Genomic DNA, 57671 nt, shown 5'->3' with positions numbered 1-57671 from the left:
TTTTTGGAAAAAGGGTTTGCTTATACAAGTATGGATGAATTGGTACGTGTAAGCAAAGTATCAAAGTCTAATGTGTATTATCACTTTTCTAATAAGGAGGAATTATTAGAAGGGGTCGTTGATTATTGGATTGATATGTATCAAGCTGCAATAGACGACGTAATGTCTCAGACCCAATTTTCAGTTGAAGATCGTATCCAAATGTTTTTAAAGCAATTATCACAAGGCGTTCAGTCGAGAGAGTATCAGGGAGGCTGTCCATTTATTACTCTTTATATTCAAAGTCCTGCACAGGCCACACAAATAAAAGAAAAAATAGGTCTTTTTTTTACAGGATTACAAAAGAAAGTTTCTCTATTACTAAAACAAGGGGTAGAGAACGGGGAATTCAGAGATACGATTCAGATTGATGAGGTGGCATCACTTTTTATTACAAATCTTGAAGGGGCGTTATTTATTTCAGAAACATTGAAGGATGCCACTGTCATCACAAAAACAGCAGATCATTTATTTAACTTGCTTCGATAAAAGAAGCATTTTTTTTACATCAAATTAGTACTGTTTAGTACTAAAAAGGAGATTTCATATGAAAACAGTATTTTTAACTGGTGGAACAGGCTTTATTGGAAAGCAATTAGTGAAAGAATTAGCCAAAGAGGATGTGAACATTCTTCTTTTAGTGAGGTCGAAAAGTAAAGCGACACGCATTTTTCAAGAAAGAGATATTTTAAAAGAGTCAGTGATGCACTTTGTTGAAGGTGATTTGACGAAAATAGATTTAGGTCTAAGTCCTGAAGATAAAGAGAGGGTATTGAAGACGGATGTGATGATTCACGCAGGAGGCCCTATGGATATTCAAGCGACAAGTAAAGAGGCAGCTTCCGTCTTTTTAAATGGCGCCAAATATATTGGTGAATTGGCTAAAAATATTCATCAATTGAAGGGCTTGCAGCATTTTATTCATGTTGTCGGTTATATGAGTCCCTTTGATGATGAAAATAGCAAGATTGCAATTGATGTGTTTAAAGAAGGAAATGATTACCTGAAAATAAAGAATCCTTATGAGAGAACAAAATTTTTAGCAGATCTTTATATCCGTCAACAAGCATCAGCTGTCGGTTATCCGCTGTCTGTCATTAATCCGCCAACTGTGGTCGGCAGTAGTAAAACAGGGAGTACAGAGCAGATAGCAGGATTAGGATTGCTTGTGACAAGTATGCGAAGAGGGCTTATGCCAGTGATTCCTGGAGGTAAAGGATATAGGCTGCCACTGATTTCAAACGATGTGTTTGCGAAGTTTATTGTGCAGGTTTTCAGGATGGAGCAGCCGGCTATTCAAACATATACACTTGTGGAAGACAAAGAGCATGATCAGAACATTGCTGAATTATTAAGTGTGATGTCGGAAAGTATGAATATGAGGGCACCAAAAATCTCTGTCCCAATGCCGTTTATGAAAGCAATGATGAAAAGTGGAGTAAGCAAAATAACAAACATTCCTTCTGATGGACTCAATTTTATGACTAAACGAACATTTTCAAATGCTTCAGTGAAAAAAATGATGGGAGAAGATTGGTTTAAGAAGACGAGTGTCATGAACTTTTTCCCTGCCGTAGTAGCTGATCTGGATTATCGCATGATGAATCAACATGGTGAGCATTATCATGCATTTGAGCGAACATTAAGCGATAACAACACCCGCTACCAATTACAAGGAGAAGGGAAACCGTTTATTTTATTACATGGTTTATTGAGTGATGGAGAGGATTTATTCCCTTTAGCACAAGAGCTTCATGAAAAAAAGGGTCAGCCTGTATGGATCTTGGATCTTCCAGGTTTGGGGCGTTCCCCATTTAAACGAGAGAAACATCTTCTAGATATCTATTTGAATGTAGTGAAAAAGGTATTGGAGAAAGCGGCTCATGGTGCACATCTAATTGGCCATTCATTCGGTGCGTTTATTCTATTGAAAGCATTGGGACAAGGGTACATAGATAAGAAGTATTCAATCACTTTACTTCAGCCGCCTGTTGCTAAAAAAAATGCTAAATCGCTAAATGTTCCTCAATGGATGAACAAATGGTCTTTAAAATTAGCAACTCCTAAAATGATAGAGCGTTATTTATTAAGTAATGGTTTGTTTGAAAGGGCGGAGAGCATCCCTGAACATTATATTGAAAAAATCAGAAACAGTTTTACGTCTCCTAGAATTTTAAATACGACGGTTCAGCTTAATCATTTACTACTGAACACCGATCAAGGTGAATTCAATGAATTAACAAAGGATAATCCTCATATTATCTGGGGTGAGTATGACAAAGGCTATTCTGCTCCGTTGCATCTTGGAAATGTTGATGTTGTTCCATACGGCCATCATTTTCCTCTTAGCCATCCGAGTGAAACGGCAGCATTGGTTATAAAAAATAGTCTTACTAGCAGTTGAGAATGTGGGATAAATAAAGTATGTCGTAATTGAAATGAAATCGCAGTGCTTGTGATCCCGCCGATACACACCAACTGAAAGATTTTATAGCACCCTAAAACGAAAAAGGTGATTTTTATTAAAAAAAGCACGATTTTTCGTTTTGGGTCTTTTTGATTAAATAGAGATTAATTCGGGTCATAAAACTCCTCTAAGGTTTTCGTCATATCATCAGATGCAGATTGTAAGATCGCATCTTGTTCTAAAATCGCTGTTCCTTGTGCTCGGACAATATGAAATTGATGAAACCCCATCAAGTTTTGAAATATTTCTTTTAGGTAATGATGTGAAAATTCCAAAGGTGTGTAACGATCGTTATTCGTGAAAATTGAGCCGCTTGCTTGAAGTAAAAGTACACGATAATCGTCAGTCATCAGACCAACAGAACCATTTTCTGTATATTTGAACGTTTCTCTCGCAATAAAGATATTATCTATATAATCTTTCATTCGTGAAGTCACATTGAAATTATGAACAGGTGACACGATCACAATTCGATGATGTGCTTTGAATTGAGCCAATAAAGCAGATGAAGCAGCGGCGATTTTTTCCTCGGCGGCCGTTAATGCTTGTTCGGATGCTTGTTTATCCCAAATTCCTAGCAGCTGTTCTTTTTCGATACGAGGAATTTCAGTTTCATGTAAATGTAAAATGGTTGGTTCCTCATGAGGAAATCTTTCTTTAAATTGTGTTAAAAATAGTGTTTGCAGTTTGTTTGAATAACTTTCTCGATGAGTGAAATCTGGGTGCGCGTTAATGATTAATGTTTGCATGTACATGCTCCTTTTCTTTTGATAAGCTGAGTATAAATGATAAAGGTGACAAAAGAAGGCACCTTTTTAAGAGGGAAAACAAATGAAAAAATCAGAACGATTAAACCAAGAACTTATTTTTTTAAGCGATAAACACTCTTTTCAGTTAAAGGACTTACAATCCGAATTTGACATTTCTAAAAGGACGGCTTTAAGAGATATAGAAGAGCTAGAGTCCATGGGCTTAGCTTTTTACGTTGAACCTGGCAGACACGGAGGATATCGACTGGTGAAACAATCTCCATTGGTTCCTATTTATTTCAATATAGAAGAAGTCCAAGCTATTTTTTTTGCTCTTAAAGCGCTAGACCTGGTGTCAGCAACACCATTTAAAAAGTCCTACTCACAAATTCGGCAAAAACTGTTTGCCACAATGTCTGATGAGAGAAAGCAAACGATTACGGAGACTTTGGAAGTGATTCATTACTATAATGTCGCACCAGTTAGTGAACAAAATCATTTGGAATTGATTTTACAGGCGATGATGGAAGATCAAATCGTGAAGATGACGTACACTCAATATGAAAATAAAAGGATCAGACTGCAATTTCTTGAGTTATTTTATCGAAATGGGATTTGGTTCACCAAAGCATATGATGTTCAAAATAAAAAGTGGGGCATCTATAGATGTGACTTTATGAAGGACATGGTGATTGAAGAAGACGGCAAAGACACATTTACAAAGGAAGAATTAAAAGAACTGCAGCTCGAGTACGAAAAAACTTATCATGATATCTCATTTAAATGTCGATTAACGGAACAAGGAAAAGAAAAGTTTTTGAAGCATCATTACCCAAATATGAGATTGGAGATCATTGATCAGATTCCTTATATTATGGGTGGATACAACCAAGAAGAATTATCGTATATGACTCACTATTTGATGTCATTTGGGAAACATGTGAAAATTGAATACCCAGAGGAATTGAAAGAAAGTTATTTGAATCAATTACGAGAAGTGATTGACAAGTATTGAATCAAAAAAATGAATATACTACAGAAAAGGCGAACCACTAAAGTTCGCCTTTTCCCACTCTTTTTAACTACTATTATTTCAGTTACTTCGCCACATCCATTGTATTTGTTTTCGGTTGATCATCAACCTTCCCATATGTCAGCTGCCGCCAAATAAATTCCATCGGTCCATATTTGAACCGCTTTAACCATAAAGTACTAAAGAGCACGAGGAAGACATAAACCCCGAGTCCAATCATGAACGTGCCAGCAGGCTGAAGATGATCGGCAAGTCCGGCTCCGTATTTCAGAAATAGCATTGTGCCAATGATGGAGTGAAGCAAATAACAGGTCAGTGACATGCGTCCGACTTTGGTAAAGACCATCAAAGCACCTCGCAGCTGAGGGACGTGAAGAAACAGCATCGCAAGTGTACTCATATAGAACATACTGCCTGTTAATCCGCCGTTTTGTTCAAGGGCAGAGGCTATGTTCACCCACAGTGTATTTTCAAAAGGATTGACCGCTGCTATGATCGTGCTGCCTTGGGTGATGAGAAAAGCGATGGCAAAAATGACCCAAATGCGATTCCAAATCGCTTTTTTCGCCTCCATGTTTTTGAAAAACTCCATTTTCACAAAATACACACCGAGTAAAAACATGAAAAACATAGAATAGACGGTGGAAAAAGAACTTGAAGCCATTGTCACCATATCTGTCCACCGGTCACCAATAGATGCTAAATAAGTCAGACTGTTGTGGCTGATTAATTCAAAATCAGCAAAGTCCGGCTTGCCTGATGATCCTGAACTGACGGTATTGAGCAGCTTCGTGAAAAAAGGCGTGAGCAATTGAATCACAAAAAGTGTGATGAGCCAATATCCGATGGTTTTGGCTGTGCGTTTGTAAAAGAAAAGCAATAAAAAGCCAGCGACTGCATAATAGGCCAAAATGTCACCAATCCAAACAAAAGTTAAATGCAGAAGGCCAAATCCTAAGAGAATGGTTAATCTGCGGGCAAACAGCTTGTTCGGACTGTCCACCTTCTGAGCAGCTCGATCCATAAAAATCATAAAACCAACCCCGAATAGAAAGGAGAACAACGTAATGAATTTCCCTGAGGCGAACCAATTCACCACATTGTGAAAGACATCATTTGACAGCATGTCAAATCCCTTGGCCGAATCCACGATCAAAAAGTAATTGACTAGAATAATCCCCATTAAGGCGAACCCTCGTACAATGTCCAAGAAATGAACCCGTTCCCGCAGACTCATCGGTTGTCCGTGTGCTACTTTGTTTGCATTCATATCCATGCTCCTTTTCTTGTTATGATAATGTGATTCGGATCAATTCATTGATCCTTACAATGAATCAATATACGGCCCAATTCTTAACAATTTATGAAGATCCAATTTTTTGAAAATAAGTGTGACAAATTGATGGCAGATGGTCAAATTCATAAACTGTTAAGGTTTATAATGTATCTTTTCACATAACTAGATGATATATAGTAAAGACATAAAAGAAAGAGCAACACATTACATGAGGTGAGAGACATGACCCATCGAATATTAGTCGTAGAAGATGATCAGGATATTGGTGACCTTCTGCAGGAATCCCTTTCACGTGCAGGATATGAGGTGCTAAGAGCGATGAATGGCGAGCAAGCATTGAAGTTTGTGGACGATTCGCTCGATTTGGTGATTTTGGATGTGATGATGCCGGGGCTCTCAGGCATCGAAACGTGCCAGCAGATAAGAGCCTCTTCCAATGTCCCGATTCTATTTCTAACAGCCAAATCAAGTACATTCGATAAAACCGAAGGCTTACTTGCCGGCGGGGATGATTATATGACAAAACCTTTTTCACAAGAGGAGCTTCATGCTAGAGTGATTGCACAATTACGCAGGTATACTGTCTATCAGGAAAAGAAGGAACAGGAAGAGACCTTTCTTGTTGGGGGCAAACTGAAGGTAAGTGAAGAATTTAATGAAGTATGGAAAGAAAACCAGCAAATTAAGCTGTCTGATCTAGAATATCGGATGTTAAAACTGCTTATGAGCAGGCGAAACAAAATCTTTTCAGCCCAAAATATTTATGAAAGCGTGTGGGGACAGCCTTATTTCTATTGTTCCAACAATACGGTGATGGTGCATATTCGAAAGCTGCGTGCCAAAATTGAGGATGATCCGGCACGACCTATATATATCAAAACCGAATGGGGAAGAGGATATCGATTTGGCACATCCACATCGTAAATATACACTGGCCAAAAAGCTTGCACTGCTGATTTTGGCGGCTGCAATTGTGAGTGGTATTGTCTTTTTGACGCTGCAAAAGATCACCAATGATTTGATCGATGGATATTTGAGTTCGGACGAGTATTACGAGCAGGAGTCAGCCAAGTACATTCAAAAATTCAGCCGCTACGTGTCTGAGAATGAGCTGTCTTCAACGGATCGAAAAGCGTTTGGCGAGTGGGTGAAAAAAGAAAATTACATTAATTTGACTATCTTCAAGGATGAGGTGCTGCAATATGACTCCATCTATTCGGCTGCGGATGAATCGGCGTACGGAAAAGAAAGGATGACCCAGTACGCCGAGCATCATTCGTTTCCTGTTCAGTTTAGCGACGGTGAAGGTCGGGTCATGGTGGATGGTTTCTATTCGTCTCGTTACCACGATCTTGCGTTTACACTCGAGCTGCTCGGAGCAACGCTTATTTTTCTCCTCATTGTTCTTCTTGGCATTCGCAAAAGTCTGCGCTACCTGCAAACGATTCATCAAGAGATTCATATTCTTGAAGGCGGAGAGCTGGACTATGAGATGACGGTAAAAGGGCACGATGAATTAGCGATGATTGCCAAAAGTATTGAGGATCTGCGAAAAGCCTTTTTGGACAAGCTTCAAGCCATTGATGAGCTTCAAGAAGAGAGCCGCAGCTTGGTCACCGAAATGTCCCATGATATGAGGACACCGCTGACGTCGCTGATGATGAATCTGGAGTTTGCGAAAAAAGAGGAGGCTGGAGCGGATACCCGTAAGGATCAATATATAGCAAGTGCTTATGAAAAAGCACTGCAATTGAAAAATCTATCTGATAATCTGTTCGCCTATTTTCTACTTGATAAAGAACATGAACCTGAGCTTGAGACAGTTGCAGTCAAAGAGGTCATTTACGATCTCTTATCAGATCAGGTGGCGATTTTGCAGCAAGAGACATTTAAGGTTCATCTTTTAGGAGAGCTGCCAGACAGCTATATCAATGTGAATGTCGAGGAGCTTGGCCGAGTGTTTGATAATCTGATGTCAAACATACTGAAATACGCTGACCCGAAAAAAGATATCAATCTCACGTTTCTATCCGACCAAGAAATCTTTGAGATCCATATCAGCAATGCGATAAACGAGACAAATGACACCCAGGAAAGCACTGGACTTGGTGAACGAAGCATAAAACGAATGATGTCCCGCATGCACGGGCAGTTTGAAAGGATGGAAAAGAACGGCGTTTACTACATCGTGCTGCGTTTCTGGCACATCAAAATATAGGTGGCAAATGAATAACATGGAATGGAGAGACAATCTAATGAAACGATTCAATAACTTCCAAAAGGTACCAGATCTCTTGCAAGGCCTTCTGAATATTTGTTTATTCTTTCTTGCCATTGCTTTAAGCGTCCTCTTAATTAGTGAAACTTGGTATATTGTCCAATTCGTCTACAAGAATTTGCTCAGCAAAGAAGACAGTTATTATGAAATGCTTGGAGAGCTGCTGATCTTCTTTATGTACTTTGAGTTTATTGCCTTAATTATTAAGTACTTTAAATCAAACTTTCATTTTCCGCTTCGCTATTTTATATATATTGGCATCACAGCCGTTATCCGTTTGATTATCATCGATCATAAAGAGGCTGTATCGACGTTCTGGTGGGCGTTGACCATCTTAGCCATGACGGTTGCACTCTTTATCGCTAGTAAACGACATGCGGTTCAGGAGCATGAGGAAGTGAAGTAAGGAAAGAAGACGAACGATGACCGTTCGTCTTTTTTGTATAGAATGATTCATGAAACACCGTGTGACGTACATGTAACAAGTGCCTTTATGTGTGAAGACAAACAACATGTTCCTGGCTTATTTACTTACTGACACGTACACATATACAATTTTCATAGTGTTTGTTCAGCTAAGGAATTGGAGGAAGAACATGATTAAATTAATTATTACGGATTTAGACGGCACCTTTTTAAACCGACAAGGATCATTTGATCAAGCTTTATTTCAGAAAATAAAAGCATTAATGGAAGAGAAAAATGTGGCGTTCGCTCCTTGTACGGGTAAGCAGTGTGAACGAGTAGAGGCATTGTTTGGTGATTATGCAAAGGATTTTTGGATTTTAGGGGATAGTGCAACGCGAATTAAAAAGGATGGGCAATATGTTTATGAATCATTAATAAAAAATGATCTAGGTTTATCGATCATCCATAATCTGGAGGAGATAAGCAAAGAGCAGACGATCATTGCATGTACGAAAGATGGTGCAGTGGTCAATGAGCATTTATCTGAGAGTGAAATGAGATTTGTGACGGGCTCTTATACAAATGTACTCAAGGTATCAAACTTTGCAGACATACAAGATGACTTTGTGAAAATCACCGTTCATGATCCTGAGGCAAAATGCGTACAGACAAGGGAGAGAATAAGTGAATTCTTTGAACAAGTATATGTTGTCGCTTCAGAGGATACGTGGATCGACATTGCCAATATTGGCGTTCACAAAGGAACCACCGTGAAACAGCTTCAGCACATATTGGGCGTGACAGAAGAGGAAACGATGGCATTCGGTGATGGACGTAATGATCTAGAACTGATGGAATCCGCTCAATACAGTTTTGCTGTAAGAAATGCCATCCAAGAGGTAAAAGATGCTGCTCATTTTATTACGCTTTCAAATGAAGAGAGCGGGGTCATGCATACGATTCAAAAAATCCTAAGCTTGCAGCCTTAATCGTACTCAATCAAGAAGACGAACTTGTCCAGTTCGTCTTTTTTCATGTCTGGGCATTGACGAGATGAACACTTAGTTGTTATCTGTCTATTAATGAACGGTTAGGGTCAGATTAACAATTGATTGTCATGCGCCTAAAAAATAGAATATGAGTAACAATAAATAAACAGTTGTTCATTAATGAATAAGTGTTTGTTGTGGTGAGTGATCAGCTGGATAAAAAGGTTTTTTCCTGATGTACGTCTTCATATGGTATGCTTTAGAAGCCTTATCTTTCCATCGGCATCGATCATCATGATTCTATGAACAGGGGTCGATCATATGCGAAGTATTCAAAGTTTTTTAGTAGAACAGCTGCTTGTTTTGACGAAAAAGAAACTCAACGTAAATGATTATCTAGAAGAACGAAGAAGGGCAAATCAATTACCTTATGAATTGCCTGAAAAACTTAAGAATAAGTACAAAATCACTAAAAATCACTCGTTTCCAGTCGATACGTATATGCTGAAATCAAATGTCCAGCCGGATGACCATCAAGTGTTGTTTATACACGGTGGCGGCTATATTGAACAGCCTTTGACTTGGCATTGGCGTTTTTTAGACCGATTGACGAAGCAATTAAATAGTACGGTGTATGTGCCGGTTTATCCAAAAGCACCAAACCATCAGTACATGGATGCGATCGAAAGTGTCCTTCCTGTGTACCAAGCTCTTTTAGAGAAAGGAACGCCTGAAAATATCGTCATCATGGGTGATTCTGCTGGCGGAGGTTTATCGTTAGCCTTTGCTCAATACTTGGCAAAAAAGGGCTTGCCGCAGCCAGGAAATATCATTCTTTTATCACCATGGCTAGATGTCACATTAAGCAACCCAGATATCGCTGCTATGGTTCCAAAAGAACCAATGCTCAATCTAGCCTTATTAATTGAAGCAGGAAAAAGATATGCGGGTGAAATGGATGAAACACACCACTTAGTCAGTCCAATTTATGGAGAGATCAAATCATTGGGACGAATTTCTGTTTTTATAGGCACTCACGAATTCTTTCTCCCAGATGCTCGTAAATTCAAAGAGATGGCAGATAAGCAGGGAGTTCCAATAAACTATATAGAATATCCTAAAATGAATCACGTGTTTCCTGTCTTCCCTATACCAGAAGCAAAAAAAGCGTTAAATCAAATTGTCGCGATTATTGAAAGTAATACCTTCCCTTTGAAAGAATTCAATGAATAAGATATAGGAATGAGGATGACTAGCGCGGCTGGCCATTCTCGTTTCTGTTTGAAGGAGCAAAAAAAACAATCAGTCTATCAAGTGCTTGAAGGATACCCATTTGTCGGTTTTACTAGAAGCAGGAAAACAGATTGGCAGGACCATCCAGATGTGGAATCCTTCTATTTAGTATGAATAACTAGTCAATACTCTCCCATTTTCTTAAAAATTTACATTGACACCATCCTTTTCTATGATAAAATCATAGTGTGATAATGAGAATCGTTATCAAACGATATGACTACATATAGAATGGATAGGTGAGGTACATGTTCAAGAAATCTTTTTGGTCGCTATTAGTTGTGCTCTCCATCGTTTTACTTGCAGCTTGCGGCAGCAATAGCAGTAACGGCAAGTCAGATAGTAAAGAGAAAACAAGAACCGTTGAAAGCGCTATCGGTTCAACTGAAATTAAAGGATCGCCTAAACGTGTGGTGACACTGTACCAAGGAGCAACGGATGCAGCAGTCGCTATGGGCATTAAACCAGTAGGTGTTGTTGAATCATGGCTTGAAGCACCTACGTATAAATATTTAAGAAATGACTTAAAGGATGTTAAAATTGTTGGGCAGGAAACACAGCCAAACTTAGAGGAAATTGAAAAGCTCAAGCCTGATTTGATCATTGCATCGAAAATCCGCCACGAGCAAATTTTTGATCAGCTGAAAGAAATCGCTCCAACTGTTGCAACAGAAACAGTGTTCACCTTTAAAGACACAGTGAAATTAATGGGTGAAGCATTAAACAAGCAAGACAAATCAAAAGAATTGCTGACGAAGTGGGATGACCGCGTCGCTGACTTCAAAGAAAAAGCGAAAAAAGACATCAAAAACTGGCCGATGAGTGTATCTGTGGTGAACTTCCGTGCAGATCATGCTAGAATCTATCAAACTGGTTTCGCAGGGTCCATTTTAACAGAGCTAGGCTTTGAAGGACCTAAGAATGTCAAAGATAAAAAGCAAGACATCATTACACTGACAGACAAAGAGAGCATTCCGCAAATGGATGCAGATGTGATCTATTACTTTATGGATGAAAAGGATAAAGCGGTTGAAAAAGCATATAAAGAGTGGACGAGTCATCCTTTATGGAAGCAGCTTGACGCAGTGAAAGCAAAACAAGTGCATAAAGTTGATGAAATCACTTGGAACATGGGCGGCGGTATTATCGCTGCAAACATGATGCTTGATGATATTTACGATCGTTTAGGAATTGATAAATAAGTCGTAACAGAGGAGAAAATGTGAATATACCATTTTCTCCTTTTTTCCATAACAGATTGAAAGCGGGAATCAGATGAGAAGTTTAATAAAAAAGGATTCAAGCAAGGCACTGCTTTTTGCTGGATTCATTGTGTTGATGTTGGTCTTTTTTATGCTCAGTATTTCCCTTGGGCAAACCTCAATTTCCCTCAAAGCCACCATCCATGCTTTTCTTCAATTTGATGAATCGGATCCAAACAGTGTCATTGTCATGACATCCAGATTATCAAGAGCTTTAATCGCAACGGTCGTTGGATCTAGCCTGGCGATTTCAGGTGCACTCATGCAGGCATTGACGAGAAATCCGCTTGCGGCGCCTGATTTATTAGGAATTAATGCAGGTGGACTATTTTTTATCGTGATTTCGATTGTTTTCTTTTCAACAGAGTCGTTAACAAGCTATATGTGGACAGCCTTTCTAGGCGCAGCGATTGCAGGGATGCTCGTTTTTCTATTGGGTTCTATTGGAAGAGATGGATTGACGCCGGTCAAAATAGTCCTTGCAGGTGCGGCGATATCTGCACTGTTTGCGTCTTTTACACAAGGTCTTTTAATCGTGAATGAACAGTCGATTCAAAGCATTTTGTTCTGGATGGCTGGGTCAGTGTCTGGAAGAAGCATTGATATGTTAATCCCTGTTTTGCCTTATATTTTAGGTGCGACTGTAGTGGCGCTGCTTCTTGGACGTTCTATTAATGTTCTTTTGTCGGGAGATGATATTGCCAAAGGACTTGGCCAGCGTACACTGCTGCTGAAAATCACGATGGGTGTCCTCGTTGTCTTTTTAGCAGGTGGTTCCGTCGCTGTTGCTGGTTCAATTGGTTTTGTTGGTTTTCTTGTGCCGCATATTGTGAAAAAGCTCGTCGGGCCTGACCACCGCTGGGTACTGCCGTATTGTGCCGTTGTGGGGGCGTCTCTTTTACTTGCCGCGGATTTGGCGGCTCGTTTTCTGATCATGCCGCAGGAAGTGCCGATTGGTGTCATGACGGCGGTAGCAGGAGCGCCTCTATTTGTTTATCTCGTGCGCAAGGGGTTGAAGACAGGTGGCTAAAACATATACAGTGCGTTCTAAAGGCGGGCGCATTTCATTTCAATTTTCAAAGCGGACGTTTTTGATTTTACTTTTATTGACGGCCATTGCCTTTGGCTTATTTATTCTCAGTCTCAGTATGGGAAGCCGGTTCATTCAGCCGGTCGATGTGCTGCTTCATTTAATCGGTCAGGGAGAGGGGAATTCCTTTGTGTTAAATACACTGAGGATTCCACGAACGCTGCTGGCTGTTTTAGTTGGATCCGCACTTGCGGTATCAGGGCTTATTTTGCAAGGGTTGATCCGCAACCCGCTGGCATCACCTGATATCATTGGAATTACAAGTGGTGCTTCGTTTGGTGCGATTATGTTCATCGTTTTTTGGATGGGCACTGTGCCTATTGCTTATCAATCCTTATGGGCGATTGCAGGTGCTTTTGCGGTATCGAGTCTGATCTATTTGCTTTCATGGAAAAAAGGGGTCAAGCCGATCACCCTTGTCCTAATGGGAATTGGGATTTCTGCCATTATGAAGGCATGTGTGACGTTTACGCTTGTTCTAAGTGATACGATGACAACGACCAAGTCTTACATCTGGCTGACGGGGAGCTTATATGGTTCTACGATGAAAGACGTCACTGCGATGCTTCCTTGGGTGATGATCATTTTACCGATTGTCATGGTGTTAGCAAGAACGATGAATGTAAAAGAACTTGGCGATGATCTTGCAACAGGTCTCGGGGTAAAAGTGCAGGCGAAACGATTATTCTTTCTCCTGATGAGTGTGACATTGGCTGGTGTTGCAGTCGCATTTGCAGGCGGCATTGAATTTGTTGGACTCATGGCGCCGCACGTTGCACGTATGATCATTGGACGTTCATTCATAGCGCTTGTTCCAGCATCTGCGCTAGTTGGAAGTATTCTCGTGATGCTTGCTGATCTTGTGGCTAGAACCGCATTTCTACCGTTAGATGTTCCAGCAGGTGTATTTACGGCAGCTATTGGTGCACCGTTCTTTATTTATTTGTTATATCAACAGCGTAATCGATAAACAGAAGATGGGGGTTTTGATATGAGGCCAGAGTGGGTTGAGAGAGAATTACTTGATTTCGGGGTACACATCATAAATGAACCAATGACATCTGATCGCACACTTGCTGCGCTTTTTTCAGAAGCAGCCGTCATACGTTTATTAGAAGCTGAAAAGGAAGCGATGCATGCACCGAATCTTGCGGTAGCAGCCTCTATGTTTTCAAAGCGCTACGCCTACTTAGCCGTCAGTTCCTCTTTATACTTGATGACGCTGTATGACGGTGTCTATCAGTATCCACCAGCAGCATGTGCATTTAGAGAGGATCGAAAAATTGAAATGGATGAGGCGTCGTGTTCGTTTGTTCCACTAGAAGGAGAGCGGCATGAATGGAGAGAGAAGGTCGTGCGTGAATTGTTTACGGAGTGTGTCACGCCTCTTTTAGACGTGCTGAACCGCACCACAAAACTCTCTTATCGTATTTTATGGGAAAATGTAGCGGTTCGAATCAACTCTCTTTATCGAAGCATGATGCGGGAAGCGGAAGAGCCTGCGGTGAAGCAGCGCGTGCGGGAGGATTATCTGTATCTGAAGCAGGCGGCTGGAGATGTTTTTGGAGCTCAGCAAAATCCATTTCAGCACAGCCTAAACCTAGACGACAGTTTACTTGAAACATCCAACCGGAAGACCTGCTGTATGTATTATAAGCTAGAGAAAAAATCGGAGAGTCTCGATTATTGTCTTGTTTGTCCGCTTGAAAAAAAGAAAGGCACTGCTTGCTCGTAGCAGTGCCCTTTTTTTATTCCCAAATCTCACTTGCCCATTCAGGGTGATCAATAAAAGGGTTGCGGTTGTGCTGATACGTTTGATATATGATCTCATTGCGGTTCCGTTCGATTTGATCGACTGGGTCTTGCTTGTGCCATTTGAGAAGTACAGACATTTTGCCGTGAAGAGGGGAGCTTCCATTATTTACTTTGTCGTTCAATTCTAAATCTGGAAAGCGGTCATCACCCTCGTAGCGAACCGCCATATAAAAGAGCATTCTCGCAACATCTCCTTTGACCCGGCTGTGAGGTTCGAATGAGTCGCTGTCGTAGAAGTTGCCCGGCGCTCCTTTGTATTCATTACCACCCATGTCAAAATCTAAATTTCCGCGTGTGCTGTTCGTTTGCACATCTGCCGCACGAAGGTGGTGGAGATCTGTCCCAGGCCCTTGGCTTGTCCCGAAATTGCCGTGAGACTTGGCCCAGACATGCTCCCGGTTCCACTGGCCCACATTTCCGCCATTCGACTGCTTTGAACGGGAGACACCACTATAAAGCAGCAGCACATTGTTTGGGTTATTGGGGTCTTCATCTGTTTTCTTTAAGGCATCCCACACCTGGCTGTAGGATAGCTGCGTATGATCATCAATGATATCGTGTAAAGCCTTCTTAAGAGCGGGTCCTGATTTGCCAGAAGCAGATTGGTAATAGGAATCGATTTGACTTGTGGCGGCAGTTTGCGTTTGTTGTGCAGATGTTTCGTTTTGAAGCTGTAACGGGGAAAAGGTGATCGTTTGACTAGGTTCACTCAGATTGAAACCTTGAGCATTTGCAGCTGGAGGCAGCGGGGCGGCGAATGTGCCGAATATCATGATTCCGGCGGCCACAGTTCCAAATAAAGTTCTTTTCATTCGATTTCCTCCTTGATAGGGAATGTATTCTCTTTATTTCTATCATATTGCCATGAAGAAATAAATGGATTTCTCGTAAATTTTATGTAATAAGTTCATAGGAAAAGAGATTGCTATTTTAGGCGTATTCCTGTATAAGTGGGCTTATAAGGATGGACAGCAAGGGAGAGGATGGATCACGTGAAAGAACTGCAAACACCTTCAAGAACGATTATGACACCGGGACCCGTTGAAGTAGATCCGAGAGTGCTCCGTGTGATGAGCACGCCAATTCTCGGTCAATTTGATCCAGCATTTACACACATTATGAATGAAACAATGACTTTATTGCGGTCACTTTTTCAAACAGAAAACAAATGGGCTTATCCAATTGACGGTACGTCCCGTTCAGGGCTTGAAGCTGTGCTCGCCAGTGTGATTGAGCCGGGAGATTCAATGCTTGTGCCTGTCTTTGGCCGCTTCGGTCACCTGCTCATTGAAATAGGGCAGCGCTACGGAGCTGAGGTACATACAATGGAATGTGAATGGGGGACGGTTTTTGATCCTGACGACATCATCAAAGAAATAAAGCGGGTCAAGCCTAAAATCGTTGCCATGGTTCATGGTGAAACATCCACCGGACGATTACAGCCGCTCAAGCAAATCGGTGAAGCATGCCGGGCTCTTGATGCGCTGTTTATTGTAGACGCTGTGGCGACCATTGGCGGTGTCGAGGTAAAAGTGGACGAATGGAAAATAGATGCGGCGATTGGCGGCACGCAGAAATGTTTATCTGTTCCATCAGGCATGTCACCTATTACGTATAATGACCGAGTCGCAGCTGTCATTGAATCGAGAAAGAAAGTAGAAAAAGGTATTGCGACACAGGATGAATTACAAAAACAAACGGACATTTCTCCAATCAAAAGCAATTATTTTGATTTAAGCCAGCTTCAGGATTATTGGAGCCCAAGACGATTAAATCATCATACAGAAGCGACAACGATGCTCTATGCACTGCGAGAAGGGGTTCGTCTTGTGCTGGAAGAAGGGCTGTCTGAACGTTTTCAAAGGCACACGTATCATGAGAAAGCCTTGATGAAAGGTCTTGAAGCAATGGGGCTTGAATTATTTGGTGATCCAGATTGTAAAATGCCGGTTGTAACCTGTATTGTCATTCCAAGTGGTATTGACGGAGAAGCGGTCCGTGCCGATCTGCTCCATCATTTTGGGATTGAGATTGCAAGCTCCTTTGGACCGCTTGCCGGCCGTATATGGAGAATTGGGACAATGGGCTACAGCTGCCGAAAGGAAAATGTGCTGTTTGTGTTAGCAGGGCTGGAAGCGATTCTCATCAAACACGGTGCGGCTATCCATTGCGGAGCAGGGCTTCAGGCGGCTCTTTCTATCTATGAACAGGCTGAATAACGAGCTCCAACATACTCGCCATTGGCGGGTATTTTTTATTTGGAAAAGAACACTAATTTTTGAAAAACTAGACTTATAGATGAGGTTATCGCTATACTGGAGAAGTTCTTATCATTTTTGTCATCATTTTCATTTATTTGAAGAAAGAGGTTTTTTGTATGAAGAAGATGGGAAGATTATACATTTTGATGCTCAATATTTTTATTGCCATGCTTGGCTTTGGCCTCATTGTACCTGTTATGCCGAGTTACATCGAAGCATTTGGTGCAACAGGAAAAACACTCGGTTTTCTTGTCGCTGCAACAGGTTTTACACAATTTGCGTTATCGCCGGTTGCCGGGGCACTGACCGATCGATTTGGACGAAGAAAATTGATCATTGCCGGGATTGCGGGTTTTACGATTGCTCAGTTTATTTTTGCTTTTGCTGATCAGCTTTGGATGCTGTTCGTGTCTCGATTTTTAGGCGGTGCTGCCGGAGCTTTGCTTATGCCGGCCATGTTTGCATACATCGCTGATATCACAAGTGAAAAGGACCGAGGGAAAGGAATGGGTCTATTCAGTGCAGCGATGACACTAGGTTTTGTCATTGGGCCGGGCGTAGGCGGCTATTTGGTTGAGTACGGGATCGCATTTCCATTTCTGATTGCCGGTTCCTTTGCTGCTCTTTCTACTTTGTTATCCATCCTCTTCTTACCTGAAACATTAACAAAGGAAAAACAGGAAGAGGCGCGGCTCAACAAGGATATTCATTTCAATCCTTTTGTACAAATGATCGAGGCTCTAAGGACATCTTACGGCTTTTTGTTTATATTGGCCTTTGTCCTCAATTTCGGAATCATTCATTTTGAATCGATTTTCGGCTTATATGTAGACCAAAAACACGGATTTTCACCGAAAGATATTGCCTTTGTGATTACGGTTGCGGGTCTTGCTGGGGTGCTTGTTCAAGGGGCATTAGTGAATGCCTGTGTGAAACGATTTGGAGAGATGAGAGTCGTCCGTTATGCGCTGTTAGGTGCGGCTTTCATGCTGATCGCCTGCCGTTTTGCGCCGTCCTTTTGGTTGATTTTTACGGGTTCGATTTTATTTTTATCGGCTACGTCATTTGTCCGACCAGCCCTCAATACATTGCTGTCCAAGATGGCAGGCAATCAGCAAGGGGTAGCAGGCGGTCTCAATACATCCTTTATGAGCCTTGCCAATATCGTCGGACCGAGTCTTGCGGGTATATTATTTGATGTGAATATTGAGTTTCCTTTTATGTTTGGAACACTGGTGCTTTGCGTAAGCTTCGCTGCATCCATCGTGTGGGGGAAAAAAGTGCAGCATGCTCATGCAGCGCAAGGAAGATTGTAGTTGATCTACAGTCTTTTTTTATTGAATGAAATTTATTTAGAAAAATTCCAATTAGAAATAGTATATGTTTTATATTTTATCTAAATAAATAGTAGAGTTTATTAATATTTAAACCTTTTTCTGAGAGATAATTCATATATTTAGGTCTTTAAGATCAATAAAAACTTGTTAATAAAATACTAAATTATACATTTTGTGTAAAAAGTGATTGATTGGTTTTTTCCGCAATGGTAACATCAATCTCGACAGCATGAGGTAACTGGGATAATCAAGAGAAAAGGGGATAGAAAATGAAGAAGTTTATGTTTGCCATTATATTTTTTATCGTCACCATGTTTAGTTCAGCCGTGCCATCAGCAGTTCATGCGGCAGAAATTGATCATGACAAGGTAGTTGGTTTTAGAGAAGTCAACCCAACAACTGTTACACAAAAAGCTGCGAAAAAATTTCAGCCTTATTTGAAAGTATGGCATGGATGTGTACCATTCCCAGCTGTAGATGCTGCTGGAAACACAAGCAGAGGGTTAAAAACGAGCGGTTCACATAATGGTGGATGCAGCAGTAATATCGGTCAAGTATATTCACGTTCAGATTGGTACAACGGCAGCTGGGCGATTATGTATGCTTGGTATTTTCCAAAAGATAATCCTTCACCGGGTTTTGGTCATCGTCATGATTGGGAATCCATTGTCGTTTGGATTGACAATCCAGCTGTAGCCAACCCGCGTGTTCAATCAATTGCTTACTCAGGTCATGGGCAATATAAGAAAGTAGCTCCGAGTGCAGCAAGTATCTTAGGGACAAATCCTTTGGTAGGTTATGATAGCAACTGGCCATTAAATCATGAGTTGAATGTAAGCGGCAATGTGAGCGGTAAAGGAATGCAGCCTTTAATTGGCTGGGATGATTTAACGCCGGCTGCAAGACATGCATTGAATACAACAGACTTTGGTAGTGCAAACGTACCTTTCAAAGATAGTAATTTTAAAAACAATTTAGCAAAAGCGTGGTATCGATAAGGGTAGCCATGATAAAAAACCGATCATCTAAAAAATGATCGGTTTTTTTATAAACAAAATTGCATCATCTCTCATATTTCACGACAGGTGACTTTTCTTTATGAAGCGCACGAATCATCGCTTCATCTACGTGTAAATGCTCTTTCACTAATTGAGGCGGGGTTAAGGCCATCCACTGATTCAACGAAATATCTGCAAACCGGTCACTTTTAAAAATCTCTAAAAACCAAAGGCTCGTTTGGCCGATATTTTGGATGTAATGCCCCATGCCAAAAGGAACATATCCAACATCACCTGCTCTGTAATTAAAGGTGCGGGCAGTACCTCCTGCTCCAAAGACCGTCATTTTAGCTGTACCTGTTAAATAGTATTGCCACTCATCATTATTAGGGTGCCAGTGCATTTCTCTCATGCCGCCAGGTTTTACTTCAACAAGTGCAGCCGCAATCGTTTTTGAAATCGGGAAATTCCGTGAATCGACAATTCGGACGGTTCCGCCAGAGGTCGTTATCGGGTTTTGACGAAGGAGCTGGTGCGTAAATGGCGGCTTAATGCTCCCGTATGGATCAGATACCGTTTGGCTTTCTAAGGATGACGGCGGCGAGCCTTGAAACATATAGCGCTGCTTATTCGGAATATGGTCAAACAATTTCCTCGGAACACCAAAATTGGCGGAGAGAATCTCTTTCGGTGTATGGGCAAACCAGTCTGTGACCGTGAATGTATCAAATTCAGAAAAATCGCCATCATCAAATACAAGAAGGAACTCACAACCATCCTCAAGTCCTTGAATGGAGTGCGGGATACCAGGTGGAAAATACCACAAATCGCCTTCTTCTAGATCAGCAATCATATTTCGCCCTTCTGCATCTACAGATGTGATGCGGGCTTTGCCTAAAATCATATACGCCCATTCCGCCTGCTTATGCCAATGAAGCTCACGAACACCTCCGCGTGTGAGCCGCATGTTGACACCTGCAATCGTGGTTGAAACAGGCAGCTCCCGCTTTGTAATTTCCCTCGACCAGCCGCCGTGATTCAAATGCATGTGTGTATCAGAAAATGAAAATTTTAAATTTGGGATGGTTCCGGCATCGGTTTTAGGCGGAACGAGCATATCAGGGTTCTCTATATCTCGAAGGACATCGCGCGGGCCTAAGTCGGTGGCACCTGCGCCATCCTTTCGAATGGGCTGCGGGATGTGACGGAGCTCATCATCCATTTGTCATCCCTCCTTGAGTCTCATTTTTCTCCTCCAAACTATATGAGGTTTCAGAAGAAAAAATTCTATCAGGATGGGATGAGAGAAACATTTGAATACGGAAGGCTAAGCGCAGCCGCAATGTTGCGTCAGAATCTTTTAAGCTGATTCGAAGCAATTCTTCACACTTCTCGAGGCGATAAATGACCGTGTTGCGATGAATGGACAATCGTTTGGCTGTTTCTGAAATGTGGCAATGGGTTTCTAAATAGACAGATAAGGTGTGAAGAAGGCTTTGATCGACTTGTGATGATTCAGATAACGGGTGAAGGTGCAGCTGGTGAAACGTGATCATATCCTTTCTTGGAATGAGCTTTAGTAAATCTGGCACATCCTTTGCTTGATAAAATTGAATATATTCAGTCCGCGATGAGAGATGTCCGGTTTGAAGAGCCTCTAATGCTTCATTGTAGCCTTCAGACAGATGGGAGATGTGGCAGCCCGTCAAGCTCACCCCAAAAGAAATAGTATGATTCACTTGCAGTTTAACAAGCATCTGCAACTGTTTTAAAAAAGAACTGAGCCTGTCGCTAACCTCCGGCCAACTGCCAGTCTCCTCCATCAATACAACACCCATATCACCTTTTAAAAACAGAAAGGCAGGAAATGGGCAGCTTGGAAGTGCACTTTCGAGCAGATCAGCCACTTGATCCAAAACCATTTGCTGCTTCATAAAACATGTGGTATCACTGCGCTCGTCAAGCTGACAGATCATACATAGATAGCGGCATTCGGCGTTTAATCCAAACGCCTGAGCGAAATGTAAGGAATCTTGCTGGGAAGACGATGCCCTCTCTATCCATTTGCGAAAGCCCTCATTTCTAGCACGCTTGGCCGTTTGCAGGGCGGCATATTGTCTCATGCGTGCAATCAACATTTCGTTTACTGCTTTTGCAATGATCCCATGAAAAGTTTTATTCTGCGGGTGAATGAAAGAAAGGATGACCAGATAATCACATGTTTGTTCGTTTAGATCAATTGGAAAGATGGAAAAGGTTTGTTTTGCATGTATCATTGAAAAAGAATGAGTTGTCCTGCTTTGAAAAAAGGGGAGAATGTGCATCCATTCTGAGCTTGTGATCATGGGGTGCGAGGTATAGAGAATACGTCCATGCTGGTTAAACAAATAGATGGGCTTGTGAATCTTTTTGGCCATTTTTTGTAAAATTTCAAACTGGTTATCGTCTATGTTCATATCCACTCAATCTCCTTTATTGGTGAAGATGAATAAAAAAATGGACAATCACTGTCAGCATCTCTGATATGCATTTTATGTTATCAGCTAAAATCATTTTAGATAGAAAGTTGTCAATTAATATAACAAACAAACAGAGCGCCAGGACAAAATCACGTGCCGCCAGTCATCTTCATTCAGAATTACGAGCAAATATGATATGTTGTAGACAGAAGAATTTCTTTCAGAAAATATGGGTATCACAAGAAACAAAGGCTTCGAATGAGGAAGCCGTCTATACATGAGAGTGGCAAGAGGTGAGAAACATGATTTATATCGGATTAACTGGCTGGGGAGATCATGACAGTCTTTATCCGCCGAGAATCGGTAGCGCGCAAAAGCTGTTTCACTACGCGTCAACGTTTCCGATTGTGGAACTGGATGCCAGCTTTTATGCGGTTCAGCCTGAGCGTAATCATGAAAAGTGGATAAAGGATACGCCAGATGACTTTCAATTTGTTGTGAAAGCATATCAAGGAATGACAGGACATCAAAGGGGCGAGATTCCGTTTGCTTCAAAGGAAGAAATGTTTGATGCATTTATTCTTTCGCTGACTCCGCTTATTCGTGAAGGGAAACTAGCCATGGTGCTCTTTCAATTTCCACCTTGGTTTGATTGCAAAAAAGAGCACGTCCACTATTTAAGATGGTGTAAGGAGAAGATGGGGGACATTCCATGTGCCCTCGAATTCCGAAACCGTACATGGTTTTCAGATGAATTTTATGAGCAGACTTTGTCCTTTATGGAAAAGGAAGGATGGATTCATTCCGTCTGTGATGAACCGCAAGTCGGAGAAGGCTCCATTCCGCCGGTCATACAAGCTACAAACCGTGATAAAACATTGGTGCGATTTCATGGAAGGAATAAACAGGGCTGGCTTCACCCGGCAGACCATGAGAATTGGCGTGAAGTGAGATACTTATATTTATATAATGAAGCTGAATTAAAAGAGTGGAAAAAGAATCTCGACATCCTGCATCAGCAATCGAAAGATGTCTATGTCGTGTTTAATAATAACTCCGGCGGAGATGCAGCAGCAAATGGCCAGCAGATGATTGATTTGCTGGATATCACCTATTCAAACCTGTCTCCGAAGCAGTTAGATTTATTTAGTTAACCGAGAGCTGACTGAAGCTTTCAACCTGAATGAGACGGTTAGTGACAACTTGAGGGAGAGATCAACATGCTGCAGAAGCTATGGTTATATCATACAAACGACTTGCACAGCCACTTTGAGAACTGGCCAAAAATTGCAGCTTATATTGAAGAAAAGCGTCAAGTTCACGATCAGATGCTCTTGTTTGATATTGGCGACCATATGGATCGAGTGAACCTCGTATCCGAAGCGGATTATGGAAAGGTAAACGTCAAGCTCCTCAATCAGCTTGGCTATGATGGAGTCACAATCGGGAATAATGAAGGCATTACGCTGCCCCATGATCAGCTGGATCACTTGTATGAGAATGCACAATTTCCAGTGGTGCTGTCTAATTTATTTGAGAAAGGCAAAAGGCCTTCGTGGGCAAAGCCCTATCATATGATCACAATGGAAAACGGACTGAAGCTCTGTCTCTTAGGTGTGACCATTGCGTATACACCCGTATATGAAAAGCTGGGCTGGAACATTACTGATCCGTTTGACAGCATACGGGACATGCTGCAGGAAGTGAAGGGACAGGCAGATGTCATTGTGCTTTTATCTCATCTCGGTATCATCCATGATCGAGAGGTCGCCCGTGATTTCCCTGAAATCGACATCATCCTAGGTTCACACACGCATCATCTGTTAGAACAAGGTGAAATGGACAATGGTGTGCTGCTTGCATGCGCTGAAAAGTACGGGCATTATATTGGCTGCGTTGAGCTGACGATCGATACAGCGCGCAAAGAGCTGATAGAGAAAAAAGCGACAGTACAGTCAGTGGATCAGCTCATCAGTGAATCAGATGAAGCCATCACTACTTTGCAGCAGGCAGAAAGAAGAGCGAAAGCACTCATGCAGGAAAAAGTGACAACGATTGAGTCGAAGCTAGAAACGAAGTGGTTCGATGATTCTCCGCTTCCGCAGCTCTTAACAGATGCCATTAAAGATTGGTGCGGAGCAGATATTGGCATGATGAATGCAGGTATGGTGCTTGATTCATTAGAGGCAGGGATCGTCACAAGAGAAGAAATCCACCGGATATGTCCGCATCCCATTAATCCCATTCGGGTGACGCTTACCGGTCAACAGCTCATCGAAACAGTTCAGCGGGGCTGTGAAGAAAAAATGGAACAGCTGCGCATCAAGGGCTTCGGCTTTAGAGGTGAGCTGATGGGGAAAATGCTATATAGCGGCCTCAGCTATACATTAGAAGAAGGCGAGGCCACACGGGTGAAGGATGTCTTTGTACATGGTCAATTGATCAAAAAAGACGCCTCCTATACTGTTGGGACAGTCGATATGTATACATTAGGCTCTCTTTTTCCTCATATCCGTGATCACGAACACATTGAATATTTTATGCCTGAATTTTTACGTGATGTTCTGACATGGCGCTTGAAGGAAGCAACATGAAATCCGCTTCAGCCTAACAACACGCGCCCTCTTTTCACATAGATTGTGATGAGAGGAGTGAAGGGATTTGGTGAATTTAACACCTATTACAATTGATGGCCATTCCTTTACAGCGGTCACCGTCAAGCTGCCGAAGACAAATTTCATGGCAGTAACAAATGAACATGGGTATATCATGTGCGGTGCACTGGATGTCGGGCTCTTGAATGAAAAGCTTGCAGATAGAGGAATTATTGCAGGAAGAGCAGTGGGTGTAAGAACCATTGAGCAATTGCTCGATGCTCCTTTAGAATCTGTGACATACGCCGCAGAAGCGCTGGGCATCTCAGCTGGAACAATTGGAAGAGATGCATTATTAAAAATGGTGAAATAAAATAGAGAGATGATTCCTATCCCCCCGCCTGTCTGCATACACATGTAATGGAGAAGGGGGGATTTTTTATTGAGAATGAACCGCCGTTATCGCCCCTACAAGAAGGGCCCTTTGCCATTTCGTTACGTCATGCTGCTTGCGATTTTATTCTTTGTGCTCTCAACCGTAATTAGTTTATTTTTTATCAACCGATCCATTAAACCTACCCTTATTCATATTGCTGAACTAGAAACAGAGCGCATCGCCAATCACCTCATACAATATTCAGTTCAAGACTTTGCAGACGATCAGGAGAATATGAAGGATATGGTGGTCATGAATACAAGTGAGAACGGAAAAGTGACGACCATCGATTTTAATGCGCAAGCAACATCGAAAGCAATGGCTGACCTCTCGCGTCATCTTCAAAAAAATTTAGAGGACATTGAAAAGGGGAACTTTCAAAAAGAGGCAAAAGAAGCATTAAAGGATCAAACAGATGGACATGACGGCATTATATATAACATTCCGCTTGGGCAAGCATCCGGAAATGCACTCATTGCCAACCTCGGACCCAAAGTGCCTGTACGCTTTAGTGTGATTGGTGATCCGCATACGGACGTTGAAAAAAATATTAAGCCTTATGGCATCAACAATGCCTTGATTGATATTAGTGTTTTGATCGAGGTCAAGGTAAGAGTCATTATCCCATTTGCTTCTGAAACAATCGTAGTGAAAAACTCTGTTCCTGTCTCCATCCAAGCCGTTCAAGGAGACGTGCCAGATTATTATAATGGCAGCGGAACAAACTCAGGTGCTCCATCAATTGTTCTTCCAGAAAAAAAGAAGAAAAAAGAATAACAGCCCAACAATGATTGGGCTGTTCTTTACTTTCGTTTCCGTTCAGCTCTTTCCCACGCCCTCAAATGAGGGTATGGGTCAAATGACCATTCCGTTCTGCCGTTATCTTTGTACATGCCATAGTGAAGATGCGGCGGAAACTTTCCTGCAGTGCCTGGAGGACCGTAACCGGAGCTTCCGACAGATCCAATCACCTGGCCAGGTTCAACAATTTGACCTGTCTTGAGTCCTTTCGCAAAGCCATTTAAGTGAGCAAAGTAATGATAATGATTATGAATATCTCGAATGCCTATCCGCCAGCCGCCAAAGCGGTTCCAGCCTTTCATTTCAATCACGCCATACGATGTCGCACGAACGGGAAGTCCATAATGGGCAAATAAATCGGTTCCCTCATGAATTCTCCTCCCTCCAAACCCTCTCGCATCTCCCCATGTACTTCGGTAGCTGTAGTCAGCTCCAACCGGAAGAGGAAAAGCATGTTTTCCAAGATCAAGATGGCCGTAGTGCTTATATAGCTTCATAAAAGATGAAATGATTCCAACGGTTTGATCACGTCCATAATAGTCCCATAAGCCAATTTTTAATTGATCAATGCTGCTGCCGTAGTGAAGCAAGTATTGTGCAAAAGTGAATAATACATCCTCATCGTCATCGCTGCTTGCTTTGCCATCCCCATTCCCATCAAGACCAATTCCATCAAACACTTTAATGCTTAAAGGAGAGGTATCCTGTTTATTCGGGTTTTCTGGTCCAATCCACATTTCCCGGGGAATGTAGATGCCAATGACGCCTTTTTGTTTCGGTAAATCTCTTCTGCTTTTTCGAATATTGTGTTCATACTGATCAACTGCAGCAAGTACATACCATGGAACCTGTGTTGTGATGGAGACTTTTTCATATAGGGCCATTCTTTGCTTCAATTCATCTGGCTGTTTGCCCGTCCCTTTTGCATGAACAGGTAAAGGGAGCATTGAAAGAGCAATCATGATGGCTAAAACCACTTTCACAAACGTCCATCTCCTTTCATCGAGCATCATCTTCTACCGTTTAGTGTGGTTAGAACACTCTATTTCATAAGAAGAAAATGTTAGTAATTTTCTTCTGTTTTTTAGGAGGCTTTTGGGTATTTTTGCAGCTCATTCCCTTGTTGTTCAATCTGTACTATGTTAAAGTGTCTAAAGAAAAGGCTTTAGGCCGAAGATTCAATTTTTTGCAGCTTCTTGGCTGCATCCATCGTATATAGCAGGAAGATTTTTGTAGATGCACCTTTAACGAATTCATATGGAGATGATGGAATTGGCAAAGAAGGAAGAGCACGTAAGAAAACCGGACTGGCTTAAAATTAAGCTGAATACGAATGAAAACTATACCGGTTTGAAGAAAATGATGCGGGAAAACAACCTGCATACCGTTTGTGAGGAAGCAAAATGTCCGAATATTCATGAATGCTGGGCAGTGAGAAGAACCGCTACATTTATGATCCTTGGATCTGTTTGTACGCGCGCATGCCGTTTCTGTGCGGTGAAAACTGGACTTCCAACTGAGCTTGACCTGCAAGAGCCAGAACGCGTGGCAGATTCAGTAGCCTTAATGAACTTAAAGCACGCTGTTATAACAGCGGTTGCAAGGGATGATCAAAAGGATGGCGGCGCAGGTGTGTTCGCTGAAACCGTTCGTGCGATTAGAAGAAAAAGCCCATTCACGACCATTGAAGTTCTCCCTTCAGACATGGGCGGTAATTATGATAACTTGAAGACGTTAATGGACACTCGTCCTGACATTTTAAATCACAACATTGAAACAGTTCGCAGATTAACGCCAAGAGTTCGTGCGCGTGCTACATATGATCGTTCATTAGAATTCTTGCGTCGTGCAAAAGAAATGCAGCCCGATATTCCAACAAAATCAAGCATTATGATTGGACTTGGTGAAACGAAGGAAGAAATCATTGAAGTCATGGATGATCTTCTTGCCAATAACGTGGATATTATGGCGATTGGCCAGTACTTACAGCCTTCGAAAAAGCATTTGAAAGTTCAAAAATACTACCATCCGGATGAGTTTGCAGAGCTGAAGGAAATTGCGATGTCAAAAGGCTTTAGCCACTGTGAAGCTGGGCCGCTTGTGCGCTCTTCCTACCATGCAGATGAACAAGTAAACGAAGCGTCTAAAAAGCGTCAGGCGCAAGCGTAACAAAGAAAACGCCAGAGCTCTCTGGCGTTTTTTCTCGTATTAATTTTGGCCGTAAGGGGCGTTTCTTCTCATCGTACGGTCGGAATTCGTCGTCCCATTTGCATCTTCTTGATTCGATATGTTCCCGCCTTGAGGGGAATACTTCATTTGCTGAATTGTTTTGGTTAAAATTTGGTCAAAATCACGTGAATTGGTTTGAAGACGTGAAAAATTGGCAATGGATTGAAAGTGCTCTGGATTATCAGAGACGTATACATGATAATAACGAGGGAGAACAGAAACTGCCGTTTTCTTTACTTGATCGGCAGATTCATCACGGTTTTTGTTTCCTGTTCGATACACGATGAGTGCATCCTCATCTGTCACAAGTGTGGCTGCATCTTTGATGTTTGGCAGCTGCACCGTTAGACTTGTAATCACGTGGGCAAGATGCTCACGATTTAAAGAAGGGGTTCTTTCTTTCTGATCCGTTACTTGCTGGCGCTGGTAACGAACATATCCTGCTCTGTTTGTATCTGCTTCTGGCATATTGGAATTATTTCCTTCATGACGATCCGACAGACGGATGGTTTTACTTGAAGAATCTTCATCCACTTGCCGGTTCATACCTGATTGAAAGCCGCACCCGCCTAAAAGCATGCTGAGGAGAATCGCGGCAGTCAGTTGTTTCTTCATAAATGTGACCTCCTTTTTCCTTTAGCTTCGGCTAAATCGGAAAAAACATGCTTTAGCAATTGATGGAGTTCTTCCAATGAATTATCATTAAAGATGGATCGTTTAAAAAGAGGTGAGAAGATGATCGTCGTTCAGAATGCTACCTTTGATCTTGTAAGAGATATCAAAGACGGCTTTAATGAAGAAGCGTTTAAAGCAAGGTACTCAGATATTTTAAATAAGTATGATTATATTGTGGGGGACTGGGGCTATAATCAGCTCAGGCTGAAAGGGTTCTTTGATGACCAAAACCAAAAGGCCACATTTGATACTAAAATCAGCACACTCGATGAATACATTTATGAATACTGTAATTTTGGCTGTGCCTATTTTGTCTTAAAGCGAATTAGAAAATAACGCAAAGGGGAGCGTCATAATGTATTTCGTAGACAGGAAAAAGATTGAAGAGACATTACGTTTTTTCGAGGAGCAATATGAGTTGATGCAGAGTCATCAAACATGGACAAGTCCTCTAGAGAAAAAAGCGCTGGAACGAATTGTTCATTTGCTCGTCGAATGTATTCTTGATACCGGAAATGACATGATTGATGGCTTTATTATGCGTGACCCAGGAAGCTATGATGACATCATGGATATACTTGTTGATGAAAAGGTTGTACCAGAAGGAGAAGGGAGTCAGCTGAAAAAGCTTGTCTCATCCCGCAAAACACTTGTGCAGCAATATCAGGAAGTAAATCATCATGACTTATTGCAGGTGATCAGCGAAGTAGAGCAGGCGCTAGAGGTCTTTCCAAGCCGCATCCGTACCTACTTGGAACAGGAGCTTGGCCCAGTATCAGCGTTTAAATAAACCATTGGAGTTGTGAGCATCATGAAATACAAAGGCTATTTAATTGATTTAGACGGGACAATGTATAAAGGAACAGAAAAGATCGAAGAAGCAGGTCAATTTGTTCAAAAGTTAAATGAGTTGGACATCCCTTACTTGTTTGTCACGAATAACTCATCACGTACGCCAAAGCAGGTAGCGGAAAAACTCGTTTCATTTGATATCCCAGCAACAGAAGAACAAGTTTTTACAACAAGTATGGCGACGGCTAATTATATTGCTGAGCAAAAGAAAGATGCGTCAGTTTACGTGATCGGTGAAGAAGGAATCAAGCAGGCGATTGAAGAAAAAGGGCTGACGTTTGGTCAGGAAGACGCTGATTTCGTTGTTGTTGGAATTGATCGTGGCATTACATATGAAAAATTAGCAGTAGGTGCGATTGCCATCCGTCAAGGCGCACAATTTGTCTCAACAAATGGGGATATTGCCATTCCAACAGAAAGAGGGCTTTTGCCAGGGAACGGCTCGTTAACATCTGTACTGACCGTGACGACAACGGTTCAGCCGACATTTATTGGAAAACCGGAATCCATTATTATGGAACAAGCGATGCGTGTACTTGGGACAGATGTGTCTGAGACGCTCATGGTGGGGGATAACTATGATACGGATATTATGGCAGGAATGAATGCAGGAATGGACACATTACTCGTCCATACAGGTGTGACAACAAAAGAGCTGCTTCAGAAGTACGAAAAGCAGCCAACCTATGTCATTGATTCATTATCCGAGTGGATTGAGCGATTATCATAAAAAAAGAGGACAAGCGTTACGCGCGCGTCCTCTTTTTCTTTATTCCGCATTTCTTGCACTATGTGCCAGCCTGCTTGATGCGGCTGCAGCAATAGCGCCGACAATGTCATCTAAAAAGGTGTGGCATTCGCCCGTGGATTTATCGTTGAGTTTCCCGAGAATTCCTGGTTTTTCTTTATCGATATATCCGTAATTCGTAAAGCCGATCGAACCATAAATATTGACGATAGCAAAGGATAAAATTTCATCAACGCCATACAGGCTCTCGTCCGTTTCAAGTATTGATTGAAGCGGCTCAGTCAGCTTCTTTTGCTCGGCGAGTACGTCTAATTCAACACCCGTTAATATCGCATTCTGGACTTCACGTTTTGCGATGACACGCTCCACATTGTGGATGCACTCTGTCATGTCTAAGCCAGGATGATATTTTTCCTGTAAAAAGTAGACAAGGTCTGCTATATCTTGAATGGTTACGCCTCGTTCTTGTAAACGGCGTCTTGCTGTTTTTTCTACTTCGTTCATCTCATGATGATGCGGCATGTATTCCTCACCCAATCCTCGTAATTTGTCCACGACGTGTAAAAAGCTTCGGATAGTAAATAGTATTCATAAATTCCTCAACCTGCGACTACGATATGATAAGAGATTGATCATAGGAACGCAGGTGAAAACATGAAAGAAACCATTTATCACACATTTGGTATTGATGTTCGTCAATTTACGCCATATGGCAGTTATCAGAGCTTTCAAACGGCGGAGGCTCTCTTCCTCATTGTTCCTGTGTCTCATTTGCGAGAAGAAGAACTCTCGGAGTTGTATCATATCAGTCAGTATTTACTGAATGCTGGAGACCCATACGTCGCTGTGTTTGAATTAACAAATGAAGAGAAACCCACCTTTACTCATGGGAAGGAGCAGTATGCTTTATTAAAAGCAGCGCCTCCGCTCTCAAGCCGCTCGTTTCAGCAAGCGTCAGAGCTGGCATCCTTCCATGTCAGGGGAAGAGGATTTCCATATGAAGTATCCGAAACAAAACGTGTCGGTGCCTGGAAGGAATTATGGGCAAAACGATTAGATCAGCTCGAAGGCTTTTGGATGCAGCAAATGCATCAAAAACCGCTGGAACGGTTTGAACAAAAATTCATTGAATCGTTTCCGTATTATCTTGGATTAACGGAGAATGCCATTCAATATTTAGTCGATACTGAACTTGATGATGAACCGAAAGAAGGTGACTCAGGCACTGTCTGTCATCAGCGCTTTTCACGTATGACATGGCCGCATGAGCAGCCGCTTCGTTTACCTGTGGATTGGGTCTTTGATCATCCAACCCGTGATATTGCTGAATACTTAAGAGAGACCTTTGTACAGCATAAGGAAGATTTAATTGAAGAGGGCTTTTCCTTTCTTCAGCAATATGAACAGGTGACACCTCTTTCCTCCTTTTCAAAGCGTTTGTTATACAGCCGCCTGCTGTTCCCGCTTCATTATTTTGAAATTGTGGAAGGCTACTACATGTCGGGAGAAAATGAAAAAGCATATTATGAAGAGCGGTTAGATTACGTCTTAAATGATGCCAATCGTTATGAATACTTTCTGAAGGTCTTTCAAGAAATGAGTGCCATGCGAAGCGGCGGGAGCCCCATTCCGGCTATTGGCTGGATTCAGCCTGCAACTGATTTGAAGTTTCAGTGAACAGACGAAACGTCTCTTTTCTCTTGAGACGTTTTTCGTTATGCTTAAAGAAATCGATAAAAGGAGTGTTCTTCTTGACGAAACCTTACGTCTATATCACAAGAAAACTGGATGAAGCATCACTTACACCATTAAAAGAAGTCGCTCATGTTGAGATGTGGCCAAGAGAGGATGAGCCGTGTCCAAGAGAAGAGTTAGAAACACAAGCTGCTAAAGCGGATGCGCTTCTCACCATGCTGTCAGATCAAATAGATGAGCCGCTTTTATCAAAGGCTCCGAATATCAAGGTGGTTGCAAACCTTGCTGTTGGCTATGACAATATTGATCTTGAAGCAGCCAAAAAGCATGGAATCACCGTATGTCATACACCAGACGTCTTAACAGAATCGACGGCGGATTTAGCCTTTGCTCTTCTGATGGCGTCAGCTAGACGCATTGTTGAGGCGAGTGATTGGATCAAGGATGGAAACTGGACAGGCTGGGGGCCACTTCTTCTTGCCGGTGCTGATGTTCATCACAAAACACTCGGGATTGTCGGAATGGGCAGCATTGGAACAGCACTAGCCAAGCGGGCCAAAGGCTTTAATATGAATGTCCTTTATCATAATCGTTCAAGAAAACCCGAAGCAGAAGCGCAGCTTGGCGTGACCTATGCGGCTTTTGAGGAACTGCTCAAGCAGTCTGATTTCATCGTCTGTCTGACTCCGTTAACCCCGGAAACGAAAGACATGTTTAATGAAAAAGCATTTGATCTGATGAAGAACTCTGCTTATTTCATTAACGTATCAAGAGGACAGACTGTAAATGAGGATGCTTTATACGAAGCTGTCACAACAGGAAAAATTGCCGGCGCTGGTCTGGATGTATTTAGACAGGAACCTGTCAGCCCGTCTCATCCGTTAACGACATTACCTAACGTCACAGTCCTTCCTCATATTGGAAGTTCTAGTGTTGAAACAAGAAAAACGATGATGCGTTTATGTGCTGAAAATATTGCGCTTGTCTTACAAGACGAGCCAGCCAAAACGCCGGTTCGTTTATAATATAAGGCTTCCCGGTGTTCGGGAGCTTTTCTAACAAAAATATTTTGAAAATATAGAATCTTGATATAAATAGCTGTTAAGCGGTTTCATTCTGACAATCTCTTATTTTATTACCTTGTCAAAATGAGGATACCCCTTTATAATGTGTGTACATTGAATGTCTGTGTAAGGTTAACAAATGTCTTTTTAGAGAGGACATTTACGGAGAAAGGTGGAATTTCAGGTGAAGGCAATTCGAGTTGGGCTATTAGGATTAGGAACAGTGGGAAGCGGTGTCGTAAAAATTATCCAAGACCATCAGGATAAATTAATGCACCAAATCGGCTGTCCGGTATTAATACAAAAAGTGCTTGTGAGCAATCCCGATAAAAAAAGAGATGTGGATGTCGCAAGAGAGGTCTTCACAACTGAAGTATACGATGTGATTAGAGATCCAGAGGTCGATGTCATCATTGAAGTGATGGGCGGCATTGAAGAGACAAAACAATATTTAATAGATGCGTTAAATGAGAAGAAGCATGTCATTACAGCCAATAAAGATTTAATGGCGCTTTACGGTACGGAGCTTTTACATGTAGCGAAAGAAAATAGCTGCGATCTTTATTATGAAGCAAGTGTTGCCGGAGGAATTCCGATTCTGCGCACACTGGAGGAAGGCCTGGCCTCTGACCGAATCACTAAGATGATGGGGATTGTGAACGGTACAACGAATTTTATTTTAACGAAAATGAATGTCGATAAAAGCGCATATGAGGATGTCTTAAAAGAAGCACAGGATCTAGGCTTTGCAGAAGCAGATCCGACAGCTGATGTAGAAGGACTGGATGCAGCAAGGAAAATGGCGATTCTTGCAAGACTCGGCTTTTCTATGAATGTAGATTTAGAGGATGTAAAGGTGAAAGGTATTTCTGATATCTCTGATGAGGATATTAATTTCAGTAAGCGGTTTGGCTATACAATGAAGCTGATCGGCATTGCACAGAGGGACGGAGAGAAAGTAGAGGTCAGCGTTCAGCCAACCTTACTTCCTGATCATCATCCATTATCATCCGTCAACAATGAATTTAATGCGGTGTATGTCTACGGAAGTGCTGTAGGAGAAACGATGTTTTACGGACCTGGAGCAGGAAGTCTGCCGACAGCAACAGCTGTTGTATCAGACTTAGTGGCAGTGATGAAAAACATGCGCCTTGGCGTGAACGGAAGCGGATTTATCGCACCGCAGTTTGAGAAGAAGATCAAATCCTCATCAGAAATATTTGCTCAGCAATTTTTAAGAATTCATGTTAGAGATCAAGTCGGGGCATTCTCCCGCATTACATCTATTTTTTCTGAAAGAGGGATCAGCTTTGAAAAGATCCTTCAGCTTCCTGTGAAAGGACATGATGAGCTGGCTGAAATTGTGATCATTACACATCAGACTTCAGAAGAAGATTTCTCAAATATCCTGCAAAAATTAAACGACCTCGACGTGGTGGTTCAAGTGAAGAGCACGTACCGAGTAGAAGGGAACGGTTTAAGCTGATGAAATGGAATGGACTCATTGAAGAATTTCAAGAATTCTTACCAGTAAACGAATCTACACCTAAACTAACATTAAATGAAGGGAATACACCGCTGATCCATCTCGCCAAGCTTTCAGAAAAGCTGGGAATCGAGCTTCATGTGAAAACAGAAGGCGTTAATCCAACAGGTTCTTTCAAGGATCGAGGAATGGTCATGGCTGTTGCAAAGGCTAAAGAAGAAGGCAACGATACAATCATGTGCGCCTCAACAGGGAATACCTCTGCAGCAGCAGCGGCTTATGCAGCCCGTGCGGATATGAAATGTATTGTCATCATTCCAGACGGGAAAATTGCCTTCGGTAAGCTTGCACAGGCCGTCATGTACGGAGCAGAGATCATTGCCATTGACGGTAACTTTGATGATGCACTGAAAATCGTTCGCAGCATCTGTGAAAAAGCACCGATTGCCCTTGTTAACTCTGTCAATCCTTATCGAATTGAAGGACAAAAGACAGCAGCATTTGAAATCTGTGAGCAGCTAGGCTCTGCCCCGGACGTACTGGCGATTCCTGTTGGTAATGCCGGGAACATCACGGCCTACTGGAAAGGCTTCAAGGAATATCACGAGAAAAAAGGAACTGGACTGCCTGTCATGCGTGGTTTTGAAGCAGAAGGTGCAGCGGCAATCGTTCGAAATGAAGTGATTGAGCAGCCAGAAACAGTGGCAACGGCTATCCGTATCGGAAATCCAGCGAGCTGGAAACAAGCTGTGGCAGCCGCAGATGAATCAAATGGAAAGATTGATGAAGTAACAGATGAGGAAATTCTTCATGCGTATCAATTGATTGCACGTGAAGAAGGTGTGTTTGCAGAGCCGGGCTCATGTGCGTCAATTGCCGGCGTGTTAAAGCAGGTGAAATCTGGTGAAATCAAGCCAGGCAGTAAAGTTGTTGCGGTACTAACAGGCAACGGCCTGAAAGATCCAAATACGGCTATTGATATTTCACAAATCAAGCCGGTCACTCTCGATGCAGATGAAGATCAAATTCTTGAACACTTAGAAAAGGCCGCACGCGTATGAGTGAAGCCTCCATGCTTTTTTCAATCACAGTACCGGGAAGCACTGCCAATTTAGGACCAGGCTTTGATTCAGTTGGAATGGCGCTCAGCCGCTATTTAAAGCTATCGGTCTATGACCATGATAGCTGGCTGTTTGAAGCAGAAACAGATGTCGTGTCTGGGATTCCATCAGGCACCGACAACCTGATTTATCAAACAGCCAAAAAGGTCGCAGATGACTTTGGAAAAACACTCCCGCCTGTTCATGTCAAAGTGTGGAGTGACATTCCGTTGGCACGGGGGCTTGGCAGCAGTGCTGCTGCCATCGTGGCCGCCATTGAACTCGCCAATCAGCTTCTTGAATTAAACATGACAGATGATCAGAAGCTCTTTTATGCAAGTGAGGTAGAAGGTCATCCAGATAATGCGGGTGCCTCTTTATTTGGTGGTTTACTGATTGGTCTCCATGAAGAAGACAAAACACATGCCGTTAAAGTGCAGCATGTGGATGTAGATGTCGTCGTGGTGATTCCTTTTTATGAAGTGCTCACAAAGGATGCCCGTGATGTCCTGCCAGAGGATTTCTCCTATAAACATGCTGTCAGTGCGAGTGCTGTGAGCAACGTCCTTGTAGCCGCCTTAATGACGCAAAACTGGCCGCTTGTGGGAGAAATGATGAATAAGGATTTATTTCATCAGCCTTACCGCACAATGCTCGTGCCAGAGCTGTCGAAGGTAGAGCATGTCGCTTCGCTCAAAGGAGCGTATGGAACGGCTTTGAGCGGTGCTGGACCGACGATCCTCACCTTAGTGGAAAAAGGGAAGGGAGAAGCGCTGAAAGAGCAGCTAGCCCAAAATTTCCCGCATTGCGAAGTTGATTTACTGACGGTGCCAGTAGAAGGTGTTGTCGTGCAGCATCATCCTGTTAATCAAGTAAAGAACGTGCTGTGAATCTGCACGTTCTTTTTTATGCTTGTTTTTATGGGAAGAAGCAGGGATTATTATTTAGAGGATCGAACTATTTTTTAAGCATAAAAGGGGGAGATACGTTCATGAAGAAATTGATGACGGCAGAAGATTTAACGAAGATTGTTTCTGTTTCCCATCCGGTTTATTCACCAGATGGAAAAAAGGCAGTTTTTACAAAAGTCACTGTGAATGAGAAAAAAGACGATTACAACATCCACTTATGGGTTCGAGATGAAGAGACAGAGGAGCTGGCACAATGGACATTTGAGGATGGAAAGCATCATCAGCCAGTTTGGTCAAAAGACGGCAGGCAGCTTGCTTTTATTTTACAAAAGCCAAAGGAAGTCCCTCAGCTGGCGCTCATGAAGAGCGAAGGAGGCGGCGTGCGAACCTTAACGACGATTCCTTACGGAGTATCTCATCCTGTCTTTTCTCCAGATGGTGCTTTTCTTTATGCGGCTGTGTCATTGAAACAATCAGAATCTGTTCATGATGAAAAAAAGGAAGAGCAAGATGACTTTGCTCCAGCGGTATATGATGATTTGACCTATAAAGCAGATGGAAGAGGCTTTTTAGATGGGCGTGTCACGCAGATCGTGAAGGTAGATATCGATTCAGGAGAGATAGAGCCTGTCACGAGCGAGCAGGTTCATCATATGAATCATACGATTTCTCCTTGCGGCAAATGGCTTGCCTTTATTCAATTAAATCCACAGATACCTTACATAAGTGACGTGTGTCTTCTGTCATTAGAAGATGGTCAGACAAAAAAGATCACACAAGCAAACGGCGCTTATTCCACCGTATCTTTTTCTCCAAATGGAGAGAGTCTTTTGTATATTGGACATGAGCGCGAATTTCAAAATGCCACCTTCCCATCACTATGGCTGTATGATCTGAAGGAAGAAAAGACGGTTCAACTGTCAGAAATGCTGGATATGTATGTTGGGAACTGTATGGCAGGAGATAGCGTGATGGGAGAGGTCTATCAGCTTCCGCAGTGGACAAAGGACAGCCAAGGGTTTTATGCGCTTGTTTCTGATCAAGGCAGTACAGGAATTTATTATTTCTCTATTGAAGGTTTAGCCTATCCTGTTCGACTAGAGGCGGAACATATCACCAATTTCAGCCTTCATCCAAATGAATCCAAATTGCTGCTCAGCCGGCTTTCACCTGTCTCACCAAGTGAGCTGTATGAGATGACATTAGGGGAGACAGAACTAAAGCAAATCACATTCGAGCATCATGATTTTCTAAAGGAGCATATCGTATCGGAACCTGAACCATTTTCTTTTCAGTCAAAAGATGGAGACGAGGTGCATGGCTGGTTTATGAAGCCTTCCAAGATGGAAGAGGGAAAGAAATATCCGCTCATTCTAGAGGTTCATGGCGGACCGCATGCCATGTATGGTTATACGTATTTTCATGAATTTCAAATGCTCGCTTCTGAAGGCTACGCCATCGTGTATATCAACCCGCATGGCAGTCATGGGTATGGACAGATGTTTACTGACCGTGTGAGAGGAAACTATGGTGACGTTGATTATGACGATGTCATGCAGGCTGTTGATCATGTGCTCAAAGCCTATGATTTCCTTGATGAAACAAGGCTTGGCGTGACAGGCGGCAGCTATGGCGGTTTTATGACCAACTGGATTGTTGGTCAAACCGACCGCTTCCGTGCAGCTGTCACACAGCGTTCCATTTCAAACTGGATTAGCTTTTATGGCATCAGTGATATCGGTTATTTCTTTACAAGGTGGCAGATTGATGGGGATATTTATGATTCTGTCGATAAGCTATGGGATCGTTCGCCATTAAAATATGTGAAGCAGGTGAACACGCCGCTGCTCATCTTGCACAGTGATGAAGATTATCGCTGCCCAGTTGATCAAGCAGAGCAGCTTTTTGTGGCATTGAAGGAGCTTGGGAAAGACACAAGATTGGTCAAATTCCCGAAGGCATCTCATGATTTATCCAGAAGCGGCCACCCGGGGCAGCGTATTCAAAGACTGACTTTTATAAAGGAATGGTTTAGAGAAAAGCTAGCCTAATAAAAAACGACCCAAATCGGGCCGCTTCAGCGTGCTGACAAACCCTCGCATTCGGTGTCAGTCCTGCGTGCGGTGCTCACGAATAGAAAATTCGCTCCGCACCAGTACTCGTCCTTCCTAGACTTCAAGGGTTTTCATATCACGCAGAAAAGAAGACAAAGGGCTAAAGCCTTTTTCAATCATGAAAAAAACGACCCAAATCGGGTCGTTTTCATGTCATATATGAATTAGAAAACCTGTTCAACTTCTACAACGCCAGGCACTTCTTCTAATAATGCGCGCTCAATACCGGCTTTCAATGTAATGGTTGAACTTGGGCAGCTGCCGCATGCACCAAGAAGACGTAATTTTACAATGCCATCTTCAATGTCTACAAGCTCACAGTCTCCACCATCACGTAATAGAAATGGACGAAGTTTGTCCAGTACTTCCTGTACTTGGTCTTTCATTTCGACTTCAGTCATTAGATATAATCGCTCCTTTCACAACATATCACCATTATATTCATCTGGACGATAAAAATCTATTGATTGGTTTCAAAGTTTCCTTCTCATTATAGCACAATCTCATCTTGAAACAAAAAGTGATTTTGACTTTTTTCATCCATAAAATTCAGCTAAAATGAAGAAAGAATAGGGGGCTTGTCAAATGAACAAAACCGTCGATCTTTATGTATATGGAAGAGATGTCTTGTGCGCTAGCTGCGTGAATCTGCCTTCTTCAAAAGATACGTTTGAATGGTTAGATGCAGCATTAAAACGAAAATATCCGAATCAGCCATTTCGCATCACATATATTGATATTGAGCACCCGCCAGAAAATGAACAACAAAAGGAATTGTCTGAACGAATTCTTGATGATGAATTCTTTTATCCGCTTGTTTTAGTAGAGGATCAAATCGTTGGAGAGGGCAATCCGAAATTAAAAGACATTTATCAAGAAATGGAGAAGTACGGGTACAAGGAGAGCAGTGAATAAGCTGTTCTTTTTTTGAGAAATATAAACGAACAAGTGTTCCTTTTCGGGTTGAAAAAGAACGTTTGTTCGTTTATAATGAAATGAAAGGAGTGTGAGCATCATGAATTATTTACTAAAACAATCTCTTCATCAGCAAATACCGATTGAGATGATTTATATGAAGAAAAATGGAGACTGCACAAAGAGAAAAATCATTGTACACCGTCAAACGGATCAGCTTATCCAAGCGTATTGTTTATCGAAGAAAACGATGAGAACCTTTCGTAAAGACTGCATTCTTGCTCTTGCTCCGATCAAATGGACCAACTCATCGGCACATGCCGTTTCATAGAAAAAAGCTCCCTCGTCACGAAGGAGCTTTGAGAAAAAATTCACATGATTTTAGCCATTGTGATGCTTGTACATCCAAAGGAGTCCAGATTTCAGGAGTCTTGGCACCCGTCCAACAAGTGGACGATCAGCCACTAAGCCAAAGCCGGCTTTTTTCCCTAAAGAACCTAAAACACCTTTTAGCTTAAACTGTGGATAAGCCTCAGGAAGCGGCTCATTTTTCCAGCGTTTTTGCAGAGATTGGACAATTTGTTCTGCCTGCGCCTCAGCAAGCTGTGCACTTGGGGCATGAGGCAGACTTGCGCAGTCACCTACAACATATACATGCTCATCCCCAGGGAGATTGTGATGAGGAGTTAATACGACGCGGCCTTGTGCGTCTTTTTCAACATCCATCTCTCGCACCACTTTGCTTGGCTGTATTCCTGCTGTCCAGACGATGACATCAGCTTCAATCGCGTTATCATGGTTATAAACAAGACCTTCTTCAACCTTTGTAATATTGGCACAGTTAATGATCTTTACGTCATTTTCTTCAAACCACTTTTGCACATACAAACTTAATCTTTTTGGGAAGCTTGATAGAATCAGCTCTCCGCGGTCAAAAAGAATAATGTTTAAATCAGCACGGCTTTCTCTTAGTTCACTGGCCAGCTCTACCCCGCTAAGTCCAGCACCGACGATGCCAACCGTTGCACCTGCGCTCAAATTGTTTAATTTGTTATACGCATGTCTTGACTGATCAATGGTTTGAATGCTGTATGTATGTTCTTTCGCACCAGGGACATTATGATACTTGTCCTCGCAGCCGAGTCCAATCACCGTATCATCATACGGGATCGGTTCACGGTCGCTGAATAAGATCTGTTTGTTTTCAATATCAATTTTTTCTACTTCCCCGTATTGAATATCCAGCTTCGGATGCTCTGGAAAAGATACTCGAATGTGATGATCAGAGATCGTTCCAGCAGCAAGTGCATAATATTCTGTTTTTAAACAGTGGTAAGGATTTCGATCAATTAATGTGATAGTGACATCATCAGGTAATTGATTTGGCAATAAGCGGTGGAGAACCCGCATATTCCCGTAACCTCCGCCGATCAAGACTAAATTTTTCATGACGATTCTCCTTTTCCCCGTAGACATTGAAAAACACTTATACTAAAAAACTTTAAGTTAAAATACCAAATAAAATTATATCGAATTTACTGTGAAACCACAATAATTGTTTCAAAATAACCTACATATTCATCAGTTAGTCCTAAATAGTAAAACATTTTATGAGGAATAGGCGTAACGATATAGGCGAAGCTCATATTTTGACTAATACAAGGAATTTCGGTAGGATGGTAAGGCAATGTGAGGTGAAGCACAGTGTTTCCACTGATCGAATTTTGTGTAAGTAATCTTGCACAAGGGTCTCAAGAAGCAAAAGAGAAGCTTGAAAAAGACCCAAACCTAGACGTAATGGAATACGGCTGTTTAAGCTATTGCGGCAAATGTATGGACTCCCCATTTGCACTTGTGAATGGAGAATTTGTTTCAGGAGAAAATGCAGAGCAGCTAGTCGAGCGTATTTATGCTTTTATAGAGGAAAACGACATGTTTTAAATGCACCACATGGGTCATGAGGTGCATTTTTTTCACATTTTCAGCTTCCATTTTTAAGGAGAATCAATAGAAAGCGCATCCAATATGTTATGCTAATAAAATATCATCAATATGAAGCATCACACGAGAGAAAAAGAGGCATATGCATAATAAAAGCCCTTTGCCATGGCAGCAAAGAGCTTCTATGTATGAAAAACGGGGGATGATAAGATTGTCTCCTGAATCGACTCCTTTTATACTATAAAGAAACAACATTTTTGGAGGAAGCTCATGACATCATTTCAATTCACGAAAATGCACGGATTAGGAAATAATTATATTTACGTCAATCAGATGAAGGAACAGCTTCCAGAAGAGGAGCTATCAGAGATAGCGATCCGCGTTTCTTCTGTTTATACAGGAATCGGTTCTGACGGGATGATTCTTATTTGCCCATCAGATGTTGCACCTGTGAAGATGCGCATTTTCAACAATGATGGATCTGAGGGCAAAAACTGTGGTAATGGGCTGCGCTGCGTTGCAAAGTATGTGTATGAGCATCAAATTGTGACGGACACAACGTTCCAGATTGAGACATTGTCAGGACTCGTTGAAGCGACCGTTCACGCTCAGGATGGTCACGTTCAGCTAGTCACAGTAGATATGGGAAAACCACGTTTTGAAAAAGAAGCAATGCCGATGCTTGGTGAACCGGCTAGCACAACGGTTAATGAGCCACTTGATTTTGGCACTGCGAAATTAAATGGAACGGCCGTTTCGATGGGAAACCCGCACATCGTTTTTTATTTAGAGGACATTGAAAAAGCGCCGCTTCATACACTTGGGCCGATCATCGAAAAACACGACATGTTCCCAGAAGGCGTCAATGTAGAATTTGTTGAAGTTGTCAGTGAAACAGAACTGCATTTTCGCGTGTGGGAAAGAGGTTCAGGAATTACCCAGGCCTGCGGAACTGGGGCCTGTGCTGCTGCTGTATCCACAATTATGAATGGTCAGGCAAAAAAAGAAACAGACATGACTGTTCATTTAGCAGGCGGAGACCTCATCATTCGCTGGAAAGACAATGACCACGTGCTCATGACAGGACCTGCTGAAACGATTTGTGACGGCACATTTTATCTCTAAACCATTTATTTGAGAAAAGGCATCATCACGTTTATAATTGAAAAGAAACATCCAGTCAAAAGGAGGGATGATCATGAGTACACCAGTAACCATTACAGAAGCTGCTGCACTGCAGATTAAAGATATGATGAAAGAGCATGAAGAAGAAAATGCGTTCCTTCGAGTGGGCGTAAAAGGCGGCGGCTGCAGCGGTCTCTCATACGGCATGGGCTTTGACCATGAAGTCTCAGAGAAAGACACGCAGTTCGAACAGCACGGCATCAATGTCCTTGTCGATTCCGAAAGCCTTGATATCATGAACGGAACCATCATTGATTTCAAACAATCACTCATGGGCGGCGGTTTCACGATTGACAATCCAAACGCCATCGCGTCATGCGGGTGCGGTTCTTCTTTCAGAACAGCAACGAATACCGGTACGCCGGAAGAGTGTTAAGGGTTAAAACGATTCATTCTGTAAAACCATTTGTATAATGAAGACCTCCTCATATTAATCATTTTCTTGAGGAGGTTTTTTGTGTTGTTTTTAAAGATGCAAAAAAAGGACATGACTTCATCACTCAGCACGTCCTCTTTATAAAGATATTTAATTAGAAAAAAGCTCGCAGTTTCTTAGTATTTCCTCTGTTCATCTTCCACATCTTTTCAAAAGGTTTCATCATGGTGTGTCGGAAAAAATGCTCTTGATTGTGTTTGGTTGAGAATAACGTTTCGTATTAATCGATTGTATTCTCAATCATCATTTTCAAAGCTGTCCCCTCTTTTATGAAGAGTAGTAAAGACTTTCATCGCTTCGCTCATAAATGATGCCAAGCCCTCACCATAACGATCTATATTCTTTGTGAAACGTTCATCTTGAATATAGAGTTGGCCTAAACCGTAAAAAGCATCAAGAGAGTAATAACTGAAGTTTTCGTTTAAAAAGTCGTACCATTGTTTGATGACGATTTGCACCTCTTTGGATTTAGGGGAATGGCTGCGAAGAGAGGCTAGTTTGTTAAATATACTATCCCAGCTATCGGATAATTCAATTTGTTCATCTTTAGACAAATGATTTAGTTTTGAGCTGACTTCATCAACAGCTTGATTTCCCCAACGGTGACGAGCTTCTTCTTCATATTGACTAAATTTCATATTCATATTTTCAAACCTTTCTTTATAGGTGTATTGAGTTTCTCCCGTTAAATGCTGTAGCGTTTTATCAATATTTCCGATCATTTTATCGAGATTATTTCGTTTCTCTATTAACATTTTTCTTTGTAGCATAAATGCTTCTTTCTTGTTAAATGAAGGATTGTGCATCATTTTGTGAATTTCCTTCAATGGAAATCCAAGTTCCCTGAAAAATAGTATTTGCTGCAATGTTTCAAGGTTTTCTTCTGAATAAAGTCGATAACGATTTTCTGTGACTTCACTTGGGGTCAATAAACCAATCTTGTCGTAATGATGAAGTGTACGAATGCTAATACCAAATAATTCAGCTACTTCTTTTACTTTCATTTCAATTCACCTCTCTTGATATCCACTATAAAATATGACGTTGCGTTAGGGTCAATCATCTTTTTAAAAAGTTATATCATTGTTGATCTTGTTTGAAGCAGCGAATTCAAGGAGCTATGTTTTTTTTCGCAAATCGCTCAATTTTGTTACAGCTGGCCCGAACAACTGGCTATTTCCACTCGAAAAGAGTATCATGAGAACCAAACATAAACTGTAGTGAGAAAAGAGGTTGCTGAGGTTTGAGTGAACAAATCAATTGCAGGAACTGTCATGAACTGATTCCGTATCGTTCCAAAACGTGTCCGTCTTGCGGGATTGAGAAGCCGCTTCCGAAAAAGGAACGTGTGAAGGATCGGGTGATTTTGGTTGTGGCAGGGATTGTTGTGGTGCTGCTTGCTGCAATGGTACTTGGAATGGCAAATGCCTATATTGGGATTTTTAAATAAACGAAAAAGGAGTTCCGCGAGTGGGAACTCCTTTTTTGATCCGTTCTTATTTGTTTTCAAATAAGCTTGTGGAATGGAGAGGCTGTACACGGGCTTTCGGGTCCATGTAAGCTTTCGCATTGTTGACAGCAGTTGGTGCTTCACCAAATCCGCTTGCAATCAATTTGACTTTTCCTTCATACGTACAGATGTCTCCTGCCGCATAGAAGCCTTCAATGTTTGTTTCCATTGTAGATTTCACCACGATGGAGTTCTTTTCGATTTCAAGACCCCATTGTTTGATTGGTCCAAGGGAGGAAACAAAACCGAAGTTGACGATCACGTCGTCCACATCAAGCACTTGTTTTTTGTCGCCTTTGACTTCTTCGAGCACGATTTGTTCAATGCGGTCTTCACCAATGAGCTCAGTTGGTACAAATGGTGTCAGTACATTGACTTTCGAGTTGTGCAGGTTTTCTACACTGTGCTCATGCGCGCGGAATTTATCGCGGCGGTGAATAATGGATACTTCTTTTGCGATTGGTTCAAGCATAAGTGCCCAGTCCACCGCAGAGTCTCCGCCGCCAAGAACGGCCACACGTCTGCCGGCAAATTGGTTCAAGTCATTAATGAAGTAATGCAGGTTGCTTCCTTCAAATGATTCTGCTGCATCTAGCTCAAGCTTTCTCGGTTGGAATGCACCGTTACCAGCTGTGATGATAATTGTTTTAGAATAATGAATCTCTTGATTTGTCACAAGTTTAAAGATCCCATCTGCCTGCTTTTCAACCGTTTCAACTGCCTGCTCTAAGCAAATGGTTTGATCAAATTTATCCATTTGTTCCTTTAAGTTATCAACTAATTCTTGTGCGCGGATTTTTGGAAATCCAGCCACATCATAAATATATTTTTCAGGGTAAAGAGCGGATAGTTGACCGCCGAGCTGAGGAAGGCTTTCAATGATTTTCACACTTGCCTGTCTCATGCCTCCGTAAAACGCAGTAAACAATCCAACTGGGCCGCCCCCGATAACGGTAATGTCATATACCTTAGAATCTTCTTGCATTCCTTTAATCCTCCCAAATGAAAATTGTTATCACTATATCATATCATACCACATATCGTCGTTTGACTTGTTTTGAAAAACTTGTCGTTTTTTGATGCTGAAGCTTTGAAAAGGAGGAAAAAGTGAGAAAGACCGTTTATCATAAGGATTTTCAGTTTAAAGCCTTGAAAATTGGAGCAGAACTCGCTATTATTGTTAAGGGAACTAAATATTAATTTTTTATGAATTTTTGTCGGATACGGTCAAATGCTTTCGTTTTATGTAGGTGAAAGTTCAGATTTTCACATACTTATTTTTTTGTTTAAATTTCATAAAATGCCGCAAAGCGGTTGAGAATAACGATATGTAATTCTTTATCCGTTTTACAGCAAATTTAAAAAAGGTGGATGTGATTCCAGTGAATAAACCGAAAATCGTTGTATTAGGTGCAGGTTATGGCGGATTAATGACTGTAACAAGATTAACAAAACAGCTTGGCACAAATGATGCGGACATTACTCTTGTGAACAAGCATAATTATCATTACGAAACAACATGGCTTCATGAAGCAAGTGCAGGTACACTTCATCATGACCGCTGTCGTTATCAAATCAAAGATGTGATTAACAGTTCCCGTGTCAACTTTGTACAAGCAACAGTTGAAAGCATTGATAAGGAAGCAAAGAAAGTTGTGACATCAGATGGCGAACTTTCTTATGACTACCTTGTTGTTGCACTTGGTGCTGTTCCTGAAACATTTGGTATTGCAGGACTGAAAGAATACGCATTCTCAATCTCTAACATTAACTCTGCTCGTCAGCTTCGTGAGCACATTGAGCTTCAATTTGCAACGTATAATACGGATGCTGAAAAACGTCCAGAGCGATTGACGATCGTTGTCGGCGGCGCAGGATTCACAGGTATTGAGTTCCTTGGTGAGCTTGGAAACCGTGTGCCTGAGCTTTGCAAAGAGTATGACATTGATCAAAAAGACGTGCGTATCATCTGTGTAGAAGCTGCGCCAACAGCTCTTCCTGGATTCGATCCAGAATTGATCGACTATGCGATGAACTACCTTCAAGGTAAAGGTGTTGAGTTCAAAATCGGTACAGCGATCAAAGAATGTACGCCTGAGGGGATCATTGTTGGAAAAGACGATGATACAGAAGAAATCAAAGCTGCAACTGTTGTTTGGGCTGCAGGTGTACGCGGTAACCCAATCGTTGAAGAAGCTGGTTTTGAAAACATGCGCGGCCGCGTAAAAGTTTCTCCAGATCTTCGTGTACCAGAAAATGATGATGTCTTCATCATTGGTGACTGTTCATTGATTATCAATGAAGAAATCAACCGTCCATACCCACCAACTGCACAAATCGCTATGCAGCAAGGTGAAACAGTAGCGAAAAACCTTGCAGCACTAGTAAAAGGCGGTTCTCTTGAAAGCTTTAAGCCAGACATCAAAGGAACAGTTGCTTCTCTTGGTGAACACGACGCTGTAGGTGTTGCGTTTGGTAAAAAACTTCAAGGAACAAAAGCTTCTGCAATGAAGAAAATCATCGACAACCGTTCTTTATTCATGGTTGGCGGACCAGGACTTGTTCTGAAAAAAGGAAAATTCAAGTTCTTCTAAACCATCATAGACAAAAACGTGTATCCTCGTGATACACGTTTTTTTATAAGTTGTGGTATATTTTCTCACTTGGTCATTGGCAGTAAAATATGTTATGATGAATTATCAGAAAATTTAGATTAAGGAGTGAGCAATATGAATGCACAAACAAAGGAAAAAACATCAATCTGTCAATATTGTTCAGGAAAAGGGTATTTTCAGCTATTGCTCGGCGGATCTGAAACGTGTGAGGAATGTAAAGGGACAGGAAAGAAGCGTTAATCGATCTGCTTTTTCCATTGATTGACTTCATCTCTATTTCCAAGTTAAACTAATGATGGGATATTTGGGGGTGGAGATGAAGTGATCAGTTTACCAGTCGTTATCATTTCAGTTATTTTATTTTTCGTGTTATTCTTCGGCATTGGCTTTTTGCTCAATATGCTGCTGAGAATGTCATGGATTATGGCTATTTTATATCCAATTGTATGCCTTTTCATTATCAACAATCAAAAGATGATCGCTTATGTAAGAGAGCCTGGCACCGCTTTTTCAGGAATAGGAGACCGGATCGTCTCACTCGCTGCGGCAGATATCATCATCTTATTAAGCGGCCTGATCGGTGCAATCACATCAGGTTTTGTCATTAATGCACTACGAAAAAGAGGGTATCAAATGTTTTAACTCACTTGTGGACACGCAAGTGGGTTTTTTTGTTTCTCCTTTGCATAGTTTCCATTTTGTTTGGAAACAAATAGATGGGTAGAGGAGTGACAAATAGAGATGAAAACATGGATGAAACGATTGTTCATGACCGCCCTATTCATGCTTGCACTTTTGACAAGCTTTACGGGCATATCTGGAGTCGAACCAAGTGATTTAGCTGTATGGGTGAAAGAGACCGATGCGGGCAAGCAAGTATCTTCTTTTTTTCAGCAGCAAAAAAGGGAAACGATCGCACTCAAAAGTGAAGATTCGCGGGCTGTTTCTCTCGAAGAAGCGTTTAATTGGAACGATTACCCGAAACAGAAAGTTGTTGCAACCGGCTATACAGCAGGTGTGGAATCAACAGGCAAAACGAAGGAACATCATGCATATGGCATTACATATTCAGGCGTCAAAGTGAAACGTGATTTATACTCAACAGTGGCAGCCGATCCATCTGTTTTTCCAATTGGAACGGTGCTGTTTATCCCAAACTATGGCTACGGTGTGGTTGCAGATACCGGGAAAGCCATTAAAGGTCATAAGCTTGATTTATACTATGAAACCGTTGATGATGTGTATAGAGAATGGGGTAAAAAAGTGCTCGATGTGTATATCATCAAAAAGGGTGAAGGGACGTTAACGGAAAAAGACTTAAATCAGCTTAATGAAGCAGAATCGATGCAAGTATTCCGTCAGCAGTTTCAAGCCAATAAAGAATAAAAAAGCTTTGGGCCGTTTAAGGTCCAAAGCTTTTTCGCTTCTACATGAAGTAATAATCTAAGATGAGTGTCAGCAAGATCCCTGTTAAGCCGCCGAAGAAGACTTCAATCGGCTTATGACCAAGAAGCTCTTTTAATTTCTTTTGCTTTTCTTTTTCTTCCGCATTCGGGAAATTCTTTGCTTCGGAAACAAATCGGTTAAAATCTGTTACGAGCTTGTTGAGAACAGTCGCCTGTTCTCCTGCCTGTCTGCGAACGCCTGTCGCATCAAACATCGTAATAATGGCAAAGATGGCGGAAATGGCAAAGATAGATGTATCTAGCCCGTGCTCTAAAGCCACTGCTGTTGAGAGTGCTGTTACTGCTGCGGAGTGTGAACTTGGCATTCCGCCTGTGCTTGTAATGAGCGACCAATCTAGTCGTCTAGAAATGATAAATTGAATCGGTACTTTTACAAATTGAGCAAAAAAGATGGCTGCAAGGCTGGCAAGCAGCGGAAAATTCGTCAGTACGCTCATGAACAAGAAACATCCTCTCTTTAAGAAAAAATATCGTGCGAAATGATGGACTAAAAATCCTAGTATGATGAAAAAATGATAGCAGTAAAAAATGCTGCCAAGTCCATGTTCATTATAACATTAAAGAAAGTAGATGTGGAACGAGGAGAACAAGGACAGGCTGCACAGGTTTTCGCCGCTTTTTCATGATGCCCTTCCGCGTGTGAAAATATAAATGTTCATCAAGTAAAGACAGACTGGCAATGATCGTATAGGCACGCAAATTTTGATATAATAGAAGTTCCAATGTGAAAAATGGAGTTCATTAAGGAGCGTGTGATAAATATGTTTTTCTCGACAAATGAATTGCAGCATAAAGATACACTGGCGATCGGACTTTTTCAAAAGAGCCAATTATCAGGAAAAGCAAAAGAAATGGATGAATTACTTGAAGGAAGAATCACTGAATTATTAAAAGAAGGCGACATTTCTTCCAAACGAAATCAGCTTACGAAGTTTTTCCCATCCCCTGAAACAGGCATCAAACGCATTTATTTTGTCGGGCTTGGGAAGGAATCAGATTACACGTTTGAAGAGGCAAAAGAAGTGTTTGCCCATTTATTCAAAAAGCTTCATCAAGATAAAAAGCAAGCGGTTTCTGTCTTGCTGGATACGTTTATTGGAAAGGATCTGCCTGCTCAAGATGCGGCCCATGCCCTTTCTGAAAGCTGCCTTTTAGCTACATATGAATTACAGGATTTTAAACATAAAACAAATGAACCGGATCGCTTCATCGAGTTTGTTTATGCTACGACGGATCATGATACAGCTGAAATTCAGGCGAGTTTGAAAGTCGGCGAAGTGTACGGACAGTCAGTCAATTCGGCCCGTACCCTTGTGAATATGCCGCCGAATATGCTCACATCCTCTGATCTGGCTTCGTATGCGGCAGAGCTTGCATATAAATACGAATTTGAGATTGAAATCTTAGATAAAGAACAAATGGAAGAGCTCGGAATGGGCGGTATTTTAGCCGTCAATAGAGGCTCAACAGAACCGCCAAAACTCATCGTATTGAAATATCAAGGCAAGGAAGAATGGACAGACGTCATCGGTCTTGTCGGTAAAGGCATCACGTATGATACCGGCGGCTATTCTTTAAAGCCAAGAGCGAGTATGGTTGGCATGAAAACAGATATGGGCGGCTCAGCCTCTGTTTTAGGCGCAATGGAAATCATCGGCGAACTTCGTCCAGAGCAAAATGTCATTGCGGTCATTGCCTCAACCGATAATATGATTTCAGCAGACGCTATGAAGCCGGATGATGTCATCGTGTCACTAAGCGGTAAAACAATCGAAGTGCTTAATACGGATGCAGAAGGCCGTCTTGTTTTAGCAGATGGGGTGACATATGCGAAGCAGCACGGTGCCTCTGTCCTTGTAGATGTGGCCACATTAACAGGCGGTGTCATTGTGGCGCTTGGAAATGAGACAACAGGCGCGATGACCAATAACGATGAGCTGTACGCTCAGTTTAAAGAAGCATCAGAAGAATGCGGTGAAATGATCTGGCAGCTGCCCATCACGGAAAAAGATAAGAAACGAGTACGAAACAGCAAAATGGCGGATCTCAATAACTCACCAGGCCGTGATGGTCATGCGATTATGGCAGGTGCTTTCATTGGAGAATTCGCAGAAGATACGCCTTGGGTTCATTTAGATATTGCAGGAACTGCAACAACAGAAAAACCTTCATGCTTTGGACCAACAGGGGCAACAGGAGTAATGGTGAGATCACTCGCAACATTTGTGGAACGATTTGAAGGAACAAAATAAAGGGGAAGGCTCTGCCGAGTGGCAGGGCTTCAGATTGTTGACAAAGAGCTAAAATGAACTTTATTTTAGCTCTTTGTCTTTTTCTTTTCAGCGTGATAGAAAACCTTTGAAGTCTAGGAAGGACGAGTACTGGAGCGGAGCGAATTTGACATTCGTGAGCACCAGCACGCAGGACTGACAAAGAATGCGAGGGTTTGTCTACACGCTGGGCTCTGCCAAGTGACAGAGCTTTTTTATGTAGGACATACGCCATTTGACGAAGTTTTTTTTCTATGGTAACATACGTTGGTACTTTAATTATCTACTACATTAGTAAACTAAAGGATTTCGGGGGTTTCACCATGAATGCAGTTGTTTTAGCGGTTGTTTTAATGTTGATATTAAGCTTGCTGCGGGTCAATGTCGTGATTGCGCTGGCAATAGGCGCTTTAGCTGGCGGACTTGCAGGTGGATTAGGCTTGGGAGGAACAGTGGACGCCTTTACGGACGGACTCGGAGGAAATGCAACAGTGGCGATTAGTTATGCGTTATTAGGGGCATTTGCTGCGGCACTGACGAAAACAGGTCTTCCAGATGCCATGGTTGAAGGAGCAGTGAAGCTTTTAGGAAAAGAAGGCGATTCAAGACGGAAAACACTATCAAAAGTGCTCATCGTTCTTGTCATTTTGATCGTATCTTGTTTTTCACAGAACGTCGTTCCTGTTCATATTGCCTTTATCCCAGTCCTCATTCCGCCGTTATTAAAGGTGTTTAACGAGCTTCAAATTGACCGCAGACTGCTAGCGTGTGTCATGACCTTCGGACTCACTGCACCATATATATTACTTCCAGTCGGTTTTGGACAGATTTTCCACGGAATGCTTCGTGACAATATGAAGGAAGCGGGTCTGACCGTAGACCTTGCAGATATTCCGTATGCGATGCTGATTCCTGTTGCGGGTATGGTTCTTGGATTGATCGTTTCCATTTTTGTGTATCGAAAGCCGAAAGTATATGAGGATCGTGAAATTACAGATGTAGAAAAATCGGCTTATACGAAAAAAAGCTTATTCTTTGCCGGTCTTGCTATTCTCGTTTCGTTGATTGTCCAGCTTTATTTATCGCAAAGCCTTGGTGTGGAAGGAATGATCTTCGGTGCACTCTCAGGACTGCTTGTCTTGTTTGTGACTGGAATGATGAAACGCGATGAAGCAGATGAACTGATTACATCTGGAATGAATATGATGGCATTTATCGGTTTTGTCATGCTTGTTGCCGCTGGATTTGCCAATGTTTTAACAAAAACAGGAGACATTGAAGCTCTTGTCAAAGCATCTTCCCAATATATTGGCAACAGCCACAGCCTTGCAGCGATTTTAATGCTGCTCGTTGGCCTGGTTGTGACAATGGGGATCGGATCATCATTTGCAACGATTCCAATTATTACAACCATTTTTGTTCCACTTTGCTTACACTTAGGTTTTAGTCCAATGGCTACCATTGCCATTATTGGCTCTGCTGCGGCTGTTGGAGATGCAGGTTCACCTGCAAGTGACAGTACGCTTGGACCAACATCTGGATTGAATATGGATGGACAGCATCACCACATTTGGGGAACTTGTGTCCCGACTTTTATCTATTATAATATTCCGCTTGTTCTGTTCGGCTGGCTGGCGGCCATTATTCTGTAAGATGAAAAGCTTGTAGAGAAAACGATGATGTTTTTTCTATAAGCTTTTTGTTGTTCGCAGATGAAAAAATAATTAGGACAAAAGTATGAATTAAATGAATCTTTCTTCCTCTATCTTACGTATATATGCTGATAAAAATGAAAAGGGGAAGATGGGACATGTCATTTTTTAAAAAGCTAGCGGCAAGTGCAGGAATTGGTGCGGCAAAGGTAGATACTATTTTAGAGAAAAACGCTTATTATCCAGGACAAGAAGTAACGGGAACTGTCCATGTAAAGGGCGGTAAAGTCGCTCAGGAAATACGCTATATCAATGTCAAGATTGAAACACAGTATGTGATTGTGAAAGATGATGAAGAGCGTAGAAAATATGCGAACATCTATACTTTACGGGTAACGGATTCTTTTACCATCCAGCCTGGAGAAAAGCATGAATTTCCGTTTTCATTTATTCTTCCTATTGATACCCCGATGACGATTGGAAAAGTAGAAATTGCAGTAGAGACAGACCTTGATATCCAAGGCGGAATCGATAAATCTGACTATGACCGCATTTTCGTTGAAGCTCATCCTTGGGTGAAAAATGTGCTGGAAGCCACTAGAAATCTAGGCTTCCACCTGAACGAAGCAGACTGTGAACAGGCACCTTACTTCCAGCGGCGCCTGCCATTCGTCCAAGAATTCGAGTTCATACCGACATCAGACTACTATCGCTATATGCTTGATGAGTTAGAGCTGATTTTTCTGATAGATGAAGGCGGATTAGACATTGTTTTCGAAGTCGACCGTAGAGCAAGAGGCCTGAGAGGCTGGCTTGAGGAGATGTATAATGATGGAGAACAGCTTGTACGCTACCGCTTCAGTCCATCAGATCTTGAAGATATAGAAGTGCTTGAAGGAATGCTAGAAGAAATCATAGACCAATATGCTGAGTAATGATGAAAAAAGAGCCTGAATGAAGACAGGCTCTTTTTTCTATGATACAGCTTCTTGTTTTCGAAAGGATGTGGCTTTGGAAACAGAGCGATAAATTTTAGGTGCCAGCATCGCAAGTAATATGGTCAATGCATAGTCTTTTACCATAAACCAGATCATAAAGAACCACGTGGTTTGATAGGAAATCGGTGCATTGAGCCATACATTTAATGCGAGGTATGTATAGGTGGTTCCGATCACATACATCACGGTCGTACCAGCAATGGCTGCAAGCAAAAAGCGGCCAAAGCCAGGATTTTTTCTTTTCTCTAGAATGAATCCAGCAAGCCAGGCAGCAGGGATGTACGATAATACAAAGCCACCGCTTTTGCCTAAAATGACCCCAAAGCCCGCAGAGAACTGGGCGAATACAGGTGCACCAGCAATTCCAACCAAGGCATAGACAATCATAGCTAATGCGCCAAGCCGTCTGCCGAGTAAGAGACCAGCAAGCACACAAAAAAACGGCTGCATCGTAAGTGGAATTCCGCCGACCTGTAAAAATGGCACAATGGATGTGATATTGGCTCCGATAGCCATGAGTGCAGCAAACATTCCCACTAGCACAAAGTCAGCAGTTCTTGTCTTCTTTTGCATGATGTTTCCCCCTGTCTTATCTGTACAAATAGATTAAGGGGAAGAAGGATATTTGTCAACTTATTTTTATTTTAGGTTAACAATAAAACCCGCCCATCAATAGGGCGGGTAGCTGATTAAGCTTCGGTTATAAAAGTGGCATCGATGGCTTTGCTGACAGGTACGTAATCATAGCCGAGATCACGAGCGACCGCTTCGTACGTGATATGTCCGTTCATCACATTGACACCTTCTGCGATGGCATTGTTTTCTCTAATAGCTTTTGCAGCGCCTTTATTCGCAATTTGCAGCGCATATGGAACAGTGACGTTCGTTAACGCAACAGTTGATGTCCGCGGAACGGCGCCTGGCATGTTGGCGACAGCATAATGTAATATGCCGTGTTTTTCATAAGTAGGCTGATCATGGGTTGTGATATGATCAATGGTTTCGACAATGCCGCCTTGATCAATCGCTACATCCACAATGACAGAACCAGGCTTCATTTGTTTGACCATTTCTTCTGTCACAAGCGTCGGTGCTTTGGCACCAGGAATCAGCACCGCACAAATAAGAAGGTCTGCCTCACTGACTGAATCTGCAATGTTGACAGGATTGGACATTAACGTTTTCATTTGATGGCCAAATTGGTCGTCCAGCTGACGCAGCCGTTCTGCGTTTACATCAATCAGGGTGACATCTGCGCCAAGTCCGATCGCCATTTTCGCTGCGTTTGTTCCAACAACACCGCCGCCAATAATGGTGACCTTTCCTCTTGATACCCCTGGTACACCTGCAAGTAAAATACCCTTTCCGCCTTTTGGTTTTTCTAAAAATTGTGCCCCAATTTGAGCAGCCATTCTGCCTGCTACTTCAGACATTGGTGTGAGAAGAGGGAGTGTTTTTCCGTCCGTTACTGTTTCGTAAGCAATGGCTGTAACGCCTTTTTGTTTTAATGCTTCAGCCAAGGAGGGCTCTGCGGCTAGATGCAGGTACGTAAATAAGATGAGTCCTTCTCTGAAATAAGGATATTCCTCAGGTAATGGTTCTTTTACTTTCATGATCATATCAGAAGATGCCCATACATCTTTCGCCTGATCAAGAATCTCTGCACCAACAGATACATAATCGTCATCAGTGAATCCGCTTCCAAAACCAGCGTTTGTTTCAATTAAAATCTGATGTCCAGCTGAAAGCAATTGAGAAGCTGCTCCTGGTGTTAAAGCCACTCGGTTTTCATTGTTCTTAATTTCTTTCGGAATGCCGATGATCATGTTTATTCCTCCTATGCTTATCTATTGATATTGTATGTCTAGTGTATCCGGAAAGTTTAGAAAATTCTTCGGTTGAAATAAAAAATAAAAAAACGCCTCTTTGTGAAATTTCACAAATGGACGTTTTTTAGCTTCATATCAAGGTAGATGGTCATTTTCTCATTCATGTTTTTTAAATCAATTTCTGCGATGTCTGTAATCCGTTTTAATCGATAATTTAAGGTATTGATGTGGATGTTTAATTGCTTTGCGGCAATATTGGCATTGCTGTCACAGTCAATAAACCGCTCAAGGGTTTCGACAAGGTTGGAATGATGCCTCAGGTCGTAATCCTCCAGCTTCGATAAAGAGTAACTGGAGTAAGAAGAGCCCTTTCGCTTCTCAGCAAGCACATCAAGATATTGATAAATGCCTAGTTCGGAAAAGCTGTTTAAACGTTCTGTTTCAACTGGAAAGCGTTCTTTCGTCTTTAATACAGCCAGTGCTTCTTTATAGGAAGGCTGAATTTGAGAGATGTTATCGTAAATTCCTCCAATTGCTGCCTGAACATGCTGAATATGATACCGGTCCGCAAGCTGCTGCAGCATGCCGCTTGTGAATTGCTTAATATCTTGAAGCGGATGTTCTGTTTTTGGTGAGACAAGAATAATGAATTCGTGAAAATCAACAGTCGTTAACAGTACCTGTACTTGCTGTGTTGTTTCAAGCAGATAGGACAGCTTTTTTTCTGTCTCCTCTGTGAGTTCGTCACGAAGACGGAAGATGATGATGGCATATGTGTCTGGACATCTGATGCCAAGCCTTAAAAATAGGTCAAGCATCTCATCCTTTTCATGAATATGACCTGTGAGCATCTTCCAGAAAAGCTCCTGATTACGTTCTTCTGTTTTCGTTTTTCGAATTTGTAAATTGAGTAATTTGTTTTTCACGGCATGTGCTGCCATTTTGAGAAGGTCCATTTCTTCTTCTGAAAAAGGCTGTGCGGATTCAATCGCCCAAATAAATCCGAGCACTTCTTTGTCCTTCCAGATCGAAATGGCGACCCTGCTAGATAAACCCACTTCTGCAATTTGAGGGACACGAAGCGGTTCGTCTGTTTTAAGGAGTGTAGGAATGATGCCGTCCTTCCAAAGCCGATTAATGACTTTTTCCGGTACCCGGCGGGAGATAATGGTTGAAGTTCTGGCGGGATCAGTAAAATCATTGTGTGTGCTATATGCCAATAATCGATGATGAGTATCTTCTATAGTAATAGGGCAATTGAGCACATCACTAATTTGGTCTGCCACATCCTCTAAACGATCAAGACTATACTTAAACGGATCTGTCTTTTTTGTCATAAAAAACCCCTGCTTTTTCGAATATTTCACGTACTTACATTATGAAGAGAATGAGGTACGTAAATCAACAAAAAACTGCCATAAACTTAAAAAAACAAAAAATGTGAGAAGCAAGCAAATGGATGGTGAAGCACGATGAAAAAGAAATAGTACAATAATAACGTAGTAAAAAATCAATAGGCGGAAAGATCCACCGAAGCAGGTGGATACTTATTATGAATATATGACCAAAAAACTGTTAAATACTAGATAAAAAGCGAAAAAACAGTAATTCTATAGACTCATTTTGTAAAATAAAAACAGATTTGTTTGACTGTGTATCATTTCTGTTTTTATAATAATAACGTCAAAAAATAAGTGGATTAGCCCATTATATGGCGGCTATGCACGGGAGGTAATGAGGAATATGTCAGGAATTATTCGCGTAACCCCAGAAGAACTAAGAGCGACCGCTAAGCAATATGGTGTTGAAAGTCAAGAAGTGTTAAACCAAGTTGATCGTCTAAATAGAATGATCTCTGATTTAAAAGGAATGTGGGAAGGTGCTTCTAGTGAAGCATTTGCTGATCAATACGAACAGCTTAAGCCTTCATTTATCAAAATGTCTGATCTATTAACAGATGTCAGCAATCAGCTTGATCAAACGGCAAATACACTTGAAAGCACTGACCAAGACATCGCAAGCCAAATCCGCGGCTAATCAAAGGGATTTCCTTTCTAAGTGTGAAAAGCAGAAACAGCGCCGAGTCTGTCAATGGATGCCGGCGCTCTTTCTATTTTGTGAGGTGGAAATTTGTGTATATCGATATTACCATCGACTTAAAAAATTATGATGGCAGTGTGTTTGATTTGAGACTATCAAATTATTTACATATTAAACAAGTCATCCATATCGCCTGGCAGGCAAAACAAATCTCACTTCCAAAGCGAGAAGGCGGATGGGTGCGGGTAGTCAATAAGAAAGCTGTGTTTTCAGGCGAATATAAGCTGTCAGACTGTGGAATTACTACAGGAGACAGGCTGGAAATACTATGAAA

Annotated in this window: 60 protein-coding genes and 1 pseudogene (1 of these 61 running past the window's edge); 45 read left to right on the top strand and 16 right to left on the bottom strand. The window is 41.8% G+C overall.

Annotated elements, in window-relative coordinates; genetic code table 11:
• Positions 1-528, top strand: the 3' portion of a protein-coding gene (locus MHI23_RS15155; protein ID WP_041115746.1) for a TetR/AcrR family transcriptional regulator. Its footprint begins 39 nt before the window's first position; only the last 528 of its 567 coding nucleotides appear in the window; its start codon lies beyond the left edge, outside the window; its stop codon occupies positions 526-528.
• A 58-nt stretch (positions 529-586) separates the two neighbouring features.
• Positions 587-2443, top strand: coding sequence for an alpha/beta fold hydrolase (locus MHI23_RS15150; protein WP_342492061.1), 1857 nt, complete (start codon positions 587-589; stop codon positions 2441-2443).
• 167 nt (positions 2444-2610) lie between these two features.
• Here MHI23_RS15150 and MHI23_RS15145 read toward each other — a convergent pair whose 3' ends face one another.
• Positions 2611-3255: an NAD(P)H-dependent oxidoreductase gene (locus tag MHI23_RS15145; protein ID WP_342492060.1), complete on the bottom strand. Its 645-nt coding sequence runs from the start codon at positions 3253-3255 to the stop codon at positions 2611-2613.
• An 82-nt stretch (positions 3256-3337) separates the two neighbouring features.
• Between MHI23_RS15145 and MHI23_RS15140 the strand changes: the two genes are divergently transcribed.
• Positions 3338-4270, top strand: a complete 933-nt coding sequence (locus tag MHI23_RS15140; RefSeq protein ID WP_342492059.1) for a WYL domain-containing protein — start codon at positions 3338-3340, stop codon at positions 4268-4270.
• 82 nt (positions 4271-4352) lie between these two features.
• On the opposite strand, the gene MHI23_RS15135 is transcribed toward MHI23_RS15140, so the two are convergent.
• Complete coding sequence (locus MHI23_RS15135; protein ID WP_342492058.1) at positions 4353-5558, bottom strand: DUF418 domain-containing protein; 1206 nt, start codon at positions 5556-5558, stop codon at positions 4353-4355.
• A 249-nt stretch (positions 5559-5807) separates the two neighbouring features.
• Between MHI23_RS15135 and MHI23_RS15130 the strand changes: the two genes are divergently transcribed.
• The 10 genes from MHI23_RS15130 to MHI23_RS15085 all read left to right on the top strand — a co-directional run bounded on the left by MHI23_RS15130 (position 5808) and on the right by MHI23_RS15085 (position 14640).
• Positions 5808-6509, top strand: coding sequence for a response regulator transcription factor (locus tag MHI23_RS15130; protein WP_342492057.1), 702 nt, complete (start codon positions 5808-5810; stop codon positions 6507-6509).
• Positions 6490-7803, top strand: coding sequence for a HAMP domain-containing sensor histidine kinase (locus MHI23_RS15125; RefSeq protein WP_326149112.1), 1314 nt, complete (start codon positions 6490-6492; stop codon positions 7801-7803). The genes MHI23_RS15130 and MHI23_RS15125 overlap by 20 nt, the downstream gene beginning before the upstream one ends.
• A 37-nt stretch (positions 7804-7840) precedes the next feature.
• A complete protein-coding gene (psiE, locus tag MHI23_RS15120; protein WP_024423385.1) occupies positions 7841-8269 on the top strand; it encodes a phosphate-starvation-inducible protein PsiE in 429 nt (142 codons plus the stop codon).
• A gap of 190 nt (positions 8270-8459) precedes the next feature.
• Positions 8460-9260 carry an HAD family hydrolase gene (locus tag MHI23_RS15115; RefSeq protein ID WP_342492056.1) on the top strand — a complete coding sequence of 267 codons (801 nt, stop codon included), beginning with the start codon at positions 8460-8462 and terminating at the stop codon, positions 9258-9260.
• A 321-nt stretch (positions 9261-9581) separates the two neighbouring features.
• A complete protein-coding gene (locus tag MHI23_RS15110; protein WP_342492055.1) occupies positions 9582-10493 on the top strand; it encodes an alpha/beta hydrolase in 912 nt (303 codons plus the stop codon).
• Between the two features lie 9 nt (positions 10494-10502).
• Positions 10503-10667, top strand: coding sequence for a hypothetical protein (locus MHI23_RS15105; protein WP_342492054.1), 165 nt, complete (start codon positions 10503-10505; stop codon positions 10665-10667).
• Positions 10668-10801: 134 nt separating this feature from the next.
• Entirely contained in the window at positions 10802-11755 is a 954-nt protein-coding gene (locus tag MHI23_RS15100) for an iron-siderophore ABC transporter substrate-binding protein (RefSeq protein WP_024425990.1), read from the top strand.
• A 73-nt stretch (positions 11756-11828) separates the two neighbouring features.
• Positions 11829-12845, top strand: a complete 1017-nt coding sequence (locus MHI23_RS15095; protein ID WP_024423381.1) for an iron ABC transporter permease — start codon at positions 11829-11831, stop codon at positions 12843-12845.
• Positions 12838-13875 carry an iron ABC transporter permease gene (locus tag MHI23_RS15090; protein ID WP_024425988.1) on the top strand — a complete coding sequence of 346 codons (1038 nt, stop codon included), beginning with the start codon at positions 12838-12840 and terminating at the stop codon, positions 13873-13875. The genes MHI23_RS15095 and MHI23_RS15090 overlap by 8 nt, the downstream gene beginning before the upstream one ends.
• A 21-nt stretch (positions 13876-13896) precedes the next feature.
• Entirely contained in the window at positions 13897-14640 is a 744-nt protein-coding gene (locus MHI23_RS15085) for an IucA/IucC family C-terminal-domain containing protein (protein ID WP_268421013.1), read from the top strand.
• A 13-nt stretch (positions 14641-14653) separates the two neighbouring features.
• Here the strand turns inward: MHI23_RS15085 and MHI23_RS15080 are convergent, their stop codons facing one another.
• Positions 14654-15532 (bottom strand): endonuclease, encoded by an 879-nt coding sequence (locus tag MHI23_RS15080; RefSeq protein WP_268421012.1) that lies wholly within the window; start codon positions 15530-15532, stop codon positions 14654-14656.
• Between the two features lie 171 nt (positions 15533-15703).
• On the opposite strand from MHI23_RS15080, the gene MHI23_RS15075 reads away from it, so the two are divergent.
• From MHI23_RS15075 to MHI23_RS15065, 3 genes are all read left to right on the top strand, one after another.
• Positions 15704-16939: an alanine--glyoxylate aminotransferase family protein gene (locus tag MHI23_RS15075; RefSeq protein WP_342492053.1), complete on the top strand. Its 1236-nt coding sequence runs from the start codon at positions 15704-15706 to the stop codon at positions 16937-16939.
• Positions 16940-17097: 158 nt separating this feature from the next.
• Entirely contained in the window at positions 17098-18297 is a 1200-nt protein-coding gene (locus tag MHI23_RS15070) for an MFS transporter (RefSeq protein ID WP_056765862.1), read from the top strand.
• Positions 18298-18587: 290 nt separating this feature from the next.
• Positions 18588-19316 (top strand): NPP1 family protein, encoded by a 729-nt coding sequence (locus MHI23_RS15065; protein WP_268436954.1) that lies wholly within the window; start codon positions 18588-18590, stop codon positions 19314-19316.
• Between the two features lie 64 nt (positions 19317-19380).
• Here MHI23_RS15065 and MHI23_RS15060 read toward each other — a convergent pair whose 3' ends face one another.
• Together MHI23_RS15060 and MHI23_RS15055 are read right to left on the bottom strand one after the other, a co-directional pair.
• A complete protein-coding gene (locus MHI23_RS15060) occupies positions 19381-20538 on the bottom strand; it encodes an oxalate decarboxylase family bicupin (protein ID WP_268436952.1) in 1158 nt (385 codons plus the stop codon).
• Entirely contained in the window at positions 20531-21772 is a 1242-nt protein-coding gene (locus tag MHI23_RS15055; protein ID WP_342492052.1) for a helix-turn-helix domain-containing protein, read from the bottom strand. The genes MHI23_RS15060 and MHI23_RS15055 overlap by 8 nt, the downstream gene beginning before the upstream one ends.
• Before the next feature lie 305 nt (positions 21773-22077).
• Here MHI23_RS15055 and MHI23_RS15050 point away from each other — a divergent pair, with 305 nt between their 5' ends.
• The 4 genes from MHI23_RS15050 to yunB all read left to right on the top strand — a co-directional run bounded on the left by MHI23_RS15050 (position 22078) and on the right by yunB (position 25582).
• The gene (locus MHI23_RS15050) at positions 22078-22929 is read left to right on the top strand and encodes a DUF72 domain-containing protein (RefSeq protein WP_073207291.1); all 852 of its coding nucleotides are present in this window, start codon (positions 22078-22080) and stop codon (positions 22927-22929) included.
• A gap of 66 nt (positions 22930-22995) precedes the next feature.
• Positions 22996-24369 (top strand): bifunctional UDP-sugar hydrolase/5'-nucleotidase, encoded by a 1374-nt coding sequence (locus MHI23_RS15045; protein ID WP_342492051.1) that lies wholly within the window; start codon positions 22996-22998, stop codon positions 24367-24369.
• Between the two features lie 67 nt (positions 24370-24436).
• Positions 24437-24742: a DUF1805 domain-containing protein gene (locus MHI23_RS15040; protein WP_024425980.1), complete on the top strand. Its 306-nt coding sequence runs from the start codon at positions 24437-24439 to the stop codon at positions 24740-24742.
• Between the two features lie 69 nt (positions 24743-24811).
• Positions 24812-25582, top strand: a complete 771-nt coding sequence (gene yunB, locus MHI23_RS15035) for a sporulation protein YunB (protein WP_024423371.1) — start codon at positions 24812-24814, stop codon at positions 25580-25582.
• Positions 25583-25608: 26 nt separating this feature from the next.
• Here yunB and MHI23_RS15030 read toward each other — a convergent pair whose 3' ends face one another.
• Positions 25609-26553, bottom strand: coding sequence for a M23 family metallopeptidase (locus MHI23_RS15030; protein WP_229137106.1), 945 nt, complete (start codon positions 26551-26553; stop codon positions 25609-25611).
• 325 nt (positions 26554-26878) lie between these two features.
• Here MHI23_RS15030 and lipA point away from each other — a divergent pair, with 325 nt between their 5' ends.
• Positions 26879-27775, top strand: coding sequence for a lipoyl synthase (gene lipA / locus MHI23_RS15025; RefSeq protein ID WP_008360456.1), 897 nt, complete (start codon positions 26879-26881; stop codon positions 27773-27775).
• A gap of 39 nt (positions 27776-27814) precedes the next feature.
• Here the strand turns inward: lipA and MHI23_RS15020 are convergent, their stop codons facing one another.
• Positions 27815-28450, bottom strand: a complete 636-nt coding sequence (locus MHI23_RS15020) for a YhcN/YlaJ family sporulation lipoprotein (RefSeq protein WP_277722837.1) — start codon at positions 28448-28450, stop codon at positions 27815-27817.
• Positions 28451-28570: 120 nt separating this feature from the next.
• Between MHI23_RS15020 and MHI23_RS15015 the strand changes: the two genes are divergently transcribed.
• Genes MHI23_RS15015 through MHI23_RS15005 form a run of 3 tightly spaced genes read left to right on the top strand, consistent with a single transcriptional unit; the run spans position 28571 to position 30092 of the window.
• Positions 28571-28846 carry a YutD family protein gene (locus MHI23_RS15015; protein WP_024423368.1) on the top strand — a complete coding sequence of 92 codons (276 nt, stop codon included), beginning with the start codon at positions 28571-28573 and terminating at the stop codon, positions 28844-28846.
• A gap of 19 nt (positions 28847-28865) precedes the next feature.
• Complete coding sequence (locus tag MHI23_RS15010) at positions 28866-29300, top strand: DUF86 domain-containing protein (RefSeq protein WP_024425977.1); 435 nt, start codon at positions 28866-28868, stop codon at positions 29298-29300.
• A gap of 18 nt (positions 29301-29318) precedes the next feature.
• Positions 29319-30092, top strand: coding sequence for a TIGR01457 family HAD-type hydrolase (locus tag MHI23_RS15005; RefSeq protein ID WP_117590494.1), 774 nt, complete (start codon positions 29319-29321; stop codon positions 30090-30092).
• A 39-nt stretch (positions 30093-30131) separates the two neighbouring features.
• On the opposite strand, the gene MHI23_RS15000 is transcribed toward MHI23_RS15005, so the two are convergent.
• Positions 30132-30632, bottom strand: coding sequence for a phosphatidylglycerophosphatase A (locus tag MHI23_RS15000; protein WP_025094161.1), 501 nt, complete (start codon positions 30630-30632; stop codon positions 30132-30134).
• A 132-nt stretch (positions 30633-30764) separates the two neighbouring features.
• Here MHI23_RS15000 and yutH point away from each other — a divergent pair, with 132 nt between their 5' ends.
• The 6 genes from yutH to MHI23_RS14970 all read left to right on the top strand — a co-directional run bounded on the left by yutH (position 30765) and on the right by MHI23_RS14970 (position 38417).
• Complete coding sequence (yutH, locus tag MHI23_RS14995; RefSeq protein WP_056765874.1) at positions 30765-31787, top strand: spore coat putative kinase YutH; 1023 nt, start codon at positions 30765-30767, stop codon at positions 31785-31787.
• Between the two features lie 74 nt (positions 31788-31861).
• Entirely contained in the window at positions 31862-32830 is a 969-nt protein-coding gene (locus MHI23_RS14990; RefSeq protein WP_342492050.1) for a D-glycerate dehydrogenase, read from the top strand.
• A 223-nt stretch (positions 32831-33053) separates the two neighbouring features.
• Complete coding sequence (locus MHI23_RS14985; protein ID WP_024423362.1) at positions 33054-34355, top strand: homoserine dehydrogenase; 1302 nt, start codon at positions 33054-33056, stop codon at positions 34353-34355.
• Positions 34355-35416 (top strand): threonine synthase, encoded by a 1062-nt coding sequence (gene thrC, locus MHI23_RS14980; protein ID WP_024423361.1) that lies wholly within the window; start codon positions 34355-34357, stop codon positions 35414-35416. Before MHI23_RS14985 ends, thrC begins: the two co-directional genes overlap by 1 nt.
• Positions 35413-36345 carry a homoserine kinase gene (gene thrB, locus MHI23_RS14975; protein ID WP_024423360.1) on the top strand — a complete coding sequence of 311 codons (933 nt, stop codon included), beginning with the start codon at positions 35413-35415 and terminating at the stop codon, positions 36343-36345. The genes thrC and thrB overlap by 4 nt, the downstream gene beginning before the upstream one ends.
• Positions 36346-36446: 101 nt before the next feature.
• Positions 36447-38417: a S9 family peptidase gene (locus MHI23_RS14970; RefSeq protein WP_149126312.1), complete on the top strand. Its 1971-nt coding sequence runs from the start codon at positions 36447-36449 to the stop codon at positions 38415-38417.
• A 227-nt stretch (positions 38418-38644) separates the two neighbouring features.
• On the opposite strand, the pseudogene MHI23_RS14965 reads toward MHI23_RS14970, so the two are convergent.
• Positions 38645-38944 (bottom strand): annotated as a pseudogene (locus MHI23_RS14965) (NifU family protein).
• Positions 38945-39065: 121 nt separating this feature from the next.
• Here MHI23_RS14965 and MHI23_RS14960 point away from each other — a divergent pair.
• Together MHI23_RS14960 and MHI23_RS14955 are read left to right on the top strand one after the other, a co-directional pair.
• Positions 39066-39395, top strand: coding sequence for a YuzD family protein (locus MHI23_RS14960; protein ID WP_034282615.1), 330 nt, complete (start codon positions 39066-39068; stop codon positions 39393-39395).
• A gap of 100 nt (positions 39396-39495) precedes the next feature.
• Positions 39496-39726 (top strand): hypothetical protein, encoded by a 231-nt coding sequence (locus tag MHI23_RS14955; RefSeq protein WP_041107660.1) that lies wholly within the window; start codon positions 39496-39498, stop codon positions 39724-39726.
• Between the two features lie 50 nt (positions 39727-39776).
• On the opposite strand, the gene MHI23_RS14950 is transcribed toward MHI23_RS14955, so the two are convergent.
• A complete protein-coding gene (locus MHI23_RS14950; RefSeq protein ID WP_041107658.1) occupies positions 39777-40844 on the bottom strand; it encodes an NAD(P)/FAD-dependent oxidoreductase in 1068 nt (355 codons plus the stop codon).
• A gap of 255 nt (positions 40845-41099) precedes the next feature.
• Here MHI23_RS14950 and MHI23_RS14945 point away from each other — a divergent pair, with 255 nt between their 5' ends.
• The 3 genes from MHI23_RS14945 (at position 41100) to MHI23_RS14935 (ending at position 42897) form a co-directional block, all read left to right on the top strand.
• Complete coding sequence (locus tag MHI23_RS14945) at positions 41100-41336, top strand: YuzB family protein (RefSeq protein ID WP_008346813.1); 237 nt, start codon at positions 41100-41102, stop codon at positions 41334-41336.
• Positions 41337-41606: 270 nt separating this feature from the next.
• Positions 41607-42461: a diaminopimelate epimerase gene (gene dapF, locus MHI23_RS14940; protein ID WP_176967242.1), complete on the top strand. Its 855-nt coding sequence runs from the start codon at positions 41607-41609 to the stop codon at positions 42459-42461.
• Positions 42462-42534: 73 nt separating this feature from the next.
• Positions 42535-42897 carry an iron-sulfur cluster assembly accessory protein gene (locus MHI23_RS14935; protein ID WP_024423354.1) on the top strand — a complete coding sequence of 121 codons (363 nt, stop codon included), beginning with the start codon at positions 42535-42537 and terminating at the stop codon, positions 42895-42897.
• 296 nt (positions 42898-43193) lie between these two features.
• Here MHI23_RS14935 and MHI23_RS14930 read toward each other — a convergent pair whose 3' ends face one another.
• Positions 43194-43961: a MerR family transcriptional regulator gene (locus tag MHI23_RS14930; protein WP_342492049.1), complete on the bottom strand. Its 768-nt coding sequence runs from the start codon at positions 43959-43961 to the stop codon at positions 43194-43196.
• A gap of 239 nt (positions 43962-44200) precedes the next feature.
• Here MHI23_RS14930 and MHI23_RS14925 point away from each other — a divergent pair, with 239 nt between their 5' ends.
• The gene (locus tag MHI23_RS14925) at positions 44201-44407 is read left to right on the top strand and encodes a hypothetical protein (protein WP_024425965.1); all 207 of its coding nucleotides are present in this window, start codon (positions 44201-44203) and stop codon (positions 44405-44407) included.
• 46 nt (positions 44408-44453) lie between these two features.
• Here the strand turns inward: MHI23_RS14925 and yumC are convergent, their stop codons facing one another.
• Positions 44454-45452: a ferredoxin--NADP reductase 2 gene (gene yumC, locus MHI23_RS14920; RefSeq protein ID WP_034282604.1), complete on the bottom strand. Its 999-nt coding sequence runs from the start codon at positions 45450-45452 to the stop codon at positions 44454-44456.
• Positions 45453-45843: 391 nt separating this feature from the next.
• Between yumC and MHI23_RS14915 the strand changes: the two genes are divergently transcribed.
• From MHI23_RS14915 to MHI23_RS14900, 4 genes are all read left to right on the top strand, one after another.
• Positions 45844-47061: an NAD(P)/FAD-dependent oxidoreductase gene (locus MHI23_RS14915; RefSeq protein WP_024423350.1), complete on the top strand. Its 1218-nt coding sequence runs from the start codon at positions 45844-45846 to the stop codon at positions 47059-47061.
• Between the two features lie 135 nt (positions 47062-47196).
• Entirely contained in the window at positions 47197-47322 is a 126-nt protein-coding gene (locus MHI23_RS14910; protein WP_157834354.1) for a YuiA family protein, read from the top strand.
• Between the two features lie 81 nt (positions 47323-47403).
• Positions 47404-47724: a YuiB family protein gene (locus MHI23_RS14905; RefSeq protein ID WP_024423349.1), complete on the top strand. Its 321-nt coding sequence runs from the start codon at positions 47404-47406 to the stop codon at positions 47722-47724.
• A gap of 99 nt (positions 47725-47823) precedes the next feature.
• Positions 47824-48468, top strand: a complete 645-nt coding sequence (locus MHI23_RS14900; RefSeq protein ID WP_163114991.1) for a 3D domain-containing protein — start codon at positions 47824-47826, stop codon at positions 48466-48468.
• A 40-nt stretch (positions 48469-48508) separates the two neighbouring features.
• Here MHI23_RS14900 and MHI23_RS14895 read toward each other — a convergent pair whose 3' ends face one another.
• A complete protein-coding gene (locus tag MHI23_RS14895) occupies positions 48509-48985 on the bottom strand; it encodes a divergent PAP2 family protein (RefSeq protein WP_024423347.1) in 477 nt (158 codons plus the stop codon).
• A gap of 324 nt (positions 48986-49309) precedes the next feature.
• Here MHI23_RS14895 and MHI23_RS14890 point away from each other — a divergent pair, with 324 nt between their 5' ends.
• From MHI23_RS14890 to MHI23_RS14880, 3 genes are all read left to right on the top strand, one after another.
• The gene (locus MHI23_RS14890; protein ID WP_076839930.1) at positions 49310-50800 is read left to right on the top strand and encodes a leucyl aminopeptidase; all 1491 of its coding nucleotides are present in this window, start codon (positions 49310-49312) and stop codon (positions 50798-50800) included.
• 341 nt (positions 50801-51141) lie between these two features.
• Positions 51142-52470 carry a Na+/H+ antiporter family protein gene (locus MHI23_RS14885; RefSeq protein ID WP_041107647.1) on the top strand — a complete coding sequence of 443 codons (1329 nt, stop codon included), beginning with the start codon at positions 51142-51144 and terminating at the stop codon, positions 52468-52470.
• Positions 52471-52628: 158 nt separating this feature from the next.
• Positions 52629-53405: a sporulation protein gene (locus MHI23_RS14880; RefSeq protein WP_041107645.1), complete on the top strand. Its 777-nt coding sequence runs from the start codon at positions 52629-52631 to the stop codon at positions 53403-53405.
• Between the two features lie 39 nt (positions 53406-53444).
• On the opposite strand, the gene MHI23_RS14875 is transcribed toward MHI23_RS14880, so the two are convergent.
• The 3 genes from MHI23_RS14875 to MHI23_RS14865 form a co-directional block, all read right to left on the bottom strand.
• Positions 53445-54041, bottom strand: a complete 597-nt coding sequence (locus MHI23_RS14875) for a biotin transporter BioY (RefSeq protein WP_034282595.1) — start codon at positions 54039-54041, stop codon at positions 53445-53447.
• A gap of 116 nt (positions 54042-54157) precedes the next feature.
• Complete coding sequence (gene ald / locus MHI23_RS14870; RefSeq protein WP_076839928.1) at positions 54158-55294, bottom strand: alanine dehydrogenase; 1137 nt, start codon at positions 55292-55294, stop codon at positions 54158-54160.
• A 110-nt stretch (positions 55295-55404) separates the two neighbouring features.
• Positions 55405-56634 carry a PucR family transcriptional regulator gene (locus tag MHI23_RS14865; RefSeq protein ID WP_024423341.1) on the bottom strand — a complete coding sequence of 410 codons (1230 nt, stop codon included), beginning with the start codon at positions 56632-56634 and terminating at the stop codon, positions 55405-55407.
• 406 nt (positions 56635-57040) lie between these two features.
• Between MHI23_RS14865 and MHI23_RS14860 the strand changes: the two genes are divergently transcribed.
• Both MHI23_RS14860 and MHI23_RS14855 read left to right on the top strand, forming a co-directional pair.
• Positions 57041-57334 (top strand): WXG100 family type VII secretion target, encoded by a 294-nt coding sequence (locus tag MHI23_RS14860; protein ID WP_003213769.1) that lies wholly within the window; start codon positions 57041-57043, stop codon positions 57332-57334.
• Positions 57335-57429: 95 nt separating this feature from the next.
• Positions 57430-57669, top strand: a complete 240-nt coding sequence (locus MHI23_RS14855) for an EsaB/YukD family protein (RefSeq protein ID WP_003213579.1) — start codon at positions 57430-57432, stop codon at positions 57667-57669.
• Positions 57670-57671 lie beyond the last annotated feature (2 nt).

Origin of the sequence: Bacillus sp. FSL M7-0003 (genome assembly GCF_038628485.1) — a bacterium.
Taxonomy (GTDB): domain Bacteria; phylum Bacillota; class Bacilli; order Bacillales; family Bacillaceae; genus Bacillus; species Bacillus safensis.
This window is presented reverse-complemented; position numbering and strand designations above follow the sequence as displayed.

Coding starts and splice junctions, on each gene's coding strand:
- MHI23_RS14880 (WP_041107645.1), top strand. CDS start 52,629: ATGTCATTTTTTAAAAAGCTAGCGGCAAGTGCAGGAATTGGTGCGGCA.
- MHI23_RS15065 (WP_268436954.1), top strand. CDS start 18,588: ATGAAGAAGTTTATGTTTGCCATTATATTTTTTATCGTCACCATGTTT.
- yutH (WP_056765874.1), top strand. CDS start 30,765: ATGAAAGAAACCATTTATCACACATTTGGTATTGATGTTCGTCAATTT.
- MHI23_RS15020 (WP_277722837.1), bottom strand. CDS start 28,450: ATGAAGAAACAACTGACTGCCGCGATTCTCCTCAGCATGCTTTTAGGC.
- MHI23_RS14900 (WP_163114991.1), top strand. CDS start 47,824: ATGAAAACATGGATGAAACGATTGTTCATGACCGCCCTATTCATGCTT.
- MHI23_RS14935 (WP_024423354.1), top strand. CDS start 42,535: ATGAGTACACCAGTAACCATTACAGAAGCTGCTGCACTGCAGATTAAA.
- MHI23_RS15075 (WP_342492053.1), top strand. CDS start 15,704: ATGGATCACGTGAAAGAACTGCAAACACCTTCAAGAACGATTATGACA.
- MHI23_RS15095 (WP_024423381.1), top strand. CDS start 11,829: ATGAGAAGTTTAATAAAAAAGGATTCAAGCAAGGCACTGCTTTTTGCT.
- MHI23_RS15150 (WP_342492061.1), top strand. CDS start 587: ATGAAAACAGTATTTTTAACTGGTGGAACAGGCTTTATTGGAAAGCAA.
- MHI23_RS15110 (WP_342492055.1), top strand. CDS start 9,582: ATGCGAAGTATTCAAAGTTTTTTAGTAGAACAGCTGCTTGTTTTGACG.
- MHI23_RS15000 (WP_025094161.1), bottom strand. CDS start 30,632: ATGCCGCATCATCATGAGATGAACGAAGTAGAAAAAACAGCAAGACGC.
- MHI23_RS15055 (WP_342492052.1), bottom strand. CDS start 21,772: ATGAACATAGACGATAACCAGTTTGAAATTTTACAAAAAATGGCCAAA.
- MHI23_RS15105 (WP_342492054.1), top strand. CDS start 10,503: ATGAGGATGACTAGCGCGGCTGGCCATTCTCGTTTCTGTTTGAAGGAG.
- ald (WP_076839928.1), bottom strand. CDS start 55,294: ATGATCATCGGCATTCCGAAAGAAATTAAGAACAATGAAAACCGAGTG.
- MHI23_RS14960 (WP_034282615.1), top strand. CDS start 39,066: ATGAACAAAACCGTCGATCTTTATGTATATGGAAGAGATGTCTTGTGC.
- MHI23_RS14950 (WP_041107658.1), bottom strand. CDS start 40,844: ATGAAAAATTTAGTCTTGATCGGCGGAGGTTACGGGAATATGCGGGTT.
- MHI23_RS15015 (WP_024423368.1), top strand. CDS start 28,571: ATGATCGTCGTTCAGAATGCTACCTTTGATCTTGTAAGAGATATCAAA.
- psiE (WP_024423385.1), top strand. CDS start 7,841: ATGAAACGATTCAATAACTTCCAAAAGGTACCAGATCTCTTGCAAGGC.
- MHI23_RS15045 (WP_342492051.1), top strand. CDS start 22,996: ATGCTGCAGAAGCTATGGTTATATCATACAAACGACTTGCACAGCCAC.
- MHI23_RS15060 (WP_268436952.1), bottom strand. CDS start 20,538: ATGGATGATGAGCTCCGTCACATCCCGCAGCCCATTCGAAAGGATGGC.
- thrC (WP_024423361.1), top strand. CDS start 34,355: ATGAAATGGAATGGACTCATTGAAGAATTTCAAGAATTCTTACCAGTA.
- dapF (WP_176967242.1), top strand. CDS start 41,607: ATGACATCATTTCAATTCACGAAAATGCACGGATTAGGAAATAATTAT.
- MHI23_RS15080 (WP_268421012.1), bottom strand. CDS start 15,532: ATGAAAAGAACTTTATTTGGAACTGTGGCCGCCGGAATCATGATATTC.
- MHI23_RS14895 (WP_024423347.1), bottom strand. CDS start 48,985: ATGAGCGTACTGACGAATTTTCCGCTGCTTGCCAGCCTTGCAGCCATC.
- thrB (WP_024423360.1), top strand. CDS start 35,413: ATGAGTGAAGCCTCCATGCTTTTTTCAATCACAGTACCGGGAAGCACT.
- MHI23_RS15050 (WP_073207291.1), top strand. CDS start 22,078: ATGATTTATATCGGATTAACTGGCTGGGGAGATCATGACAGTCTTTAT.
- MHI23_RS14865 (WP_024423341.1), bottom strand. CDS start 56,634: ATGACAAAAAAGACAGATCCGTTTAAGTATAGTCTTGATCGTTTAGAG.
- MHI23_RS15140 (WP_342492059.1), top strand. CDS start 3,338: ATGAAAAAATCAGAACGATTAAACCAAGAACTTATTTTTTTAAGCGAT.
- MHI23_RS14970 (WP_149126312.1), top strand. CDS start 36,447: ATGAAGAAATTGATGACGGCAGAAGATTTAACGAAGATTGTTTCTGTT.
- MHI23_RS14890 (WP_076839930.1), top strand. CDS start 49,310: ATGTTTTTCTCGACAAATGAATTGCAGCATAAAGATACACTGGCGATC.
- MHI23_RS14875 (WP_034282595.1), bottom strand. CDS start 54,041: ATGCAAAAGAAGACAAGAACTGCTGACTTTGTGCTAGTGGGAATGTTT.
- MHI23_RS15100 (WP_024425990.1), top strand. CDS start 10,802: ATGTTCAAGAAATCTTTTTGGTCGCTATTAGTTGTGCTCTCCATCGTT.
- MHI23_RS15130 (WP_342492057.1), top strand. CDS start 5,808: ATGACCCATCGAATATTAGTCGTAGAAGATGATCAGGATATTGGTGAC.
- MHI23_RS14860 (WP_003213769.1), top strand. CDS start 57,041: ATGTCAGGAATTATTCGCGTAACCCCAGAAGAACTAAGAGCGACCGCT.
- MHI23_RS14910 (WP_157834354.1), top strand. CDS start 47,197: ATGAATGCACAAACAAAGGAAAAAACATCAATCTGTCAATATTGTTCA.
- MHI23_RS15145 (WP_342492060.1), bottom strand. CDS start 3,255: ATGCAAACATTAATCATTAACGCGCACCCAGATTTCACTCATCGAGAA.
- yumC (WP_034282604.1), bottom strand. CDS start 45,452: ATGCAAGAAGATTCTAAGGTATATGACATTACCGTTATCGGGGGCGGC.
- MHI23_RS15135 (WP_342492058.1), bottom strand. CDS start 5,558: ATGAATGCAAACAAAGTAGCACACGGACAACCGATGAGTCTGCGGGAA.
- MHI23_RS14930 (WP_342492049.1), bottom strand. CDS start 43,961: ATGAAAGTAAAAGAAGTAGCTGAATTATTTGGTATTAGCATTCGTACA.
- MHI23_RS15070 (WP_056765862.1), top strand. CDS start 17,098: ATGAAGAAGATGGGAAGATTATACATTTTGATGCTCAATATTTTTATT.
- MHI23_RS15085 (WP_268421013.1), top strand. CDS start 13,897: ATGAGGCCAGAGTGGGTTGAGAGAGAATTACTTGATTTCGGGGTACAC.
- MHI23_RS14885 (WP_041107647.1), top strand. CDS start 51,142: ATGAATGCAGTTGTTTTAGCGGTTGTTTTAATGTTGATATTAAGCTTG.
- MHI23_RS14955 (WP_041107660.1), top strand. CDS start 39,496: ATGAATTATTTACTAAAACAATCTCTTCATCAGCAAATACCGATTGAG.
- MHI23_RS15115 (WP_342492056.1), top strand. CDS start 8,460: ATGATTAAATTAATTATTACGGATTTAGACGGCACCTTTTTAAACCGA.
- MHI23_RS15030 (WP_229137106.1), bottom strand. CDS start 26,553: ATGCTCCCTTTACCTGTTCATGCAAAAGGGACGGGCAAACAGCCAGAT.
- MHI23_RS15010 (WP_024425977.1), top strand. CDS start 28,866: ATGTATTTCGTAGACAGGAAAAAGATTGAAGAGACATTACGTTTTTTC.